Below are 57,399 nucleotides of genomic sequence, written 5' to 3' on the forward strand. Positions count from 1 at the left end.
CGCAGGAAGTCGGCCAGCCCGACTTCCTGCGCCAAACAACGGGACCCCAGCCGGCCGACACCAACTGGCAAAAGTCCAGCTACCGCGCCCCTGGCCCATTCGAGGCCGGAAGATAGCCAACAAACCGGGGCCGCCCGGCACCGAAGTGCGCCGGGCGGCCTCGGCGCCGGGACGTCCGCGGCCCCAGCGGCCTCAGCGGCCTCAGCGGCCTCAGCGGCCTCAGCGGCCTCAGCGGCAGAGGGCGGCTTCCACCAGGCCCTCGACGTGCTTCATGGCCGCCGGGTCGGCCGGCCGGTTCGTCACGGCGATGTTCGCCGCAGCGCTGCCGTCCTCCGTGACGCCGCCCCGGGTCTCGTAGCCCGGGAAACTGCCACCGTGGCCCCAGTAGAGCCCGCCGCCGCAGGGCAGGGGCTTGCTCACGAGGCCGAGCCCGTAAGCGGCGCCGGGGCCGAGGTAGTCGGCGGGGACGGTCTTCTTCATCTCGGCGAGCTGGGCGGGCCGGAGCAGGTCGCCGTGGAGCAGTTCGGAGAAGAACCGGTTGAGGTCGGAGTTGGTGGAGATCATCTGACCAGCTGCCCAGCCGAAGGACGGGTCCGTCTCCGTGACGTCGCCCAGCGGCGCGTCCGGGGTGTCCCGGTAGTAGCCCTTGGGGTGCGGCTCGCGGATGGTCACGTCGCCGGGGGCGGGGAAGTAGGTGTGGCGCAGGCCGATGCGCTTGACGATGCGGCGGTCGATCTCCGCCGCGAGCGGGCGGCCGGTGACCCGTTGGACGATCAGTCCGGCCACGATGTAGTTCGTGTTGCTGTACTTGGACCGGTCGCCCGGGGCGAAGTCGGCCTTGAACTTCAGTGCGGTGTCGAGGAGGTCGCGCGGCTCGTAGTAGCGGGGCGGGACATCGCCCTTGAGGTAGTCCGGGAGCCCGCTGGTGTGCTGGAGGAGCTGACGGACGGTGATCTTTCGCCCGTCGATGCCGTCCCCGCGGAGGAGGCCCGGCAGGTAGGTCTCGACGGGTCCGTCGAGGTCGATCTTCCCCTCTCCGACCAGTTGCAGCACGACCGTCGCCGTGAACGTCTTGGTGTTGCTGCCCATCCGCACCTGACCGTCGACCGGGACCTTCGCCTTGGTGGCCAGGTCACCCACCCCGGCGGTGTAGTTGCGGGCGCGGCCGTGCCCCTTCTCGACGGTCGCCAGCGCACCGGGAATGCCGTCGTCCCGCACCAGCGCGTCGAGGCCCTGCTGGACGATGTCCGGCTTCGGCGCCGCGAACGCCGCGGTCGGGGCCAGTACCCCCGTCGCCAGGGCACCGACGGCCATGGCGGCCACCAGGATCTTCCGGTGCCGGGACGGATGGACGGTCTGCCGCGCCTGCTTGCGCATGTGTCAACTCCGGTTGTTCGTCGAGGGAAACGGCGGATCGCGCCGTTACCCCCACCCTCTCCGGAACAAACCACCTGCGACGATGCTGCTACCCACCCGGTCTTGGGTGGGGTTATCCCCCTATGTCCGCAGGAGTGCGGGTTCACGGCAGCACGGCCACCGCCTCCACTTCCACCAACTGGTCGTTGAGGCTTCCTTGTCAGCGGACCTGGTCGCTCTTCGGCCCGATGCCTCCGACCCTGGCCGGAGTTCCGTCCGGGGCGAACGCGTGGTGGAAGGTGAAGGCGTGCGGCGCGGAGCCGTGGTCGTGGAGGTGTTCCAGCCTCGAAACCCCGTCCTGCCAGGTGGGTATCGCTCCGTCGGGCACCCACCAGAACGCGTAAGCCGGGCGTCCTGTCCTCTCGAACCAGTCGTAACGCCTGTTCAGCGCCTCGCGGTGCAGGCCGGTGTAGATGGCGTCGAGGGCGGAGCGCAGGTCGGTCCAGAGGGAGAGGGTCGCGGCCAGGGCGGTCGTTTCCGCCGTGCAGCCCTTGCCGTACCAGGCCGGTACGGCGAACTCCCCCCATGCGCCCCAGTCCAAGTCGAAGTGCGTGCCCCGGCCGCCGTCTGCCGCTTCGGCATGGGCGAGGTACCCGGGGTGCTCGCTGATCTTCCGGTAGACGGCCTCGCCGGTGTCGTGGAGTTCGCGCGTGAGAGGCGCGGGATCGGCGAGAGGTGACTTCAGGACGCCGAACGTGTACAGCGCAAGATGAGGAATGCGTCTCTCCCTGGTTGGGGGTGCATGGCGTGGGCCCGGCCGCGGGCGGCTCAGCCCGGAGGAACTCCCGTACGACCGTGGGCGATCGCCGAGGACCAGGTGGAAGATAGCCGCCTCCGCGACCCCTGTCGAAGTTGCGTTTTCCCCGCCAAAATGGCCTCTTGCACCGGCCGTTGCGGGCGCGGGCGGCGTCGAGGTCCTCGGCGAAGAACGGGTCGGCCTCCTTCGCGTGCACCTGTACGGGCACGCCGCCGGGCCAGTCCGTGCCGAACTCGCCCGGGTTTCCGCTGTGCCCGTTCCTACGGCCCGCGCACCGCTAACGTCGAGCCCGTGATCGTATGGCTCAACGGCACCCACGGCGCGGGCAAGACCACGACCAGTGCACTCGTGCAGCAACTGATCCCCGACTCCCGGGTGTTCGACGCCGAGAAGGTCGGCGAGACACTCATGGACATCACGCCGGGCCTGCCCGGGACGGACAACTTCCAGCACTGGCCGCCGTGGCGGCCACTCGTAGTCGAGACCGCCCGCCACGTGCTCGACTACACCGGCGGGACTCTGGTGATGCCGATGACCGTCCTGGTCGAGCAGTACTGGCGCGAGATCAGCACGGGCCTCGCCCACCACGCCATTCCGGTGCGGCACTTCGTCCTCCACGCCGACCAGGAGACCCTCCGCGGCCGCATCGCGGGGGACACTGTGGTCGGCCCCAACTCCCGGTTCCGCCTCAACCACCTTGAGCCCTACGCCGAAGCGGCCCGTACCTGGTTGCACGCCGAGGCCGAGGTCGTCGACACCACGCACCTCACGCCCGCCCAGGCCGCCCTGCAGATCGCAGAGGCCGTCAGGAGTTGAGGTCCGCCCGCCACCCGCAACAAGAAATGGCCTTCCGGTGTCGAGTAGCGCGAACAGCCTCCACCAGGGACCGGCTCAGCCCGCCCAACGCCCGACCGCGCAGGAAGTCGGCCGGCCCGACTTCCTGCGCAGCCCCGGCGCAGGATCAGACGCTGCCCGCCTTTTCCTCGACCAGGACGGCGCCGGATGCCGGTTCGGGCTTGCGCAGCGGGAGCTTGGACCAGCGGAACGGAGCCAGCAGCAGGCCGAGGTAGGAGTCCGGCAGGCGGACCTGGTCGGCCAGGCCGATGTCCTCGGGCGGCATCCGGTCACCGGGCAGGTAGAAGGTCCCGAACAGCAGATCCCACAGGACGACCTTGCCACCGAAGTTCTTGTTGGCTTCGCGCAGGTCCCGCGAGTGGTGCCAGCGGTGCCCTTCCGGTCCGGGCACCAGGTAGTTCAGCGGGCCCAGCCGGACGTCCATGTTGGAGTGCATGGTGACGCCGTGGCAGTTGTAGAAGGTGAGAAGGATGATCAGGCCGGAGATGCTGTGCAGCGTCCACCCGGTCAGGGCCAGCGGGAAGACGATCGCCACGTCGTCGAGGAAGAAGTCGATGGGGTGGAACCGGGCGGAGTTGAGCCAGTAGAGCCGCTCCGAGCTGTGGTGCACCGCATGGAAGCGCCAGAAGACCCGCGAACCGTGAATCCACCGATGCATCCAGTAGTAGAAGAACTCTCCCACCAGGAGCGCCAGTGCGGCCTGGGCGACGGGAGGCCAACTCGTCGGCCACAACGTGCTGTCCAGCTCTTCGGACAGCAGGACGGATCCGGCGAACAGGACCGAGAGGAACAGCGGCTCGATCAGCCGGGCGACCACCAGCAGGGCCACCAGGCTGGAAGTGGCGTCCGAAACGACGTCCTTGCGCGAGCGGTTCCAGCCCTCGTAGAACGGCTGGACCCGCTCCAGGACGGCCACGTACACCGAGGCGAAGAGGGTGACCATCGGCACGATGGCCCACTGCGGGAACGAGGTGTCGACCAGGGTGATGGATGCCCCGAGTGTCAGCACCATGAGGATCGGATAGCTGAGATAGCGGATGGTGAAACGCAGGGTTCTGCGTGCGGCGCCGAGGTCTCTTTCGGTTGCTAATTTCATTCCTGATCTCCCCCTGGACTTCTTCGGACTTCTTCTGCACCCCTCCGCTCGGGACGGGCAGGTATTTATTGGCTTCCGGCCATCTGCTGCCATATCCGAACCGGCCCAAGCGACGCGAATCCGTTTTCCTCGGCGGCCGCCAGCTCCGCGTCCCGCTCGTATCCGACCAGGTCGATTCCCGGCGCCTCTTCGTGAGCACAGGAGACGAGACCGGCCCATGTCCGGGAAGATTCCTCCGGGGGGCCGAAGACGTTCGTCACCCCCGCCACACCATGGCTCAGGTGAAGCACGGCTCCCGCCACCAGGCTGTCGCCCGAGAATCCCCCGAGGAAGATCACGCCGTCATCGAGCAGAAGGGATTCGGGGAACGTGTTCACCGACGTGTCGCCGCCCGCCCATGCCTGCTCCCACGTACGCAACTCATCGGTCCCGGCGATACGCCGCCACCGCTGGTCGGCACCGTCCCGTGACGCCACCTGCGCCGCGGCCGCGACCGCAGCCGGCCGATGGATCCACTCCGCCTCGATGAGAATTCGATAGTTCCCCGGGAGGAGGTCGGCGTTGGCGAAACTGTCCTTGACGAAAAGCGGCCCCAGCGGTGCCTCCCGCAGGACGTCGAGAACCTCAGAGCCGGACATCGACGGGCTCAGAATCACCAGATTCGGGTAGTACGTGAGGCTCTTCTTCAGATTCACCCACGCGACGTCGGAGAGTTCTCCGGAGAACCCGTGCGCCCGACACATCGCCTCGCACCAGGACGAGTTGTTTCGGGCGGCGGCGAGCAGCATCGGCGCCACCGGGGGGTCGGCGGCCGCAGTCCGGCCATGGCCGAACCATCCCACCGCGAAGTCCGCAACCGAGCGAACGGATCGGCACCAACGGACCCACGACTTCGTAACGTCCACCAACTCCCTTTCGTCATGGCCGACTCCGCAGCCGGCCGGCTTCCGCACCGCCGACCCTTCGAAAGGGATGGGTCCTGTCCGGGAAATCCCCTGACGACCCAGGCCGAGCGCCTTCAACGACCTTCTTGCACATCGGTGTTGCGCGGCGCTCCGCTATGATCGCCCCTGCTCATGACCACGTCAAGATCCTTCCCGGGGGCATCCTGCGACACCCGCACACGCCCGCCGGCGTCGACGCAGCCGTGGACCGGAAGCGCGGTCGGGCCGACAATTCCCGCGCGCACCCGCGGTTTCGTGCACCAGAATGCCCGCATGGAAACGGACACCGTCGCGGAACTGGTCTCCCAGGCACTGTCGGCAATGCGCGCCATCACCGCCTCGGACGACCCGGACGACCACGACGGCTGGAACGAGTACGGCCCGCTGCTGTGGCGGGCGTCCGCCGACGCGGCGGCACTTCCGCTCGGCCTGGAACTCATCGGCTCCGCCGATCCGATCGAGCGCGCGACAGGCTGCGACCTGCTGCGCGACACCATCCACCACCACGAGGCAGTCCGCACCGAAACGGCCACCGCGCTCGTCGCCCTCGCCCAGCGGGAGACCGACGAGCACGTGCTGCGCGCCCTGGCACGCGCGATCGAGAAGACGCACGACCCGCGCGCCGTCCCCGTCCTCGTCACCCTCGCCGGGCACCCCGACGCCGAGGTCCGTGAGGGAGTGGCCCGCTCGTTCGCGGAGGTCCTCACCGGCCTGCCGGACGGGCCGGACATCCGCACCCTCATCGGGCTGACCCAGGACCAGAACCCGCACGTCCGCGACTGGGCGACGTTCACCCTCGGCGTCCAGTCCAGGGCGGACAGCCCCGCGATCCGGGCCGCGCTCTGGGAGCGGACGGCCGACGAGCACGACGAGACCCGCATGGAAGCAATCCACGGACTGGCCAGTCGGCACGACCCCCGCGTCGTCCCGCTCCTGGCCGAACTGATCGGCAACCCCGAGGGCGCACACGTCCTCACGTTCAGCGCGGAGCCGATCACGGGCGACCCCGAACTCCTGCCGCCCCTCCCGGAGTACGAGCCCGGCGACGACTGGACCACCGACGCCGTGAACGCCTGCAACCCGGTGCGGCGGGCCCGCCTGGACGCCTTCGCCTGGGAACTGGTCTGCACGCTCCACCGGCTCCGCCCCGACCTGGACGCCGCCGTCTCGATGGAACGCTGCGGCTGGGGCCGCTCCCTCGACATCCACGCCGCCCCGGAGTCAACGGGCTACGACATCGAGGCGCTGCTCACCCGCGCGGACGGCGACCCCACGCGCGCCGCCGAACTGGTCTCGACCGACCTGCCGAGGATCCAGCCCGCCTGATCTAGCCCTTGGTGCCCCTGCCGCGCAGGAGGTCCGCGATGCGCGCGTCGACCTGCTCGCGGTCGTAGCCGCGCCGCACGATCTCGAACGCCGGCGGGGGCGGCGGTGAACCGGCTTCGGACAGGGCGCTGAGGTAGCGGTCGACTTGCTGGCGCTCGTAGCCACGCCGTACCAGGTCAAAGCCACGGAACTCTGGCGTTGTTGACACTTCGCGTGTCCTCCCACCTTCTGTGTCCACGTTGATCGCCATGGCACTGGCGACGGAAACGCCGGTGCGGCCACCGGTGCCCACCCACCGACAGGCGGCGCCCGAAGATATCAGCGCCGTACGCGGGCAGTCTCCGGACCGTCGGAACCCGTCAACCCCGCCCCGTCAGCCCCGCCCCCTCCGCTCGGGTCGCAGCGGCAGCACCCCGCGGACGCGCCAGCCGCGGGCGTGCGGGCCGGCCGACAGGTCCCCGCCGAGGGCGCCGATCCGCTCGGACAAGCCGGCCAGGCCGGTGCCCCCACCGCCGGGGCGGCGGGCAGGCAGACCGCCGGGGCCGCCCTGCCGCCCGCTGTCGGTGACGGTGACCCGCAGGGCGGGGCCCGGGACGCCAACCACCTCCACCTCCAGCCGGCCCGCGCTCGGGGCGTGCCGGCGGACGTTGGTCAGCGCCTCCAGGACGACGCGGTAGGCCGCGTCCTGGATCGCGCGCGGGGCGGCCCCCGCCAGGCCCGGCTCCAGTTCGAGGGAACCGCCGGTCGTGCCGGACGCCAGGAAGCGGTCGACCACCTCCGAGAGGTCGGCGAGGCCGTGGACCTTGGTCGGCGGCGGTTCGGCGAGCGCGGGCGCCTCCGGGTCGCGCAGGGTCTGCAGGGTGTGGTCCATCGAGTCCAGCGCCCGCAGGCCGGCCGCCTCCAGGCGGGACAGGAGCTCCCTGTTCTCCTCTTCGTCGTAGGCGCTGACCTGCGCGGCCTGGACCTCCAGCAGGATCCCGGTCAACTCGTGGGCGACGAAGTCGTGGAGATCCCTGCCCACGTCGAGCCGCTGCTCCCGGCGGGCCCGCTGGACGGCGCGGGCCCGCTGGTTGTCCTGGCCCCGCAGGTAGAGCCCGACGCCGACGGCGCAGGCCACCGGGAACATCGCCATGGCGACGGCGACCACCGACGGTTCGAGGACCGCCTGCGGCCGCCGGAGCGTGAAGCGCAGCGGGAGCGCCATCAGCGCGAGCGCCAACGCCGAACCGACCAGGGCGGCTTGGCGGACCGGCGCCCGCCGGATCACCCTCCCGGCCAGCACCAGCATGGCCGCGAACTCGACCGGGAGCCACGACAGCACCAATCCCTGCGGTCCGGGATGGACGGCGTCCGTGACGAGCGAGAGCCCCGCGACCAGGCCGGCCGCCAGGACGGGGGCGACCGGGCCCAGCGGCCGACGCAGGATCGCGGTCGCCATCGCCGCGGCGGCGACGACGGCCCCGGTCCACGCACTCGGTGGGGCGATCGCCGCCGGAGCCGCGACCACTGCCGTCGCCGCCGCACACACCGCGCGGCGGCGACGCGTGTCAGGCATCAGTTCGGTCTGCACGGGCCGAGCCTACGCACGACGGAGGAACGGTGCGCCCCCCAGCACATGACGGATCGTCAGGCATCTGCCGTTCGGCAGAGCAGCACTGGTCGATCGACTCCCCGAAGAGCCGCACGGGGCACCGACTTGACCGGCCCAGGGTGGGTCCTTGACCTTTCCGAGGTCGGCCACGGCATTGAGTTCGGTCCGCGGAGTCCACCGTTCCGGGGCGGTGCGTGAAAAGGCGTCAAGACCTCCCGGCCCGCCATATGGATTCCGTATGGAGTCGCGAGACGGAGGATTCCGGAACCTACGATCCATCCTTGCCGACCAGAAAGATGAATCCGATATGAAACCCCTCTCCCGCCTCAAACGCGCCCTGGCCTGCGGGATCGCCGCAGTCGCCATGGTCTCCGGCCTGACCGCACAGGCCCAGGCCGCGCCGGAGCCGCCCCTCCACGCGGACAAGACCTGTGGAACCCCGGCCTCGCCGGGCGGCGGCAACTGCATGACCGCGCTGATCAGCTCCGCCTTCGACACGATCAGGCTCATGCGCAACGCCGCCAACCTCAACAAGCTGGACAACGCGGAGTTCACCCAGAGCACCGCGTCGAAGTTGAGCGCGAAGTTTCCCGGGTTCAACGTCATGGTGTTCAAGACCGTGGGCACCGACCTGTATGACACCGAGTGGTTCAAGAACGAGTACAAGTCCGACATGAAGGGGGTGTTGATCGACACCACCTACAAGCTCAACCATTTCCTGGACAAGGAGAAGAAGGAGCCTTCCGGCTACGACATATTCCGGATCTGGGTTTTCCAGGGGGACTCGACCCTCCGCAACCGCGGCGACGGCGGGTACATGAACTGGGCGTTCATCGGCAATGACGGCGACACCGTCAAGAAGGAGCCGTGGACCTGCCGGGCGGGCACCGCGCGGCCGTACAAGTGCGACGGCGACGTGCGCAGCATCCACTTCCCCGCGCGGTCCGGCTACGGCACCAGGACCGGCAGCCTGACCCCCGACTCCAGCCCCGGCTACCACGCCTGCCTGGACGTCAACGGCAACGGCAACGCGAACGGCACCCCCGTGCAGATGTGGGAGTGCAACGGCAGCGACGCCCAGAAGTGGACGTACAACGGGTACAAGCTCCAGGCGGCCAACGGCAAGTGCCTCGACCTGGAGGCCAACAAGACCGCGAACGGGACCAAGCTCCAGGTCTGGGACTGCCTGGAGATCCCCGGTCAGCGCTGGAACATGTCGGCCAGCGGCGGTTTCCGGCACATGACGGACATGGACGACCGGTCCAAGGACGTCTGCATCGACGACTTCAACGGCCGGACCTCCAACGGCAGCACCGTGGCGGCCTGGGCCTGCGGCTCCGAGGACCGGCGTGACGCGCCCAACCAGAACTGGGCCTGGGGCGGCACCCCGCCGACCACCAACCCGCCCACGCCCGGCGGAGGCGGCGGCAACAACGGCGCCGACGTGTACCTGAAGCTCGACAACGGTCTGGGCGCCGTCCCGGTCAGCGGCTCCGCCGGCGCGTCGGTCGTCCCCGGCCTCCGGGGTGGCAACGAGTCCAAGTGGAAGCTCACCTCGGTCGGCGGCGGTCGCTACCGGATCACCAGCTCGTACGGGCTGGAACTCACCGAGAACGGCAACTACATGGCTGAACTCCAGCCGTGGAGCAACTCCTCCCAGCAGAAGTGGGAGCTCGTCGGAGTCGGCAACGGCAAGTACCAGATCCGGATCTCCGACGACGACTGCCTCGCGCACGACGCCGACTTCAAGCAGCTCGGCGTGTGGACGTGCAAGTCGGGCTGGCAGCAGGCGTGGGTGCTGGAGTCCACCTCCGGCGGCGTGATCACCCCGACCGACCCGACCACCCCGACGAAGCCGGACCCGAAGCCCAAGCCGGACCCCAAGCCGAAGCCGGACCCGAAGCCGGACACCAAGCCGACCGTCCCGACCGAGCGGCCGCTGTTCCTGAAGCTCTCCAACGGCCTGGGCGCGTCGGCCCCCACCGAGACCTCGACCTGGGGTGCGCCGATCGTGGGCGGGATCCTGGGGTACAAGGGGTCCACCTGGACGATCAAGCCGCTGGGCGGGGACCGCTACCGGATCGTCAACGACCTCGGGTACAACCTCACCGAGAACCCCGACACCTACGTCGCCGAGCAGCAGGCGTGGGGCGGCACCTCCAACCAGAAGTGGCAGTTCGTCGGCCTCGGCAACGGCAAGTACCGGGTCCAGATCGACGACGACAACTGCCTCACCCACGACTCCGACTTCAAGCAGCTCGGGGTGTGGAGCTGCGAGGGCGGCTGGAAGCAGGAGTGGACCTTCCAGCTCCTCTGACCGGCCGCACCAGGCCGCAGTCACGACGAAGGACGAAGGGCGCCAGCCGCGTACGGTTGGCGCCCTTCGGTCGTTCTTCTCAGCCGACGTCCCGCCCGGAGGCGGAGTGGTAGCGCAGGCCGTCCATCAGGAGGTCGAGGAGGCGTTCCATCCGGGCGTGGTGCTCGGGGGTGGTCGCGGCCATGGACAGGCCGCTGAGGCTGAACAGCACGTCCTCCGGTTCGACGTCGGCGCGCAGCACGCCCGACTCGGCCCCGGCCCGCAGGAGTTGCGTGATCGCGGCGGTCAGCATCGCCCGGCTGTGCGAGAAGGGGTTCCCGCCGGAGGCTATGAGCGCGCGCAGCGCGTCGGACATCCCGCGCTTGGTGGTCATGTAGCGGACGAAGCCGTCCATCCAGGCGCGCAATGCGGCGTCGGGTTCCGTGCCGTCCAGCAGCTCCGCGGCGGAGTCGCACAGCTTGGCGAGTTCGCTGCGGTAGACCGCCTCGACGAGTTCCTCGCGGGTGGCGAAGTGCCGGTAGAGGGTGCCGATGCCCACGCCGGCCTCCTTGGCGATCGCCCCGAGCGTCGCGTCCGGCCCGTCCTGGGCGAAGGCCCGTGCGGCTACTTCGATCAGTCGGTCGCGGTTGCGGCGCGCGTCGGCGCGCAGCGGCCGGGGGTCGGCGGTGGTCACGGCTGGTCCTCCTCGGGTTGCAAGCGGAGGATCCTCCGCTTAACCTGGAGACATGCGGAGGGCCCTCCGGTTTCCACTCTACCGGCCGCACCCTCCCGCGCACCCCAGCTCCGGTCACCCAACCAGACGGGAACGATCATGAACGCCAGCGCCCCGCGCCTCACCACCCCCTTCGGCGCCGAGTCCACCGCCGCCGAGGTCATCTCCGGCGTCGACCTGACCGGCCGCCGCGCCGTCGTCACCGGCGGCGCCTCCGGCATCGGCGTCGAGACCGCACGCGCCCTCGCCTCGGCGGGCGCGCAGGTCACCCTCGCGGTCCGCAACCTCGACGCCGGCGCCCGCACCGCCGAGGACATCACCGCGACCACCGGCAACAAGGACCTCCGGGTCGCGCCGCTGGACCTGGCCGACCAGGCCTCCGTCGCCGCGTTCGTCGCCGCCTGGGACGGGCCCCTGCACATCCTGGTCAACAACGCCGGCGTGATGGCCTCGCCCGAGCTCCGCACGCCGGAGGGCTGGGAGCTCCAGTTCGCCACCAACCACCTCGGGCACTTCGCGCTGGCCACCGGCCTGCACGCGGCCCTGGCCCGGGACGGCGGCGCCCGCGTCGTGGCCGTCAGCTCCAGCGCCCACCACCGCTCCCCCGTCGTCTTCGAGGACATCCACTTCCGCGAGCGCGCCTACGAGCCCTGGTCCGCCTACGGCCAGTCCAAGACCGCCAACGTCCTCTTCGCGGTCGAGGCCGCCAAGCGCTGGGCGGCGGACGGCATCACCGTCAACGCCCTGATGCCCGGCGGCATCCGCACCGCCCTCCAGCGCCACGTCTCCGAGGAGGAGCTCGACCGGCTGCGCGCCCAGGCCGCCAACGGCGCGGAACTGCTGTGGAAGACCACCGAGCAGGGCGCGGCGACGTCCGTCCTGCTCGCGGCCTCGCCGCTGCTGGCGGGCGTCAGCGGCCGCTACTTCGAGGACTGCAACGAAGCCGTCCGCGGCGAGCTCAGCGCCCGCAGCGGCGTCTCCGAGTACGCCCTCGACCCCGAGGCGGCCGCCCTGCTCTGGCAGGTCTCGCGCGACACCCTGGGCAGCCGCGACTGACGGCCCGCAGCAGAACGCCCCGCTCCCCCCTACTCACTGAGGGGAAGCGGGGCGCGGAGCGCGGGAAGCGAGGCGCGGGAAGCGGGGCGCGGGGCGGGCCCGTTACCTGCGCGGCCCGGCCAGGGCGTAGACCCCGGCGCCGGTCACCAGCAGGGCCACCGCGGTCCAGGTCGACGCCTCCGTGCCAGGGGGGTAGGACATCCAACCGAACGCCTTCCCCACGGTGTTGGGCGGCAGCGGCGGGGAGAGGACGGCGAACGCGAGCCAGGCGGTCGGCAGGGTCCAGGCGAGGTGCGCCCCGCACACCACCGCCCCGAGCGCGGCCAGGCCGGCCAGGCCCGCGGTGTCCCGGACGACGACCTCGGTGGGGGCGAACCTCGGCCCCACCGCCTGGACCGCCAGCAGCGCCGCACCCGTGACCAAGCCGATCAGCAGCGCGTGCGCCGCCCGGCGGGGCGCCCACCGGATCGCGGCCGTCCTGTCCAGTGCGGCGTCCTGCCCGCCGAGCCCGACGGAGCCGGCCGCCACGCTCGCGGCGAGCACGAAGTACACGATCGGGTTGATCGCGTCCGCGTCCATCCCATCCGTGCCGCCGCCCCGGTTGAAGGCCCACACCACCAGCGCGGTGAGCGCGACCGCGGCGGCCGACGTGGACACCTGCCGTGAACGCGCGTACAGCATCAGCCACCTCATCGCGACGCTCCCCCGGCCAGCTTCGGAACCTGCTTGTACCCCTCGCAGGAGAGCGCGGCGGCGTGCAGCTCGACGATCCGCGAGCGCTGCTCGGCCGGCGGCAGCGCCATCAGCTTCTGCCACGCGAGGTCGGCCTCGGCCCAGGTTTCGAGCGCGTACCGGCTGGTGCCCTTCTCCTGCAGCGGTTGGAGCTGGGTGTCGTGGAGGGCCCAGCTCACGGCGATGCTCTGGGCGGGGATGTCGTGGCTCCCCCCGCCCTCCTTGTCGTTGTCCGGGTAGCAGCTCGGCGCCAGGCCCCTGGCGATCAGCGCGCGGGTCAGCTTGTCACCCTTCGCATCGGCGAGCATCCGGTCGTTGAAGTCGACCAGCAGCACGTCTGCGGAGAGTTCGCGTGGCGCGGCGAGCTCGTGCAGCGCGGTGTCCTCCCGCACCGAGGTCGGCGCCTTGTCGCCCAAGGCGTCGTGCAGCACGGGCATCGCCTCCTTGCTGCGCTGCGCGAGCTCGGCGAGGTGTGAACGGCTCGCCTGCGTCACGCACACCGGCCCGTCGCACACCAGCGCCGCGGCGGCCTTGTCGACGACGTAGGTGTCGCGCGCGGCGGCCGGGAGCACCAGCAGGGCCAGGCCCAGGCCGGCCAGGACGGGAGTCACCGCGAGCAGCCGCGCCCGGCGGGTCACGGCCGCCAGCAGCGCGAAGCCGGTGGCGAGCAGGCCGAGCAGCCAGAGCGTCTGGCCGAGGTGGACGGAGCCGGACAGGGTCAGCAGCATCTGCCGCGGCTCCACGGTCGCCGGGGACAGCTGGGCGAACCGGTTCGACACCCTGCCCGTCGGCACCGCCGCTTCGTTGTTCATGCGCAGGAACAGGCCCGTCCCCACGAAGACGATCACCACCAGGGCCGGCGGCGTGAGGGTGGAGGGCAGCGCCCGCGCGACACCCATGCCGAACACGGCGCCAGCGACCAGGGCCAGTGCCGCCACCAGCGAGATCGGCAGCCAGCCGAGGGATGCGTAGGTGGTCGGACCGGCCGCCACCTGGACTCCGCCCACCAGAACCAGCAGACCGAAGCCCACCGCCAGCGCGAGCCCGATCGCACCGGCCGGCAGCGCCGCACGGCGCCAGGCCGGCAGTGGCGTGGTCGTCAGCAGCTCGGTCATCCGCGAGCGGGATTCGCGCAGCCCGTACACCGCCCCGATGCCGATCACGAACGGCCACCAGAAGGCCAGCAGGGACCGGGTCCACATGGCCATGGTGCTCCACTGGGCCGTCCACCCCGCGGTGCCGTGCCACCAGAGCGCGTCGAACGGGAAGAAGACCGCCAGGCTGCCGGCCAGCACGACGATGCCGGCCCACGGGGCGGCGGAGCGCCTCAGCTCCGTCCGCAGCACACGTCCGTTCACCAGGCGCTCCCCTGCTGGCCGGAGTTGCGGAGCAGCGCCGAGTAGCCGCGCTCCAGGGGGCTGTCGCCCGGGTGGTCGGCGCTGCCGGCGGCACCGAGCTCGTCCGGCGTGCCCTGGAAGACGAGGCGGCCGTCGGCGAACAGCACCACGTCGGAGCAGGCGGCCGCGACGTCCTCGACCAGGTGGGTGGAGACGACCACGCAGGTGTCGCGGCCCAGGTCCTGCAGCAGTTCGCGGAAGCGCAGCCGCTGCGCCGGGTCCAGGCCGGCCGTCGGCTCGTCCAGCAGCAGCACCGCGGGGGAGTTGACGATGGCCTGGGCGATGCCGGCCCGCCGCACCATGCCGCCGGACAGGGTCTTCATCCGGTGGTCGGCGCGGTCCGCCAGGCCCACCCGTTCCACGGCCCGCTGGACGGCCCCGGGGATGTCCGCCTTCGGCACCTCCTTCAACCAGGCCATGTACTCGACGAACTCGCGCACCGTGAAGCGCTTGTAGTAGCCGAAGTCCTGCGGCAGGTAGCCGATCTGGCGGCGCAGGGCCCGGTGGTCGCCCACCCTGCCCCCCAGGGAGGTGCCGAGCATCTCCAGTTCGCCCTCGGTGGGGCGCAGCACGGTGGCCAGCGTCCGGATCAGGGTGGTCTTGCCCGCTCCATTGGGCCCGAGAAGCCCGTGGGCGCCGATGCCCAGGGAGAGGTCGAGCCCGTCGACGGCCATCTTGCTCCGTCCGACGCGTACCCTCAGGCCGCTGGCCCGGATCTCCCAGGCGTAGGTCTTCGGCGCGGTGTCGGCCGCGCTCGCCGTATACGTCATGCGATGGTCCCTTTCCAGGGTGGACATGGGTTTCACAGCGTTGAGTACGCGTCCCTGCGGGTGATCACGGCGCAGACGCCGAGCGCGAGGAGCAGCCCCCACACGGGCAACTGGTCGCGGTGCAGGGCGAGTTCGAGGACTGCGGGGATGCGGCCGGTGACGAACGTGGGCACCACGACGGCAGCGCCCCACGCGGCCACCAGCCCCACGGCGGCGCGGGTCACGCCGACCACGCTGCCCAGCGCCAGGGCGGTGGAGGTGAAGGCCAGGGAGGGCAGCAGCCACTGCGCGGCCGTCGTGTTCCCGGTCAGCCATCCCCCCAGCAGGAGCCCGGGCACGACCACCACGAGGACCGCGGTGGTGCGCCTGAGCAGCAGGGCCAGGCCGGCCCGGGCGGTCGAGGCGGTCAGTTCGTGCGCCGGGTCCAGACCGCGCGACCACGATGCGGCGACACCGCACAGCGGCAGCACGGGCGCGATCAGCGCCACCATCGAGGAGCCGCCGAAGACCTTCGCCGGCGCGGCCACGTCCAGCAACATCGCCATCAGGGTGACGACGGCGGTCATCGCCAGCCACGGGGTCATGGCCGGTGTCAGCCAGGCCGACACCCAGGTCGGGCGGTGCCGCCTCCGGTGCGCCCCGACGGCCGCGTCCAACTGCGCGTCCAGACCGGCCCGGACGGTGTCGACGAGCGCGGCGACGCCGGGCGCCTCGGTGGCCACGGAGGCCGCCAGCAGGCTCCGACACGGCGCGCACGTCTCCAGGTGGGCCTCCAGTGCCCACACCGTGTCCGCGGCCATCGCCGTGTCACCACGCGCGTAGTCGTCGATCAGCCGCCTCGACGCGTGTTCCGCGTTCATGCCAGCGCCTCCCGCATCGCGATCCGGGCCCGGCGGGCACGGGTCTTGACCGTGCCTTCGGGCAGTCTGAGCAGGACGGCGGTCTCCCGGACGGAGAGCCCGTCGAGCACCGTCGCCTGCAGTACGTCTCGAAGTTCCGGCGCCAGCCGCCGTAGGGCGTCGCCCACGTCGCCGCCGACGGTCCCGGCGAGCGCCTCCTCCTCCGCCGCGGGCACCACGGCCCGCTCGGCGGCGGCGACCGGCGGTTCGGCGTGGTGGGCACGGCGCCGGAAGGCGTCGACGAGGCGGCGCGCCGCGATCGTCCACAGCCACCCGACGGCCGTCCCGCCGACGGCGCTCCCGGCGAACGCGCCGGCCGCGCGCCACACCGCCAGATAGGTCTCCTGCATGACCTCGGCGACGATCTGCTCGTCCGCGCAGCGGCGGCGCAACCGCACCGCCAGCCATGGCGACGTGCGCCGGTACAGCTCGTCGAACGCCGCGCGGTCACTTCTGGCGATCAGCCGGACGAGGCGTTCCTCGTCCAGCTCGTCCAGTGCTCTCCTGCGTGATCTCACACCAGCCAGACGCCCGCGACCGCACGCAGGTTCTGCATTCGACGTGACCTGCGTCACATGAAAGCAGCGCAGGAAGTCGGCCTACCCGACTTCCTGCGCTGCGGCGACCTCGACGCCCGGATCAGGCACCTGCGGTGGCGAGCACCCCGCCGCCCTACCGGTCCTCGGCCGTCCGCGCCAGCAGCGCGATCTCGGCCGCCACCGCCTCCGGCTCGGCCGCGACGGTGATGTCGAACACCGGCAGCATGTCCCGAACCGGCCTGGCCGACACGAGGACCACCCGGTACCGGCCCGCTCGCACTCCCCGATCGCCACCGGCGCTCCAACCTCCCGAAAACCGCTTGCCGGGCGGACGACGGCCCCCGTACCGTCGCCCGGCGTGACCCCGACCCTGCGTACCGATCGCCTGCTGCTCGACCCGTACGTCCTCACGGACGAAGAGGACTTCGTGACGCTGTTCCAGGACCGGGAGGTGTCCCGGTGGATGGGCGACGGCCCTCAGTCCGAGGCCGAGGACCGGGCCCTGTTCGGCCGCATCTTCACCCAGGTGTACGCCTCGAACCGGTTCGACGTCTGGGCCGTCCGGCAGGGCGGCCGCCTCGTCGGGCACGCCGAGATCAAGCCCACCACCGTGGCCGAGGGCTTCGAGATCGTCTACGCGCTGGCCCCGGAGGCGTGGGGCTGCGGCCTGGGCACCGAACTGGCGGCCGCGATCGTCGACTACGGCTTCACCGCCCTGGGGCTGGCCGAGGTGCACGCGACGGTCGCCGACGCCAACCTCGCTTCGCTGGCGCTGCTGGGCAGGATCGGCTTCCGGCACGTCCGCGACATCACGGAGGACGACGGCAGCACGACCCGCCTGCTCACCCGGGGCCGCGCCGATGCCGCCGGGGCCGCCTCGCCGTAGCCGTCCCGCCGAAGCAGGAAGGCCGGAGCGAACGCTCCCCCGATCGGGGGAGGCCCCCCATGAGCTGCGCCGCAATACTGGTGATCATGATCAGGGGAATCCGGCCGCTGCTGCGCGGCTCCACGTACTCGGGTGTGCTGTTCGCCTTCTTCGGCGCGCTGGCGAGCCTGCCGCTACTGCCGTTCGCGATGCTGCCGATGATGGCCTGGCCGGCCGGCCCCTACCTCGCACGGGCGGTGCTCACCCTGCTGTTCTGGGCGGCGCTGCTCGCCGTGGTCGGGCTGGCCCGCACCACCCGGCGGGTGCTGATCGGCGGCGTCCGCCGGCTGCTGAGGGTGCCGCTGCCGGATCCGGCGTCCGGCGCCCGGGCGGCGGACACCCCCGGCTCCGACCGTTGGCGCACCCCGCTGTGGCTGCTGCTGCACGTGGCGCTGGGCTGGGTGGGGGGCCTGGCGAGCCTCGTGCTGCTCGGCGCAGCCGTGGCCCTGCCCGGCGGCTGGGTCTCCGGTGATGCCCGGCTGAGCTGGCCCGGCCGGTCGGTGCAGCTGACGGGCGTCTGGAGCTGGGTGGTGGCGGCGGTCTGCCTGCTGCTGGCGCCGGTGGTGTGCGCGGCGGTGGCGGGCGCGCTGCGCGGTCTGGCCCCGAAGCTGCTGGGTCCGTCGGCGGCCGAGCGGCTGGCGCTGGCGGCGGAGCGGGAGCGCCGGCTGGCCGAACGCAACCGGCTGGCCCACGAGTTGCACGACTCGATCGGGCACACCCTGACGGCGGCCACGATCCAGGCGGCGGTGGCGGGTGAGGTGCTCTCCGCCGACCCGGTGGCGGCGCGGGCCGCCATGCGCAGCATCGAGGAGTCGACCCGGGCCGCCCTGGAGGACCTGGACTACGTGCTGGGCGCGCTGCGCGAGGAGGAGTCGGGGGCGGCCCCGGCCCGGACCTTGGCCGACCTGCCCGAGCTGCTGGAACGGTTGCGGCACGCCGGCGCGGTGGTGGAGCCGGAGCTGTCCGGCGAGCTGGCGCAGGTGCAGGGGACGCTCTCCCGGGCGGCGTACCGGATCCTCCAGGAGGGGCTGACGAACGCGCTGCGGCACGGAGCGGGCGGCCCGATCGAGGTCCGGGTGGCGGCCGGGCCGGACACCCTGGAGCTCAGCGTGGCCAACCGGACCGGGGCGGGCCCGCGCCAGGGCGCCTTCCCGACCTCCGGCCACGGCCTGCCGGGTCTGGCCGAGCGGGTCCGGCTGCTGCACGGCGAGATCGAGGCCGGGCCGGACGGGCCCCAGGCCTGGCGGCTGGCCGTACGGCTGCCCGTACGGTTGTCGGCATGACCGGCCCAGATCCCACCGCCGCCGCGCCCGACGCCCCGAGCAACGCCACCGGCACCCCCGTCACCCTCCTGATCGCGGACGACGACGAGGTGACCCGCAGCGGCCTGCGCACCCTGCTCGCGGTGCAGCCGGGGATCACGGTGGTCGGGGAGGCGGCCGACGGCGTCGACGCGGTCGAGCAGGCGCAGCGGCTGCGGCCGGACGTGGTCCTGATGGACGTACGGATGCCGCGCCGCAACGGGATCGAGGCCACCCGGCAGCTGCTGGCCGAGTCGGCCGCGCCGCCGAAGGTCGTGGTGATCACCACCTTCGAGAACGACGGCTACGTCACCGCCGCGCTCAGCGCGGGGGCGAGCGGGTTCGTGCTGAAGCGGCTTCCGGTGCGGCAGATCGCGGAGGCGGTGCGGGTGGCGGCGGCCGGGGAGGCGATCCTCTTCCCGGCGGCGCTGCGCCGGATGGTCTCCGCCCGCCCGCTGGACTCCGCCGAGGCGTTGCCCCGGGCGGCGTTGACGGTGCGGGAGGAGGAGGTGCTGCGGTCGATGGCCACGGGCCAGTCCAACCCGGAGATCGCGGAGTCGCTCAGGGTGAGTCTGGAGACGGTGAAGACGCACGTCGGGAACGTGCTGACCAAGCTCGGCGCGCAGAACCGGACCCACGCCGTGGTGATCGCGTACGAGTCCGGCCTGGTGGTGCCGGGGCTCGCCGGCTGACCCGGCCCGCCCCGACACCCGCCCTCGGTCAGGAATCCAGCTCGCCGAGGAAGTCCAGCGCGATGGCCCAGGCCCGCTCCGCCGCCTCGGCGTCGTAGTCGGCCAGCTCGGTGTCGGTGAACAGGTGCCCGGCGCCCCGGTAGCGGTGCACCTCGACGTCGGCCCCGGCCCGCCGCATCCCCAGGTACCAGGCGTTCAGCCAGTCCTCGGTCTCGAACGGGTCCGGCTCGGCGACGTGCAGCTGCACCGGGATCTCGGTGGCCGCGTCCTCGCGCAGGTCGGAGGTGCCGTGCAGGAGCAGCAGGCCGCGGGCCTTGTCGTCGGCGAGGGCGAGGTTCTGCGCGAGCGAGCCGCCGAGCGAGAAGCCCGCGTAGACCAGGCCGCCGTCGGACAGCGGAGCGGCGGCGGTGACGGCCCGGCGCAGCAGTTCCTCGCTGCCGCCGACCTCCTCCTGGTACGCCAGTCCGGCCTCGATGTCGTCGAAGGTCCGCCCGTCGTACAGGTCCGGGGTGTGCACGGTGTGCCCGGCGGCGCGCAGCCGGTCGGCGGCGGCGTGGACGGCGGAGCGCAGCCCGAGGGCGGAGTGGAAGAGGACGATCTGGGCCACGGTCGGGGTCCTTCGGCAGCTGAGGGCGGGTACTCCCCCATGATCCCGCATGATCCGGCGACCCGACTTCCCCGGCCCGCCCGCCCCGACTTCCCCGGCCCGCCCGCCCCGGCCTCCCCCGCTCGCCCGCCCCGGGCAACCACACCCGCCCGTTCCACGACGGATCGTCAGGTCACCTGATTTACCTACGCTTTACTAACGGGTAACCTTCCGGACGTGAACGATCTTGTCCATGACATGACCCCTGCCCACCCGCGCCGCCGCCAGGTCCTGAAGGCCGGCGCGCTGGCCGCCGGCGCGACCGCCGCCCTCCCGATCGCCCTCCCCACCCCCGCCGAAGCCGCCGAGCCGGCCCAGGCCACCCAGACCGCCCAGGCCGCCCAGGCCGCCGGAGCCGCCCCAACCGCGCAGGCCCCCGAAGCCGCCCCCCGCTTCCTGCACGGCATGGCCTCCGGCGACCCCCTCCCCGACGGCGTCCTGCTCTGGACCAGGGTGACGCCCCGCCCCGAGTCCCTCCCCGGCTCGGGCCTCGGCCCCGACACCGAGGTCCGCTGGGAGCTGGCCGCCGACCAGGCCTTCACCCGCGTCGTCGCGAGCGGCACGGTGACCGCCACCGCCGCCGCCGACCACACCGTCAAGGCCGACGTCCGCGGCCTGACCCCGGACACCCCCTACTGGTACCGCTTCACCGCCACCACTGGTACCGGTACCGGCAGCGCCGTCTCCCCCACCGGCCGCACCCGCACCACCCCCGCCACCGACGCCGCCCTCTCCCGGCTGCGGTTCGGCGTCGCCTCCTGCGCCAACTGGGAGGGCGGCTACTTCTCCGCCTACCGCCACCTCGCCGCCCGCGGCGACCTGGACGCCTTCCTCTTCCTCGGCGACTACATCTACGAGTACAAGACCGGCGAGTTCTGCGCCCGCGGCACGGTCGTGCGCCCGCACGCCCCCGCCCACGAGATCCTCACCCTCGCCGACTACCGCACCCGGCACGGCCAGTACAAGACCGACGACGACCTCCAGGCCCTGCACGCCAAGCTCCCGACCATCGCGATCTGGGACGACCACGAGTTCGCCAACGACGCCTGGTCCGGCGGCGCCGAGAACCACACCCCGGGCACCGAGGGCGCCTGGGCCGACCGGATGGCCGCCGCCAAGCAGGCCTACTTCGAGTGGATGCCGGTCCGGCCCTCGATCGCCGGCACCACCTACCGCCGCCTGCGCTACGGCAAGCTCGCCGACCTGCACCTGATGGACCAGCGCTCGTTCCGCTCCCAGCAGGCGAAGACGGGCAGCGGCGCCGTCGACTCGGCCGACCGCACCCTCACCGGCCGCGCCCAACTGGACTGGCTCAAGGCCGGGTTGTCCGCCTCCGACACCACCTGGCGACTGATCGGCAACGAGGTGATGATCTCCCCGGTCGCCTTCCTCTCGCTGCCCGACTACCTGCTGCGCCCGCTGGCCAAGCTGCTCGGCCTGCCCGGCGAGGGCGTGGCGGTCAACCCCGACCAGTGGGACGGCTACACCCACGACCGCCGCGAGCTGCTTGGCCACCTCAAGACGAACGGCATCACCAACACCGTCTTCCTGACCGGCGACATCCACTCCGCCTGGGCCGCCGACGTCCCGAACGAGGCCGCCACCTACCCGCTGTCCGGCAGTGTCGCCACCGAGTTCGTGGTCACCTCGGTGACCTCCGACAACGTCGACGACCTGCTGAAGGTCGCCCCGCAGACCGTCTCGCTGGCGGCCGGCACCGCGATCAAGGCGGCCAACCCACACGTCAAGTGGGTCGACCTGGACTCGCACGGCTACGGGGTCCTGGACATCACCCCCGAGCAGACCCAGATGGACTACTACGTCCTCTCCGACCGCACCCGCAAGGACGCGACCAGCAGCTGGACCCGCTCCTACCGCACCCGCACCGGCACCCAGCGGATCGAGCGCGCGAACGCCCCGATCGCCTGACCCCAGCCCTGACCCCGCCCTGCGCCCCACCCCGGTCACCCACCCCGGGCCCGCCGCACCCCCGCGGCGGGCCCGCAGCACAACGGCCCTACGACACCACGTCCTTGCGCGCGAACCCCCGGAACGCCAGCGCGAGCAGCACCGCCGCGTACGACAGCGACAGCGAGACGCCCTGCACCATGCCGCCCCACTCCAACTGCGGCTGCAGGGCGTCCGCCCAGGCGTACTGCCAGTGCGCGGGCAGCCACTCCCGCAGGCCCCCCAGCGCCGTGACGGCGTCCAGCACCCCGGTGATGATCGACGCGAACACCGCCCCGCCGACGGCGCCCAGCGGCGCGTCCGTCGCCGTGGAGAGCCAGAACGCCAGCGCGGCGATCACGATCTCGGCGAGGAACACGTACGCCGCCGCGACGGCCAGCCGGGGCAGCGCCTCCCCGGCCGAAAGGCTGGCCCCGGTGGGCAGCTTGAGGTCCCCCCAGCCGTACGCGGCGGTGCCGACGACCAGCCCGATCAGCGGCAGCATCGCCACCGCCACCGCCGAGAACGCCAGCCCGACCGCGAACTTGCGGGCCAGCAGCCGGGCCCGGGGCACCGGCGCGGCCAGCAGGTAGCGCAGCGAGGACCAGCTCGCCTCGGAGGCGACCGTGTCGCCGCAGAACAGCGCCACCGGGATGACCAGCAGGAAGCCGGTGCCCACGAACAGCATGGTGGCGGCGAAGTTGGGCCCGGACGCGGTGGCCAGGTCGATGAAGGTGGTCCGGTCGGGGCGGCTCGGGGTGCCGCCGATCTGGAACGCGGCCAGCATCACGAACGGCAGGGCGGCCAGCACCGCACCGATCACCAGGGTACGGCGGCGCCGCAGCTGGCGCATCGCCTCCACCCGCAGCGGCAGCGTCCGGCCCGCCCGGTACCCCTCGGCGTGGTCCGCCGACACGACGCCGCTCACGCCATCACCCACCTCGCTGCTCACCTCACTGCTCACCTCACTGCTCACGCCACCGTTCGCACCCCTGCTCACGCCGCACCTCCGATCAACGACAGGAACGCGTCCTCCAGCCGCCGCTGCGGCCCGGCGCTCTCCACCGGCACGCCGAGGCGCACCAGTTCGGCCAGCAGTTCGTGCGCCGCCAGCCCGTCCAGGCGCACCAGCAGCCCGCCCTCGACGGCCTCCGCCGAGCCGACCCCGGCCAGCGCGCCGACCTTCTCGACGACCGACCCGGGCTCGTACCCGGCGGGCACCCCGAGGAACAGCAGCTCGCCCGCGCCGACGATCTCGCCGACGGCGCCGGTGGTGATCAGCCGCCCGCGGTCCATCACCACCAGGTCCGTGCAGCTCTGCTCGACCTCGGCGAGCAGGTGGCTGGAGACGATGACGGTACGGCCGGCGGCGGCGTACCGGATCATCACCTCGCGCATCTCGCGGATCTGCGGCGGGTCGAGCCCGTTGGTCGGCTCGTCGAGGATCAGCAGGTCCGGCATCCCGAGCATGGCCTGGGCGATGGCGAGCCGCTGCCGCATGCCCTGCGAGTAGGTCCGCACGGCGCGGTCGAGCGCCTCGCCGAGACCGGCGATGGCCAGCGCCTCGTCGAAGCGGGCGTCCTCCTCCGGCCGGCCGGTGGCCTGCCAGTACAGCCGCAGGTTGGCCCGGCCGGTGAGGTGCGGCAGGAAGCCCGCGCCCTCGACGAAGGCGCCGACCCGGGAGAGCACCGGCGCACCGGGGCGCACCAGGTGGCCGAAGATCCGGATCTCGCCCGCGTCGGGCCGGATCAGGCCCATCAGCATCCGCAGCGTGGTGGTCTTGCCGGCGCCGTTGGGCCCGAGCAGGCCGAGCACCTGCCCCTGCTCCACCCGGAAGCCCAACTCCCGTACGGCGTAACGGTCCTGGGCGCCCTTGTAGCGCTTGCTCAGGCCGGTGATCTGCAACGGCACCCCGGCCAGCGCCGGGTCGTACGCCGGCCCGTCGCCCGCCCCCCGCCGACGGCGGCGCAGCAGCCGGGGCGACAGCACCAGGCCCAGCGCCACCACGACGGCCGCCAGCGGCAGCAGCCAGGTGCGCGCGGGCAGCGGCGTGGCCTCGGTGACGAGTTCGTCGTCGGTCGGCACGGTGAGCGCCCCGGCCGGCGCGACCCGGTAGGTGGCGGGCTCGACGGGCGAGGCGTACGCGAGGTCGGTGGCGGCCAGGACGAGCCGCAGCCGGTGCCCGGCGGCGAAGGTGTGGTCGACGGCGGGCAGCGCGACCGTGACGGTGCGGCCCGCGTCGGCGCCGGTGACCCGCAGCGGGGCGGCGAGCTGCTGCGGGAGCACGGCCTTGCCGTCCGGGCCCACGTCGTACAGCTTGGCGAAGAGCACCGCGTCCGGCCGGTCGGCGTGCACCTGGACGGGCACGGTGGGCTGCCCGGTCAGGTGCAGCGGCTGGCCCAGCGGCGCGGAGTCGAAGGCGGCGTGCTGGCCGGGGAAGTCGAGCGACAGCCCGGCGCCGAGCGAGGCGGCCTGGCTGAGCGCCCCGATCCCGGGCAGCGTCGAGATCCCGGGCGGGGCGCCGCCGGGCGGGTTGGCGATGGTCTGCTCACCGCCGGCCAGTTCGACGCCGTGGGAGCCGGTTCCGCCCAGGCCCGGGTAGCGGTCGGCGGAGGCGCCGCGCAGCACGGCCTGGAAGCCGGTGGAGTCGACGCCCCCGGTGCGGGTGACCCGGAACGCGGGGCCGGTGTCGTCGCCCTGCCCCTTCAGGTAGTGGTCGAACCAGGCGGTCACCCGGTCGTCGACCCGGGCGCTGGTGTCGGTGCCGCCGTCGTGCCCGCCGGCGAACCAGTCCACCGAGACGGGCGCGCCGTTGGCCGCGACGGCCCGGGCGATCCGGTCGCCCTGGTCGAGCGGGAACAGCGAGTCCTGCTGGCCCTGCACGACCAGGGTGGGCGCCTTGAGCTGCGCGGCCACCGAGGACGGGCTGGAGCGGTCCAGCAGTGCGACGGCCTCCGGGTCGGCGTGCCCGGCGGTGGCGACCCGGTCGTACATCTGGCAGAGCGACTCCAGGAACCGCCCGCAGCCGACCGGCCCGCCCGCGGCGTCGCCGCCCTGCCCGGAACCGCCCTGCCCGGAACCGCCCTGCCCGGGAGCGCCCTGCCGCGGCCCGGCCCCGCCGCCGCGCGGCGCGCCGCCGGAGGGGCCGAGGTCGCCGGCCGCGCCGGTGGTGAAGAAGATCCCGGCCCAGAGCTTCTTGAACACGCCGTCGACGGCGCCCGAGCCCTGCACGCCCTGCGGGAACAGCGCGTCGGCCAGGTTCCACCAGGTGATCTGGGTGGCCACCGCGTCGATCCGGTGGTCGTACGCGGAGGCCAGCAGCGAGACGGCGCCGCCGTACGAGGCGCCGGTGATGCCGACCCGGGGGTCGCCGGGCCCGTCGAGCTGCACCTCGGGCCGCTGGGCCAGCCAGTCCACCAGGTGCTTGACGTCCTCGACCTCGCGGTCGGGCGCGTTGAGGCCGATCTTCCCGCCCGAGTGCCCGAAGCCGCGCGCCGACCAGGTCAGCACCGCGTAGCCCTGCCGGGCCAGCTGCTGGGCGCGTTCGCGCTCGCCGTCCTTGGAGCCGCCGAAGCCGTGCGCGAGCAGGACCGCCGGGCGCGGGGTGGTGCCGGTGGTGAAGAAGGAGGTGTCCACCTGGACCTGCTGGTCACTGCCGGGGGTCTCCGGCATGGCGAGGAAACGGTCCTCCTGATGGACCGCCGGCTCACCGCCGGACGCCACCGTCGCCGTACCGACCCCGGCCACCACCACCAGGGCCACCGCACCGGCCACCACCCTGCGCCGCACCGTCGTACCCCGGCTGCGCCACCGGCGCCACGCCCCACCGAACTCCATGGGGGCTGATCGTATCCGCCCCCCGGGTAGGCGTCCGATAAGGCCACCGCCGAAGCCGACGCTTGCGCCCCGTTCACCCCGTTGCGTCCGGGTACCGCACGGGAAAACGGAGATCCCCGCACCCCCTCAGGGGCACGGGGATCCGCACGGCCGGGCCCGAAGCCCTACAGCACCCGCGTCATCGTCCGATGCGGTATCCCCGCGGACTCGTACACCGGGCCCTCGGCCGTGTACCCCAGCCGCTCGTAGAACCCCAGCGCCCCCACCTGCGCGTGCAGTTCCACCTCGACGGCCCCGCGGTCGAGCCCGGCCGCCTCGATCGCCCGCACCAGCTGGGCCCCGAGCCCGGTCCCCCGGGCCGCCGACACCACCGCGAGGCGTCCGAGCAGCACCCGGCCCTCGACACCCCCGGTGAGCTTCAGCGCCTGCTCCCCGAAGATCAGCCGTGCGGTCCCGAGCGCGGTCCCGTCCGCCGCCACGGCCAGCAGGTGCACCGAGGTCGCGTCGTACTCGTCGTACTCCAGTTCCTCCGGCACGTGCTGCTCGACGATGAACACCTCGCGCCGCACGTCCCGCACCAGAGTCAGGTCCGCGGCGCCCGCCGCGGTCCGGATGGCCGCCGTCATCTCAGCTCTCCGACGAGATGATGTCGAGCGCCTTGCGCAGGTCGGGCGAGTACTCGCTGGAGAACTCGACCCACTGCCCGTCCGCCGGGTGCTCGAAGCCGAGCGACACGGCGTGCAGCCACTGCCGGGTCAGCCCGAGCCGCTTGGCCAGCGTCGGGTCGGCGCCGTAGGTCAGGTCGCCCACGCAGGGGTGGCGCAGCGCGGACATGTGGACCCGGATCTGGTGGGTGCGCCCGGTCTCCAGCTTGATGTCGAGCAGCGAGGCCGAGCGGTAGGCCTCGACCAGGTCGTAGTGGGTGACGGACGGCTTGCCGTCCTTGGTCACGGCCCACTTCCAGTCCGAGCTGGGGTGCCGTCCGATCGGCGCGTCCACGGTGCCGCTCAGCGGGTCCGGGTGCCCCTGCACGAGGGCGTGGTAGCGCTTCTCGGTGATCCGGTCGTGGAACTGCCGCTTGAGGTCGGTGTACGCGCGCTCGGACTTGGCGACGACCATCAGCCCGGAGGTGCCGACGTCGAGCCGGTGCACGACGCCCTGGCGCTCGGCGGCGCCGGAGGTGGAGATCCGGTAGCCGGCCGCGGCGAGCCCGCCGATGACGGTGGTGCCGGTCCAGCCGGGGCTGGGGTGCGCGGCGACGCCGACCGGCTTGTCGACGAGCACGATGTCCTCGTCGTCGTGGACGATCCGCATGCCCTCGACCGGCTCGGCGATGATCCGCACGGGGGCGGCGGGGGCGGGGATCTCGACCTCCAGCCAGGAACCGGCGGTCACCCGGTCCGACTTTCCGGCCACGGCGCCGTCGAGCGTCACCTTGCCGTCGGCGGCCAACTCGGCGGCCTTCGTCCGGGAGAAACCGAACATCCGGGCGAGGGCGGCGTCGAGGCGCTCGCCCTCCAGGCCGTCGGGTACGGGGAGGCTGCGGATCTGCGCTGCGGTACTCACCCGTACGAGTATGCCGGAACCGCGGCCCTCCGCCGCCCGCCCGACCGCCCGGGGCCCCTGCTACTCGGTCTTGCCGCCCTGCTGGTGGACGGTGCCGTCCGGGTTGCTGCCCCGGAAGGAGAGCAGCACGACGAGGATTCCGCCGCAGACGATCGCCGAGTCGGCGAGGTTGAAGACCGCGAAGTGCTGGACGGAGATGAAGTCGACGACGTGCCCGCGGAAGACGCCCGGCGAGCGGAACAGCCGGTCGGTGAGGTTGCCCAGGGCCCCGCCGAGCAGCAGCCCGAGCGCGATCGCCCAGGGCAGGCTGTACAGCCTGCGGGCGATCCGCCAGATCACCACGATGACGGCCGAGGCGATCATCGTGAAGACGACGGTCAGCGCCTGCCCCATGCCGAAGGCGGCGCCGGAGTTGCGGATGACCTGGAAGGTGACGACGTCCCCGATCACCTTGATCGCCGCGTGGTTCTCCAGCCGGGCCACGACCAGCAGCTTGCTGCCGAAGTCGATCAGGAAGGCGAGCAGCGCGACGACCATCAGCACGCCGATCCGCCGACGGCCCTTCGGCGCCTCCGCCGCGGCCGGGGCGGTCGCCTCGGCGGGCTCGGCAGGCTCCGCGGGCTCGGTGGGCTCGGCCACGGCCACCTCCACGGCTTCGGCGGGGGTCGGGACGGCGTCGTCCCGCGTCTGGGGGGAACCTTGCGTACTGATGATCCGCTCCGCTGCCGATGGAGCTCCCCCGGTTGGAGGTGGGGGAGGGTGGGCCCATGGTCGCCGTACCGGACACCTCCGAACCGGACGTGTCCCAAGGATTCAGGCGACGTTACGGGGTCGAGCGTACGGCAAGCCCGACCCCCTGCGCCGCCCCGGTCGGCCGCGTCAGCGGCGTTCCTGCTTGGCCTTGCACTGCACGCAGAGCGTGGCCCGGGGGAAGGCCTGCATCCGGGCCTTTCCGATGGCCTGCCCGCAGGACTCGCAGGTGCCGAAGCCGACGCCCTCCAGCCTGGTCAGGGCCCGCTCGGTCTGGGCGAGGCTGTCCCGGGCGTTGTTGGCGAGCGCGAGTTCGCTCTCCCGCGAGATGTTCTTCGTACCGGCGTCCACCTGGTCGTCACCGGCTCCGTCGTTGGAGTCACGCATCAGGCCGGAGATGGCCGCCTCGGCGGCGTCGATCTCGTTCTGCAGCCGCTCCAGCTCGCTGATGAGCTCGGTGTGCAGCTCGTGGACCTCGTCGGTGGTCCACGGGTCCTCGCCGGGCCGGACCGGCAGCGTGGCCGGGTCCACCGACTCGGCGCCGCGCGGCACGGTGACGGTGTCGGTGCTGCTCTTCTGCCGTGCGGTAGTGGTCACGGTCCCCTCCCCTGGATCGGCCGCCACGGCCTTGCGTGCCCGCTTGGTGGCGGTACCCGCGCCGGTTGCCTTCTCAGCCATGGCTTCGACCCCATCTACGAACGAATCGAGCCGCCGGTTCCCGGCGGCCTCCAGTGCCGGAACGATAATCCCGATCAAAACCGGTCACAACATGACATTCCGACGCCCCATGATGATCCCACCCAGGCAGCCGCCCCAGCCGCCACGCCCCGCGCGCTGACCAGACTTGTGCCCAGATCACCCCCGCCTAACCACCACCGCCGCCGGCCCCGGAGCGCCCCGGCCGTCCACCGCGGGGAAAAACGATTTGGACAAACCGACTCACCCGGCCGATACACTGGCCCTGCAAGGCGCAGATGGGACGAGTACCGACGTACGCAGCCACCAGCGACCCGGGGACGGTGCGAGCCCGGGGGTGTGCACGGCGGGAAGATCACCCCGGAGCCGCCGGAAGAACGGCCGCCCGCCACCGCGCGGGCCGGCCCACTAGACCCGGCAGCAAGCCCAAACAAGAGGGCCGCAGCAGCACCGCGGCCAAGGAGGGTGGTACCGCGGGGCGGCTCGCCGTCTCGTCCCTCCGTCGGATCCCGTTCACATCCGCCGGAGGTATGACGCCCGCGATGAGCACCTACAACTCCGTCCCCGCACAGGTGGACCTGCCCGCCCTCGAACACCAGATCCTGTCGTTCTGGCAGGACAACAAGATCTTCCAGCGCAGCCTGGAGCAGTCCGAGGGCCGCCCCGAGTGGGTCTTCTACGAGGGCCCGCCGACCGCCAACGGCATGCCCGGCGCCCACCACATCGAGGCCCGCGTCTTCAAGGACGTCTTCCCCCGCTTCCGGACGATGAAGGGCTACCACGTCGCCCGCAAGGCCGGCTGGGACTGCCACGGCCTCCCGGTCGAGCTCGCCGTCGAGAAGGAGCTGGGCTTCTCCGGCAAGCAGGACATCGAGGCGTACGGCATCGCCGAGTTCAACGCCAAGTGCCGCGAGTCGGTGACCCGCCACACCGACGCCTTCACCGAGCTGACCACCCGCATGGGGTACTGGGTCGACCTCGACGAGGCCTACCGGACGATGGACCCGTCGTACGTCCAGTCCGTCTGGTGGTCGCTCAAGCAGATCTTCGACAAGGGCCTGCTGGTCCAGGACCACCGGGTCGCCCCCTGGTGCCCGCGCTGCGGCACCGGCCTGTCCGACCACGAGCTGGCCCAGGGCTACGAGACCGTCGTCGACCCCTCGGTCTTCGTCCGCTTCCCGCTGACCAGCGGCCCGCTGGCCGGCCGGGCCGCGCTGCTGGTCTGGACCACCACCCCGTGGACCCTGGTCTCCAACACCGCCGCCGCCGTCCACCCGGAGGTCACCTACGTGGTGGCCACCGACGGCGAGGAGAAGCTGGTCGTCGCCGAGCCGCTGCTCGCCAAGGCCCTCGGCGAGGGCTGGGAGGCCACCGGCGAGTCCTTCACCGGCGCCGAGATGGAGCGCTGGGCCTACCGCCGCCCGTTCGACCTGGTCGAGATCGAGAACGCGCACTACGTCCTCAACGCGGACTACGTCACCACCGAGGACGGCACGGGCATCGTCCACCAGTCGCCCGCCTTCGGCGCGGACGACCTCGCGACCTGCCGCAAGTACGGCCTGCCGGTGGTCAACCCGGTCCTCGCCGACGGCACCTTCGCCCCCGAGGTCCCGCTGGTCGGCGGCCAGTTCTTCAAGAAGGCCGACGAGGCCCTGGTCGCGGACCTCAAGGAGCGCGGCCTGCTCTTCCGCCACCTCCCGTACGAGCACAGCTACCCGCACTGCTGGCGCTGCCACACCGCGCTGCTCTACTACGCGCAGCCGTCCTGGTACATCCGCACCACCGCGGTCAAGGACGCCCTGATCCGGGAGAACGAGGCCACCAACTGGTACCCGGAGACCGTCAAGCACGGCCGCTTCGGCGACTGGCTGAACAACAACATCGACTGGGCGCTCAGCCGTAACCGCTACTGGGGCACCCCGCTGCCGATCTGGCGCTGCGAGGAGGGCCACCTCACCTGCGTCGGCTCGCTGGCCGAGCTCTCCGAGCTCACCGGCACCGACCAGAGCGAGCTCGACCCGCACCGCCCGTACATCGACGACGTGACCTTCGCCTGCCGCGAGTGCGGCGGCGCCTCGACCCGGGTCCCCGAGGTCATCGACGCCTGGTACGACTCGGGCTCGATGCCCTTCGCCCAGTACGGCTACCCGTACCAGAACAAGGAGCTGTTCGAGAAGCGCTACCCGGCGCAGTTCATCTCCGAGGCGATCGACCAGACCCGTGGCTGGTTCTACACGCTGATGGCGGTCGGCACCCTGGTGTTCGACAAGAACAGCTACGAGAACGTCGTCTGCCTGGGCCACATCCTGGCCGAGGACGGCCGCAAGATGTCCAAGCACCTGGGCAACATCCTGCAGCCGATCCCGCTGATGGACCAGCACGGCGCCGACGCCGTCCGCTGGTTCATGGCCGCCGGCGGTTCGCCCTGGTCGGCCCGCCGGGTCGGCCACGGCACCATCCAGGAGGTGGTCCGCAAGACCCTCCTCACCTACTGGAACACCGTCGCCTTCCAGGCCCTGTACGCCCGCACCGCCGGCTGGTCCCCCTCGGCGGCCGATCCGGCCCCGGCCGACCGCCCGCAGCTGGACCGCTGGGTGCTCTCCGAACTGAACACCCTGGTCCGCGAGGTCGACGCCGCCTTCGAGGCGTACGACACCCAGCGCGCCGGCAAGCTGCTGTCCGGCTTCGTCGACGACCTGTCCAACTGGTACGTCCGCCGCGGCCGCCGCCGCTTCTGGCAGGGCGACGCGGCCGCGCTCGCCACCCTGCACGAGGCGCTGGAGACGGTCACCCGCCTGATGGCCCCGATGACCCCGTTCATCACCGAGCAGGTCTGGCAGGACCTGGTCGTCCCGGTCGCCGCGGACGCCCCGGCCTCGGTCCACCTGGCCACCTGGCCGCAGGCGGACGAGTCGCTGATCGACGCCGACCTCTCCCGGCACATGGCGCTGGTCCGCCGCCTGGTGGAGCTCGGCCGGGCCACCCGCGCCGAGTCCGGCGTGAAGACCCGTCAGCCGCTGTCCCGCGCGCTGATCGCCGCCCAGGGCTGGGACGAGCTGCCCGCCGACCTGCGCGCGCAGATCGCCGAGGAGCTCAACGTCTCCACCCTGGAGTCGCTCGCCGAGGTCGGCGGCTCGCTCGTCGACACCAGCGCCAAGGCCAACTTCCGCGCCCTGGGCAAGCGGTTCGGCAAGGGCGTGCAGGACGTCGCCAAGGCGGTCGCCGCCACCGACGCCGCCCGCCTGGCCGCCGAACTGCGCGCCGACGGCGAGACCTCGGTCGAGCTGAACGGCGAGCAGGTCGCCCTCTCCCCGGACGAGGTGATCATCACCGAGACCCCGCGCGAGGGCTGGGCCGTCGCCAACGAGTCCGGCGCCACCGTCGCCCTCGACCTGGCCATCACCCCGGAGCTCAAGCGGCTCGGCGTCGCCCGCGACGCCATCCGCCAGATCCAGGAGGCCCGCAAGAACTCCGGCCTCGACGTCGCCGACCGGATCGTCCTGCGCTGGCGGGCCACCACCGAGGAGACCGCCGAGGCCATCGCCGAGCACGGCCCCCTCGTCGCCGAGGAGGTCCTGGCCACCGACTTCGCCGCCGGCACGGCCGACTGGGACTCCGAGACCTTCGCCGACGAAGCCCTCGGCCTCGCCTTCCAGCTCCGCAAGGCCTGACCCGCTCCGAAGCCGCCGTCACCCCGCCCGGGGCGACGGCGGCTTCGCCGTACCCGCGCGCCCCTGAAGTGGCGTCACCACCCCGCGCGCGCCCATCCCCCGCCCCCGTCCGCACCACAGCAGAGCGCCCCCTGTTCGACCCGTGGGTCGGACAGGGGGCGCTCTCAAAAGGCCGTGCTACAACCTCAGTTGTCGCCATCCTCGTCGATCAGGAAGCCCCGCATCGGCGCCGGAGCCTGCTGCATCGGCTGCGGAGGCTGCGGGCGGACGGCCGCCATCGGCTGCGTCATCCCGGCCGGCTGCATCTGCGGCGCGCCGGTGTTGCCACCGGACGCCTGGCCGCCGAAGCTCGGCGCCGGCGGGTTGCCGCCGAAGGAGCTCTGCCCACCGAACGACGGCGCGTTGCCGCCGAAGGCCGGCTGGTTGCCACCGAAGGCCGGGGCACCGCTCATCGCACCGGCACCGGCCGGAGCCATCGACGAGGCCGCCGGCGGCAGCGACGCGGTGGCGGGGATCCGCGGCGGGGCGAGCGAGTCGTCGGCCTGCGACTCCAGCTGGCGCAGCTGGGTCTCCAGGTACGACTTCAGGCGCGTCCGGTACTCGCGCTCGAACGCCCGCAGGTCCTCGACCTTGCGCTCCAGCGTGGCGCGCGCGGACTCCAGCGAGCCCATCGCGACGCGGTGCTTCTCCTGCGCGTCCCGCTCCAGGGCGTCGGCCTTGGCGCGGGCGTCGCGCTCCAGGCCCTCGGCGCGGCTGCGGGCCTCGCCGACGATCTTGTTGGCCTCGGAACGGGCCTCCGAGATCGCCTGGTCGGCGGTCTGCTGAGCGAGCGCCAGAACACGGGCGGCACTGTCGCCACCGGGGCCCTGCTGCTGCATGGGGGCGCCGAGCGGGCCGCCCATCTGCTGCTGCGGCGGGCCGCCCATGGGGCCACCCATCGGCTGCATCTGCTGCTGCTGGCCCATGCCCTGGCCCATCGGGTTGCCCATCTGCTGCGGACCACCGGGGCCGCCCATGGGCTGGAGCATCTGACCGCCCATCGGCTGCACCAGCTGCTGCTGGCCGCCCATGGTCTGGTTCATCTGCTGCTGCTGGCCGCCCATCTGCTGGGGGCCGGCGGGGAGCTGCGGGGCGCCGGAGGGCAGGCCGAGCGGCTGGTTGCCCATCTGCTGCTGCTGCGGGCCGCCCATCTGCTGCTGCTGCTGCGGACCACCGGGGCCCATCTGCTGCTGCTGCGGACCGGGGCCCTGCTGGCCGGGAACCGGCGGGCCGGATATGGCGGCCGGAACGGGGGCGCCGGAACGGGCGTCCTGCGGCGGCTCCTTCCGCATGTTCGCCTGGTTCTGCGCGGCGGCGCGAGTCGCGGCGGCCAGCTTGGCGCGCAGGTCCTCGTTCTCGCGAAGCAGGCGGGTCAGCTCTCCTTCGACCTCGTCGAGGAAGGCATCGACCTCGTCCTCGTCATAGCCTTCGCGCAGGCGGACGGTCGTGAACTGCTTGTTCCGAACGTCCTCGGGGGTCAATGGCATCTCTTCACCTCAACGTGATCGTCGGCACACCGGCATCCTGTCGCATCGCTCACCTACGACTAGGGCCGCACAAGCGAGATCAGGACATACACAATGATCATCAGTACGAAGAAGGACAGGTCGAGCGCCACGCCCCCGAAACGCAACGGCGGAATGAACCGCCGAAGAAGCTTGAGCGGCGGATCCGTGACAGTGTACGTGGCCTCCAGGACCAGGACCATGGCCTTGCCGGGCCGCCACGAACGCGCGAACTGGAAGACCCAGTCCATGACCAGTCGCACAAGCAGGAACACCAGGAAGACGGTCAGGGCGTAGTAGAGCACCGCCCACACGATGTCCATCGCGTTTCCCTCTCCCCGGTTCCGGGCCCTCGGGCCCGCCGCTCGTCACCTGTCGCTAATCCACTGTTGATCAGATCCACACGTAAAGTCGTGGCCGGGTCAGCTCTGGTTGAAGAACCCACCCTCGGCGATCCGAGCCTTGTCCTCCGCCGTGACATCGACGTTAGCAGGCGACAGCAGGAACACCTTCTGTGTCACGCGCTCGATACTGCCGTGCAGACCGAAGACGAGTCCAGCGGCGAAGTCTACGAGTCGCTTCGCGTCGGTGTCGTCCATCTCGGTCAGATTCATGATCACGGGGGTCCCGCCACGGAACTGTTCCCCGATGGTACGGGCCTCGTTGTAGGTTCGCGGGTGCAGCGTGGTGATGCGGTAGGGCTCTCGTTCGTTCACTACCTTGGGCATGATCACCGGGGCGCTCTTCTCCAGGTTGTGGCGGCGTTCGGGTGTGATGGACGACACGGGGGCCATCCTCGGGGTCTCCTGCCGGATCGGCACCGCGGCCGGAACCGGCTGCGGGGTGATCGAGGAGACCGGGGCGGGCGCGGCGGCCGGCCGGGGGATGTCCTCGGTCCGCTGTCCCGTTCGAATCGGCTCGGGGTCCGCGTCGTAGTCGTCGTCAGGGTCGTACCCCTGACCGTCGTACGTCTCGTCCTCCACGAGGCCGAGGTAGACCGCCATCTTGCGCATTGCGCCGGCCATGCTCCTGTCTCCTCCGCTCATAGCCACCTCGCTGGCGCTCGGTGGCGGCTTCGCGAAACGCGCACCTTCCGATGGTCGCTCGCTCTGCTCGCTCCGTGCGGACCGGCTCCGTCCCGGCGGCCAGGCCGTGCGGCCCTGCCTGCGGATTCCGCGGTCCACCCACGACGGCCCGTCAGGCCGACGGCCGGTCAGAGTTCTTGGGGTGGGGGCCGCGGAGCTGCGATCCACGGTTCGCTAGCGCTCCGAGGAGCTGCTAGATTCTGTCCTATTTTGTCCTGCAGTCTGATCTACTACCCGGTGACGTTACCTGAGGGGTGACCTCACTCCGAGTACCGCCGTTCCGACGCGCACATGTGTCGCCCCGGCGGCAATCGCCTGCTCAAGGTCACCGCTCATCCCTGCGGAGACCATGGTGGCAGCAGGATGGGTCGTGCGTACTGCGGTTGCGATTTCCGTCAGCCGCTCGAAGGCGCGGAGCGGGTCCCCGGCGAGCGGACCGGCCAGCGGAGCGACGGTCATCACACCGTCCAGCCGCAGGCCGGGCGTGTCGGCGATCGCGTCCGTGAGTTCCGCGACATCCTCCGGGGCGACTCCGGCCCGGTGGGCCCCCTCGCCGTGCTCCTTGTCCAGGGCCACCTGCACCAGGCAACCCAGCTCCGGGCGCTCGGACTTGAGCACCGCCGCGGAGAGCGACCCGACCAGCCGCAGCCGGTCCACCGAGTGCACGTGGTTCGCGTACCGGACGACCGAGCGGACCTTGTTGGTCTGCAGCTGTCCGACGAAGTGCCAGTCAAGAGGAAGGTTTCTGCACTGCTCTGCCTTGGGCGCGGCGTCCTGGTCCCGGTTCTCCGCGACATCCGTCACACCCAGTCCGGCCAACAGCGCGGTGTCCTCGGCGGGGTAGGTCTTGGTGACGACGACCAGGGTGACCTCGTCGCGCGGCCGTCCGGCAGCCGCACAGGCGTCGGCGATCCGCCGCTCGACCACGTCGAGGTTGGTCCCCAGCTCCTCGTACCGGGCCCGCTGCCCCTCCGTCAGGGTCTCCAGCCAGCTCTGGTCGGGAAGGCCGCCGCGACTCCCCGGGAACGGTCCGTAGATGTCGTTCGTCATCAATGATCAGAGCCCAACCAGACGTAGCTCGCGAGCCGGCCGGTGCGCTGCTCGCGGCGATAGGAGTAGTGGTCCGCGGATTCGAGGGTGCAGACCGGTGACCGCACCAACTCGGTGACCCCGGCGGCGGCCAGCTGGGCCGCGACCCCCTCGGCCACGTCCAGCGCCGGCGTTCCCCAGGAGGTCTCGGCGAACGCGGCGGGCACCACCGCGGCGACCTCCGCCCGCAGGCCGGCCGGCACCTCGTAGCACCGACCGCAGACCGCCGGGCCGGTGGCCGCGGCGATCCGGCCGGGTTCGGCCCCCAGTTCGACCATCGCCCGCACGACCGCGGGCACCACCCCGGCCGCCAGCCCGGGCCGGCCCGCGTGGGCCGCGCCCACCACGCCCGCCACCGGATCGGCCAGCAGCACCGGGGTGCAGTCGGCGGTCAGGACGGCGAGCGCGAGCGGCCGGTCGGTGACCACCGCGTCCACCGTGGGGGCGTCCCCCGGCGACTGGCGCTGCGTCACCACGGCGACCTGCGCACCGTGCACCTGGTTCATCCAGACCACGTCGGCCGGGTCGAGCCCGAGCTCCCCGGCGGCGATCGCCCGATTCTCCCGGACGGTCTCCGGGTCGTCCCCCACCGCCCCGCCGAGGTTGAGCTCCCCGTACGGCGAAGTGCTCACCCCGCCCCACCTGTCGGTGAAGGCGAAGTGAGCACCCGCGCGTACGGCGTGATCGATCACTTAAGGAAATCCGGGACGTCGAGCTCCTCCGCCGGGCTCTCGACGTACGGCTGCCGGACCGGCTGCACCTGCGGCGGCACCGGGGCGGCGGTCACGGTCTCGGTGGCGCGCGGCGAGGCGTGGGTCTCCCCCTCCGAACGGGAGGTCACCGAGCCGATGCTCCCGTAGGACGGCCGGGTGGCCGGGCGCTCCGGGGCGGCCGGCGGCGTGGCCGCGGCGGGGGTGGCCTTGACCACCGGGTCGCGGACGATCGCCGGCGGCTGCCCGCCGTCGAAGCCGGCCGCGATGACGGTGACCCGGACCTCGTCGCCGAGCGCGTCGTCGATGACCGCGCCGAAGATGATGTTGGCCTCGGGGTGCGCGGCCTCGCTGACCAGCTGGGCCGACTCGTTGATCTCGAACAGGCCGAGGTCGGAGCCGCCCGAGATGGAGAGCAGCACGCCGCGGGCGCCGTCGATCGAGGCCTCCAGCAGCGGCGAGGAGATCGCCATCACGGCGGCCGCCTTGGCGCGGTCCTCGCCGCGGGCCGAGCCGATGCCCATGAGCGCCGAACCGGCCTCCGACATGACGGACTTGACGTCGGCGAAGTCGAGGTTGATCAGGCCGGGGGTGGTGATCAGGTCGGTGATGCCCTGGACACCGGAGAGCAGGACCTGGTCGGCCGAGCGGAACGCGTCGAGCACGCTGACCTGGCGGTCCGAAATGGACAGCAGCCGGTCGTTGGGGATCACGATGAGGGTGTCGACCTCTTCGCGCAGGCTCGCGATGCCGTCCTCGGCCTGGTTGGCGCGGCGGCGGCCCTCGAAGGTGAAGGGCCGGGTGACCACGCCGATGGTCAGGGCGCCGAGCGAACGGGCGATGTTGGCGACCACGGGCGCGCCGCCCGTGCCCGTGCCACCACCCTCACCCGCGGTGACGAAGACCATGTCGGCCCCCTTGAGGACCTCCTCGATCTCCTCGCGGTGGTCCTCGGCGGCCTTGCGGCCGACCTCGGGGTTGGCGCCGGCGCCGAGGCCCCGGGTGAGTTCACGGCCCACATCGAGCTTGACGTCGGCGTCGCTCATCAGGAGGGCCTGCGCATCGGTGTTGATCGCGATGAACTCGACGCCCTTGAGACCGACCTCGATCATCCGGTTGATGGCGTTGACACCACCGCCGCCGATTCCGACGACCTTGATGACTGCGAGGTAGTTCTGCGGTGCTGCCACGTCGAAGGCCTCTCGCCTCGAATTTCCGGGTCGGTCCGACCCGACGGGGGATCGTACCGACGGATGTCGATGGGTAGGGAGCCTGGTTTCTGACTGAATGTCCGAAATGCCGACCGCCGACCCCAACCCTAAACTTGACCTTTAGGGTTAGTCCTGTGCCTCCGTCACATCACCAGGGGGCACAGTCTGGTGACACAGGACACTAGGTGGCTCCAGGCACGTGTTTCAACGAACACGCCGAGCTTCCCCTTTTCTTTTGAGCCTATGTGATCATCGGCCGGCATATGAAACCGGGGTGACCACCAAGGGTCGGGCCGACACTTCACAGCGTCAACCCCTCCCTCAGGCACAGAACCTACCGGATCATCCCGACACCGCCGGCGCCTCCGGCGCACTCACGTCGAAGTTCGAGCCCTTCTGAGCCATCAACGCGACCAGTGTCCGGGCCTTGCGATCGGTCTGCTCCGGGCTCCCCCAGCGCACCGTCGCACCCCCGCTGAGCTGCAGCTGAATATCGTCGTACGAGTGCACCAGCACCGCTCCGGCCCGCTTCGCCACCTCGGGCGGCAGTCCGGCGGCCACCGACACCGCGCCCTGCACCAGCTGCGCACGGGAGATCACCCCGTCCGCGTCCTTCGCCTGCTGACTGAGCCGCAGTTCCACTACCGGCACCCCCTCCGGCGGGGCCGCCTCGGTGGCGAAGCTCACGCCGACGGCGTCCACCTGGGTGAACTGACCGTCCTCCCCCTTGACGGCCGCCACCGCCGTGCGCTGGACGACCTTCACCCGCAGGGTGTGCGGCCAGCCCCGCCACACCTCGGCCTTCGCCACCCGGGGGATCGCCTCCACCCGGCGCTGGACGGCGTCCAGGTCCACTCTGGCCAGCGGGCCGTCACCGATCCCGCCGATCGCCTCGCGGACCTGGTCCGCCGTCAGCTTCTCGTCCTTCGGCCCCTGGACCGCGACCTCGCGCACGTCCAGCACCGAGGAGAAGAACACCACCCAGGCCAGCACGCCCAGCACCGCGGCGCCGAGCACGCTCAGCACCACGATGCCCCGCCGGGAGAGCCGGAGCCGAGGAGCGGACTCCTCGGCCTCCAGCTCTTCCTCCAACGGGTCGGCGAGCCGGCCGTCAGCCACGGCGGCGACCGCCGCGGGAGGCCTGGATCGCCTCGTAGACCATGCCGACCAGCAGGTCGTCGGCGTCCCGGCGGCCGAACTCGGCGGCGGCCCGGCTCATGTCCCACAGCCGCTGCGGGTCGGTGAGCACCGGCAGCACGTTCTGCAGCACCCAGTCCGGGGTCAGCTCGGCGTCGTCCACCAGCAGGCCGCCGCCGGCCTTGACCATCGGCTGGGCGTTCAGCCGCTGCTCGCCGTTGCCGATAGGCAGCGGGACGAACGCGGCGGGCAGCCCGACGGCGGCCAGCTCGGCGACGGTCATGGCACCGGCCCGGCAGAGCATCAGGTCCGCCGCCGCGTAGGCGAGGTCCATCCGGTCGACGTACGGCACCGCGCGGTACGGCGGCATCCCGGGGATGTCCTCGACCTGCGGCAGCTCGTTCTTCGGGCCGACGGCGTGCAGGATCTGCACGCCGTACTGCTGGAGCCGCGGGGCGATCGCGGTGACCACCTCGTTGAGCCGGCGCGCGCCCTGGGAGCCGCCGGAGACCAGCAGGGTGGGCAGCCGCTGGTCGAGGCCGAAGTAGTGCCGGGCCTCCGGCCTGGCGGCGCCCCGGTCCAGGGTGGCGATGGTCCGGCGCAGCGGAATGCCGATGTACCGGGAGTCGCGCAGCTTGCTGTCCGGCGTGGAGACCGCGACGAAGTCCGTGTAGCGGGCGCCGATCTTGTTGGCCAGGCCCGGACGGGCGTTCGCCTCGTGCACCACGATCGGCACGCCGGCCCGCTTGGCGGCCAGGTAGGCGGGCATCGCGACGTAGCCGCCGAAGCCCACCACGGCGTCCGCGTTGACCCGCTCGATGATCTCCTGGGCGGCCCGGACGGTGCCGCGCAGCCGGCCGGGGACGGTGATCAGCTCGGGGGTGGGCTTGCGGGGCAGCGGGACGGCCGGAATCAGCTCCAGCTGGTAGCCGCGTTCCGGCACCAGCCGGGTCTCCAGTCCGCGCTCGGTTCCCAGGGCGGTGATCCCGATGGACGGGTCGTGCCTGCGGAGGGCGTCCGCGAGGGCCAGCGCCGGCTCGATGTGACCGGCGGTCCCCCCGCCGGCGAGTACGACATGCACCGAAATTCACCGCTCCCTGCGTGCCGGCCCCGGGGCCGGGCGCGCTGTGGTTCGTCGTCGTGGCAGCACCCGGGCCAGTCGTCTCCTGATCCGGGAGTTCTTGCTCCGGGCGGCCAGCGCCGCCTTCGCGCCCGAGGTGCTGCGCGCCAGGCACAGCAGCACTCCGATCGCGGACATGGCCGACAGCATGGCGGAACCGCCGTAGGAGAACAGCGGGAGCGGGACGCCCGCGATGGGCAGCAGTCCCAGCGCCGACCCCAGGTTGATCATGGCCTGCGCCATGATCCAGGTGGTGGCGGCTCCCGCGGCGTACCTGACGAAGGGGTCCTTCGTACCGATGGCCACACGGATACCCGCGTAGCCTAGTGCCGCGAAGAGACCGATCACCGACAGCGTCCCCACCAGGCCCAGTTCCTCGCCGGTCGCGGCGAAGATGAAGTCGGTGTGCGCCTCGGGCAGCTGGCCCCATTTCTCCACGCCGGCACCGAGGCCGGTGCCGAAGCCTCCGCCGAGCGCGAACGAGTAGACGCCGTGCAGCGCCTGGAAGCAGGCCCCGTCGGGGTCGGGCTTGGTGACGCCGATGCAGCCCAGGCGCTCCGCCCGGTGCGGGACGCTGATCACCAGCGCGGTGCAGACGACCACGGCCACCCCGACGGTGGCCACGAACAGCCGCAGCGGCGCGCCGACCATCCAGAGCATCGCGAACAGCATCGCCACCAGGATCATCGAGGTGCCCATGTCGCCGCCGAGCATGATCAGCGCGAGCAGCAGCAGGGCGCCCGGCACCAGCGGGACGAGCAGGTGCTTCCAGGTGGTGAGGGTGCCGGCCTTCTGCTTGCGGGCGAGCAGGTCGGCGCCCCAGAGCACCAGCGCGAGCTTGGCGAACTCCGAGGGCTGGAACTGGAAGAAGCCGAAGTCCAGCCAGTTCTGGTTGCCGTTGATCCGCACCCCGATGCCGGGCACGGCGACCAGCGCGAGCGCGCCGATCACCCCGAACATCACCGGGTAGACGATCACCCGCAGCACCGCCAGCGGCACAGAGGCGAAGCCGATCAGCAGGACCAGGCCGAGGATGGCCGCGATCAGCTGCTTGAGGAAGTAGTACTGCGCCGAGTGGTGCTGGCCCAGGGCGAGGATCTGCGAGGCCGAGAAGACCATCATCAGGCCGAGCACCACCAGCAGCAGCGTCGTGCCGATGACGAGCAGGTAGGGCGTGAGCGGCCGGTCCAGCCAGTACCGCACCCGGTACCGGAAGGCCCGTACCCGGGCCAGCGGTCCGGCCGACTTGTACTTGGTCGTGGTGGCCGAGATCACGCGCCACGGCTCGGCGGCCTCCCGCTCCGGTGCTCCGGAACCCGCCCTGCCCTGCCCAGCCACTCCCCGCTCACTCTCTCTTCACGGCTCACCCGCCGCCGGGCCGCTTCGGCCCGGCACGGCCCTTCGGCTCACTCCCCGCAGTCCGCCAGCTGCCGGACCGCGGCGGCGAAGAGGTCGCCGCGCTCGCCGTAGTTGGTGAACATGTCCATCGAGGCGCAGGCCGGTGCCAGCAGCACCGTGTCACCCGACCGGGCGAGCGAGGCGGCCGTCCGGACGACCTCCGCCATCGCCACCGCGCCAGTCTGGCCCTCGGCCGCCTCGATCACCGGGACATCCGGAGCGTGTCGCTCCAGCGCCTCCCGGATCAGCGCGCGGTCCTCGCCGATCAGCACGGCCGCGCGCAGCCGCCCGGCGGCGCCCTGGACCAGGTCGTCGAAGGTCGCGCCCTTGGCCAGGCCGCCGGCGATCCAGACGACCGGCCGGTAGGAGGCCAGCGAGGCGGCGGCGGCGTGGGTGTTGGTGGCCTTGGAGTCGTCGATGTAGGTGACCTCGCCGACCACGCCGACCTCGGCGATCCGGTGGGCGTCCGGGCGGAAGGCCCGCAGGCCCTCCCGGACGGCCTTCGGCTCGACGCCGTACGCCCGGGCCAGCGCCGCCGCGGCGAGCGCGTTGGCGACGTTGTGCGGGGCCGGCGGGTTGACGTCCTCGACGGCGCCCAGCTCGGCCGCGTTCTTGGCCCGGTCGGCCACGAACGCGCGGTCCACCAGCAGCCCGTCGACCACGCCGAGGTTCGACAGGGCGGGCGCGCCGAGGCCGAAGCCGATCGCCCGGCAGCCCTCCTCGACGTCGGCCTCGCGGACCAGCGCCTCGGTGGCCGGGTCGGCCAGGTTGTACACGCAGGCGACGGTGTTGCCCTGGTAGATCCGGCCCTTGTCGGCGGCGTACGCCTCCATCGAGCCGTGCCAGTCGAGGTGGTCGGGGGCCAGGTTGAGCACGACCGCCGAGTGCGGGCGCAGCGAGGGCGCCCAGTGCAGCTGGTAGCTGGAGAGCTCGACGGCGAGCACGTCGTAGGGCTCCTCGGCGAGGACCGCGTCCAGCACCGACACCCCGACGTTGCCGACGGCAGCGGTGCGCTTGCCTGCTGCGGTGAGGATCGAGGCGAGCATCTGGACGGTGGTGGTCTTGCCGTTGGTGCCGGTGACGGCCAGCCAGGGGGCGGGCTCGCCGGTGGCGGGCAGCGGCCGGCGCAGGCGCCAGGCGAGTTCGACGTCGCCCCAGACCTCGATGCCGGCCGCCGCGGCGGCGGCGAACAGCGGGCGGTCGGGCGCCCAGCCGGGCGAGGTGACGACCAGCCGGGTGCCCTCGGGCAGGCTGTCGCCGTCGCCGAGGCGGACGGTGACGCCGAGCGCCTCCAGCTCGGCGGCCCGGGCGGTCAGGCCCGCGCCGCTGCCGCCGTCCACCACGGTGACGTGGGCGCCGAGGCCGTGCAGGACGCGCGCGGCGCTGATGCCGGAGACGCCGAGCCCGGCGACGACGACGGGCAGCTTCACGAACTGCGAATTGATCAACTGGGGGTTCGTCATCCGGTCCGGTATCCCGCGTAGAAGAGGCCGAGGCCGACGGCCACGCAGAGTCCCTGGATGATCCAGAACCGGACCACGACCAGGACTTCGCTCCAGCCCTTGAGTTCGAAGTGGTGCTGCAGTGGCGCCATCTTGAAGACGCGCTTGCCGGTCATCCGGAACGAGCCGACCTGGATGATCACCGACAGGGTGATGATCATGAAGAGGCCGCCGAGCAGGATCAGCAGCAGCTCGGTGCGCGAGCAGATCGCCAGGCCGGCCAGGGCGCCGCCGAGGGCGAGCGAGCCGGTGTCGCCCATGAAGATCTTGGCGGGCGAGGTGTTCCACCAGAGGAAGCCGAAGCAGGAGCCCATCAGGGCGGCGGCGACCACCGCGAGGTCCAGCGGGTCGCGGACGTCGTAGCAGCTGACGGTCGCGGTGACGGAGTAGGCGCAGCTCTGCCCGTACTCCCAGACGCCGATGAAGGTGTAGGCGCCGAAGGCCATCACCGAGGCACCGGTGGCGAGGCCGTCCAGACCGTCCGTCAGGTTCACGCCGTTGGAGGTCGCGGCGATCATGAAGTAGGCGAAGATGACGAACAGCACGGGGCCGATCGACCAGCCGTAGTCCCGCACGAAGGACAGGTGCTGGGACGCCGGGGTGAGCCCGCGGTCGTCGTGGAACTGCAGCGCCAGCACGGCGAAGGCCAGGCCGACGATGGACTGGCCGGCCAGCTTCGCCTTGGCCCGCAGACCGAGCGAGCGGCGCTTGACCACCTTGATGTAGTCGTCCAGGAAGCCGACCAGGCCCAGACCCGCCGTCAGGAAGAGCACCAGCAGGCCGGAGGCGGTCGGGCTCTCGCCCGTTATCGCCTTGGTCCCGAAGTAGGCGATCAGGGTCGCCAGGATGAAGGCGATGCCGCCCATGGTGGGCGTGCCCTTCTTGCTGTGGTGCGCCTTCGGCCCGTCGTCACGGATGTACTGGCCGTAGCCCTGTCGGGCGAGCAGCTTGATCAGGGCGGGGGTGCCGGCCAGCGACAGGATCAGGCCGATCATGCCGGAGAAGAGGATCTGCTTCATTACGCGGCCACACCGTCCGAGAGGAGGGCCTCGGCCACCTTCTCCAGCCCCACCGAACGGGACGCCTTCACCAGGACCACATCCCCCGGCCGAAGTTGACTGCGCAGCAGCTCGACCGCCGCGTCCGCGTCGGACACCAGCACCGACTCCTCACCCCACGAACCTTCGTTCCTCGCGCCGAGTTCCATGCAGGCCGCCTCGCGTCCACCGACCGCCACCAGCTTGGTGACGTCCAGTCGGACGGCGAGCCGCCCGATGGCGTCGTGCTCGGCCAGGCTCTCCTCGCCGAGCTCCCGCATCTCGCCGAGCACCGCCCAGGTGCGGCGGCGCTCCGGGCCGCGTCCCCCCATCGAGACCAGCGCCCGCAGCGCGGCCCGCATCGAGTCGGGGTTCGCGTTGTAGGCGTCGTTGACGACGGTGACACCATCGGCCCGGTCGACGACCTCCATGCGCCAGCGGGACAGCGCACCCGCTTCGCCCAGGGCGGTCGCGGTGTCGTCGACGGACATCCCGAGCTCCACCGCCACCGCAGCGGCGGCGAGGGCGTTCGAGACGTGGTGCTCACCGTACAGGCGCAGCTGCACGGACGCGGAACCGGCCGGGGTGGTGAGCGTGAAGGACGGCCGTCCGGCGGCGTCCAGCTGAACGTTCGTCGCCCGGACGTGGGCGTCCGGGGATTCCCCGAACAGGACCACCTTCGCCCTGGTACGGCTGGCCATCGCGCGCACCAGCCGGTCGTCCGCGTTGAGGATCGCGGCGCCGTCGGCGGGCAGCGCCTCGACGAGTTCGCCCTTCGCCTCGGCGATCGCCTCCTGCGAGCCGAACTCGCCGACGTGCGCGGTGCCGACGTTCAGCACCAGGCCGATCCGGGGCGGCGTGATCGTGGTGAGGTACTCGATGTCGCCCTTGTGCCGGGCGCCCATCTCCATGACCAGGTGCCGGGTGCCGGGCTCGACCCGCAGCGCGGTCATCGGGTGGCCGATCTCGTTGTTGAGCGAGCCGGGCGGGTAGACCGTGTCGCCGATGCGCTGCAACAGCTGCGCGATCAGGTCCTTGGTGCTGGTCTTGCCGGCCGAGCCGGTCAGCGCGACGACGGCGGTGCCCTCGGCGCGGGCGACCACGGTCCGGGCCAGCTTGCCGAGCGCGTCCACCACACTGTCGACCAGGACGGCGGGCACGCCGACCGGGTGGTCGGCCAGCACCGCGACGGCGCCGGCCCCGACCGCGACGGCGGCGTAGTCGTGGCCGTCCACGTGCTCGCCGACGAAGGCCGCGAACAGGCCGCCGGGGCGCACCTTCCGCGAGTCGACCTCGACCGGGCCGGTCACCAGGGCGCCGGGGTCGGCGCCGTCCAGGGTGCCCCCGACTGCGGCGGCCACCTCGGCGAGGGTCAGTGCGATCACTGCTGCTCTACTCCTCGGTCGCCCCGGGCGGCCGTGGTCTGCGTGATGGATTCGCGCAGCACCTCCCGGTCGTCGAAGGGGCGGATCTCGTCTCGTACGTACTGGCCAAGTTCGTGGCCCTTGCCGGCCACCAGCACGGTGTCCCCGGCGTGGGCGCGGGCGACGGCGATCCGGATCGCCTCGGCCCGGTCGGGGACGACCAGGACGGTCCCGCGCTCGGCCTCGGGCACCGCTGCGGCGCCGGTCAGCATGCTGGCGAGGATCGCCAGCGGGTCCTCGCTGCGCGGGTTGTCGCTGGTCAGCAGGGCGGTGTCGGCGAGCCGGGCGGCGATGGCGCCCATCGGGCCGCGCTTGTGCGGGTCGCGGTCTCCGCCGCAGCCGACGACGACGTGCAGCCGGCCCTTGGTGACCTCGCGCAGCGAGCCGAGGACGGCCTGGAGGGCATCCGGCTTGTGCGCGTAGTCGACCACGGCGACGAACGCCTGTCCGGCGTCCACCCGCTCCAGCCGGCCCGGCACGCCGGGCACCGCGGCGACGCCGGCCACGGCCCGCTCCAGCGGCAGGCCGGCGGCGACCAGCAGGGTGATCGCGGCGAGCGCGTTGGCCACGTTGAACGGGCCGGGCAGCGGCACGGCCGCGTCGGCCTCGGCGCCGTCCGGGCCGAGCACCCGGAAGGTGGAGCCGACCGGGCCGAGCTGGACGTCCACGGCCCGCCAGTCGGCCTCGACGGCGCCGGTGGCGGAGAAGGTGGTCACCGGGATCTTGGCCTCGGCGGCCAGCCGGCGGCCGTACTCGTCGTCCACGTTGACCACGCCGTGGCGGGACTTGCCGGGCTGGAAGAGCCGGGCCTTCGCCTGGAAGTAGTCCTCCATGTCCGGGTGGAAGTCGAGGTGCTCGGGGGTGAGGTTGTTGAACAGGGAGACGTCGTACGTCACCCCGTCGGTGCGGCCGTAGACCAGCGCGTGGCTGGAGACCTCCATGGTCACCGCGTCCGCGCCGCGCTCGGCCATCACGCCGAGGATCGCGTGCAGGTCGGTGGCCTCGGGGGTGGTGCGCTCGCTCTTGATCCGCTCGTCGCCGACCCGCATCTCGACGGTGCCGATCACCCCGGGGGCGCGTCCGGCGCCGAGCAGGCCGCCCTCGACCAGGTAGGAGGTGGTGGTCTTGCCGTTGGTGCCGGTCAGCCCGATCATCAGCAGCCGCTCGGAGGGGCGGCCGTAGACGGCGGCCGCGAGCTCGCCCATCCGGGCCCGCGGCCGGTCGACGACCAGCAGCGGCAGGCCGGTGCCGGCCGCCAGCTCGGCGCCGGCCGGGTCGGTGAGCAGCGCCGCCGCGCCCGCCGCCGCGGCCTGGGCCGCGAAGGCCGCGCCGTGGTGGTTGGCGCCGGGGAAGGCCACGTACACATCGCCGGGGCGCACCGCCCGGGAGTCGTGGGTGACGCCGCTGACGAGGCCCCCCTCGACGGGGTCGAGGCCCAGCTGGCGGGCCAGTTCGGCGAGCGGCAGGGCGGCGGTCCCGGCCGGGCGGGGCGGACTCACGGTGATTTGATCGGGTTTCGGCACGGCGGGAAGGCTATCCGCCGAAGGGTGTCCAGGGCCAAACCGGCCCTTCGCCGCGCCGCCGTCCGGCCCGACCCGCTCGTTGCTCATGCTCGCTCACGGCTTCCACTCGACGGGCAGGTTGGGCGCCTCGCTGCCGCTGGGCGGGACCTGCATGGTCTTCAGGGTGAACTCCATCACCTGCTTGAACACCGGTCCGCACAGCTGGCCGCCGAAGTGGCCGTTGACCGGCCCCTGGAGGGTGCAGGAGACGGTGTACCGGGGGGCGTCGGCGGGGGCGAAGCCGATGAAGGAGGCGGTGTAGCCGTCGTAGCCGACGCCGTTGGCGGCCCCCCGGTTGGCGGTGCCGGTCTTGCCGGCGACCCGGTAGCCGGGGATGGCGGCCTTGCCGCCGGTGCCCTGCTCGTCGTCGACGACCGACTCCAGCATCGAGGTGAGGGTCTTGGCGGTCTCTTCGCCGACCACCCTGGTCTGCTCGCCCGGCGGGGTCGCGGTGTACTTGCCGTCCGGGCTGGTGGTGCCCTGGACGATGCTGGGCGCGACCCGGACGCCGCCGTTGGCGATGGTCGAGTACACCGAGGTGGCCTGCAGCGCGTTCATCTGCATCGGGCCCTGGCCGAAGGAGGTGTTGTACTTCTCCGAGGCGACAAGGTCCTCCGGCTTCTTGAGCTTCCCGGCCGTCTCGCCGGGGAAGTTCAGACCGGTCGGCTGGGCGACGCCGAACTTGCGCATGTAGCTGTCCAGGATCTGGTTGGCCTTCAGCTGGTCGCCGTCGCCGAGCGTCTCCATGGCCTCGATGGTGCCGATGTTGGAGGACTTGGCCAGCACCCCGGCCAGGGTCAGGTACCAGGTTTTGTGCTCGATGTCGTCCTTGAACTGCTGGCCGGCCCGGACCAGCGGGTAGGGCACCGTGACCTTGGTGTCCCAGGTGGCCTTGCCGGTGTCCAGGACGGCTCCCAGGGTCATCAGCTTGGCGGTGCTGCCCGGCTCGTACGCGTCGACCAGCGCGGCGTTGCCCATCTGGGACTGCTTGGCGGTGCTCAGGTCGTTCGGGTTGAAGCCGGGCGCGGTGGCCATCGCGAGGACCTGACCGGTCTTCACGTCCTGGACGACGACGTAGCCCTTCTCCGCCCCGGAGTTGGCGACCTGGTCGGTGAGCGCCCGCTGGGCGGCCCACTGGATGTCCCGGTTGATGGTCAGCTTCACGTCGGTGCCGGGCACGGCCGGGTCCATCGAGCCCCCGGCGGTGGGCACCAGCCGGCCGCCCGCCTGGGCGTAGCTGCTGTGCCCGTCCTTGCCGGCGAGCTGCTTCTGGTACTGGAGCTCCAGGCCGCCGGCGCCCTCGCCCTCGCCGTTGACGAAGCCGACCAGGTTGGCGGCCAGGCCGTCGGCGGGGTAGATCCGCTTCTGGGTCTCCCGGTTGAACACCCCGGCCAGCGGGTTGGCGCACTCGTTGTCGACCCGGGTGCGTCCGCCCTGGTCGGCGGCCTTGGTCAGCAGCCGCTTCTGGGCCTGGCAGGTCCGCGAGCCGGCCTGCTTCTCCAGGCCCGCCTTGAGGTCGCTGATCTGGCTCTTGGTGGCCGGGGTCTGCTGGGCGGCGAGCCGCTTGTAGCGGGTCTTGGGGGTGTGCAGGTCGGCGGCGATCTTGTCCTTGGGCACGCCGAGGATCGGCGACAGCAGGGCGGCCGCCTGCTCCGGGGCGTCCGGGATGCCGGTCGCCGCCGGGGTGAACATCGCCGGGTCGGCGGTGATGTCGTACGCGTCGACGGTGGCGGCCAGCGCCACCCCGTCGGAGGACGTTATCGAGCCGCGCTCGGCGGTGATCGGGATGTTCAGGTAGCGGTTGGTGTTGGCGTCGGCGGCCAGCGCGTCGGAGTCCAGCAGCTGGAGCTGCACCAGGCGGCCGGCGAACACCGAGAACACCAGCGACATCACCACGGTGATCACCCGCAGGCGGCGCTTGGGCTCGGCCAGCCGGAGCGCCTTGGGGCGCTGCGGGCGGCGCGGCCGGACGGCGGCCTGGCTCCGGGCCGGCGGGCGGCCCTCGGGGCGGCGCTGCTGCGGTGTACGGGCGGCGGCGGCCTTGGCGGGCTGGCCCTTGGCCGGCTGCCCCTTCGCGGACTGTCCCTTGACGGGCTGTCCCTTCGCGGGCTGCCCCTTTGCGGGCTGGGCCTTGCCGGCGGACTGGCCGCGCGGCGCGGCCGCGCGGGGCGCGGCGCCCTTGGGCGGCTGGCGGCGGCCGTTGCCGGAGCCTCCGGACGGCTGACGTGGCGTGCTCATCGGCCCGCACCTCCGGTCGACGGTGCGGGCGCGGCCGGGGAGGCCGGGTTGATCTGGACCACGGAGTCACCGGCCGTCGCCGCCGGACTCGGTGCACCTGGGGGCGCACCCGTCGGGGCGCTCGGCGCCGGCTGCTTCATCGGCCACGGGTCGACCGTCGAACGCTTGACCGGCGGGCTGTCCTGCGCCGGTCCGGGCGTGCCGATCACCTTGCCGCCGTTCGGGACGTCCAGGAAGGCCATCCCGCCGGCCGGGATCATGCCCAGCTCGGCGGCCCGCCGGGCCAGCGCGTCCGGCGCCGAGCTCTGGTCGATCTGGTGCTGGAGGCCCTGCTTCTCGTCGGTCGCCACGGTGGTCTGCTTCTGCAGCCGGGACAGCTCGAAGGAGCCCTCGTTGAGCGCCGTGTTCAGCGCCAGCAGCCCGAGCAGCCCCGCCGCGAGCAGCACCACCACGAGCACCGCGAACGGCGTGCGGCCCCGCACCGGACGCCGCCCCGGCCGGACCGTGATCCGCGCCCTGCCCTGTCCGGGGAACGATCCCCGCCCCGCCCGGACCTCACCGGCCACCGGCCCCACTGCTCTCCTCCGCCCTTCGGACCCCGCCGGGGCCAACGTTTCAGCCCCGCTTGCTACGGTCCCTGATCCTCTCCGCCACCCGCAGCCGTACGGGCGCGGCGCGCCGGTTCTCCTCGATCTCCTCCTCCGTGGCCTGCTCGGCACCACGGGTGATCAGCTTGAGCCAGGGCTGGTGCTCCTCCGGGATGAACGGCAGCCCCGGCGGCGCGGTGTTGGTCGACCCGGCGGCGAAGTACTGCTTCACCAGCCGGTCTTCCAGCGACTGGTAGGACATCACGACCATCCGACCGCCGATCGCCAGGGCCTCCAGCGCTCCGGGGATCGCCCGGTCCAGGACCTCCAGCTCGCCGTTGACCTCGATCCGCAGCGCCTGGAACGTCCGCTTGGCCGGGTTCCCGCCGGTCCGGCGGGTCGCCGCCGGAATGGCGTTCCGCACCAACTCGACCAGACGCGCGCTGTTGGTGAACGGTTCCTTCTCCCGCTCCCGCAGGATCACCGAGGCGATCTTCCCGGCGAACCGCTCCTCGCCGTAGACCTTGAGGATCCGGGCCAGGGCACCGTGGCTGTAGGTGTTCAGCACCTCCGCCGCGCTGATCCCCCGGGTCTGGTCCATCCGCATGTCCAGCGGCGCGTCCTGCGCGTACGCGAAACCGCGATCGGCCTCGTCCAGCTGCATCGAGGAGACGCCGAGGTCGAACAGGACGCCGTCCACCCGGTCGATGTCCAGGCGCTCCAGCACCTCGGGGATCTCGTCGTAGACGGCGTGCACCAGGGTGGCCCGGTCGCCGAAGGGCGCCAGCCGCTCGCCGGAGAGCTTCAGCGCCTGCGGATCGCGGTCCACCGCGACCAGCCGCACCTCGGGGAACTGGGTGAGCAGCGCCTCGCTGTGCCCGCCGAGGCCGAGGGTGGCGTCCACCACCACCGCCCCGGGGCGCGAGATCGCCGGAGCCAGGGCGTCCATGCACCGCTGCAGCATGACCGGAACGTGCTTGGGGCCCGGATCGTTGGTGGTCATGCGCGGTGGCGCCCTTCCTCAGGTGCGGAGCAGCCCGACGACCGGGAGCTTCGACCATTCTCGCCCACCACTGCACGACGCGACGACGCGGCCCGTGGTCCCCGCCCGCTCCAAGGGGAAGATCGTGACCGCCCGGCGCCGGGGAAGGTGCGCCAGGTGGGCACGGAGCGGGTGGAGGCCACGGGCCGCATCGACCGGGCCACCCGGGCCGGAAAAGCCCGGTTGACGGGATCCGGCGGGTGTGCTCCACTGCGCCGCAAACTCTATCGCGCGGACCCCGCCAGTCAATGGTCCGCTCCGGCGCACCACCCGGGCGGCGGTACGGATCACCGCAGGTCGCAGCCGTGGGACTGGCCCCGCGGAGGTGCCGGCCGGGGGCCTGCGGGAGCGGCCGCGCGCCCCACCCGCGCACCCTCCCCACGGGCGCTCCGGGACCAGCCCGGACAAACCCTCCCGAACGCGTGGAGCGGTCGGCCCGTTGTGGCTATGCGCTCGATCACAGCGGCCCGATCTGTAGCTCTCCTCCCCACCGCGGGCGCCCGAATCGCACTAACGTCGCCACCATGACAGTGACCCCCGACCGGCCGACGCCGACCGACGCTGCCGACTCCCCGCGACCCGCCATCATCGACCGCTTCGTCACGGACAACCGCGAGTACGCCGTGACCTTCCGGGACGGCGGGATGGACGCCCGCCCGGTCCAGAAGATCGCCGTGGTGGCGTGCATGGACGCCCGCCTCGACCTCTTCGCGGCACTCGGCCTCGAACTGGGCGACGCCCACGTCATCCGCAACGCGGGCGGCGTCGTCACCGACGACACCATCCGCTCCCTCACCATCAGTCAGCGCGCCCTCGGCACCCGCTCGGTCGCGCTGATCCACCACACCGGCTGCGGCCTGCTCGGGCTGACCGAGGACTTCCGCCGCGAGCTGGAACTGGAGGTCGGCCAGCGCCCGCAGTGGGCGGTGGAGGCCTTCGTCGACCTCGACGGCGACGTCCGCCAGTCCATGCAGCGGGTCCGCACCTCGCCCTTCCTGCTGCACACCGACGACGTCCGCGGCTTCGTCTTCGACGTCCACACCGGGCTCCTGCGCGAAATCCACTGAACCCCGTACCGCACCACCGCCCCCGCACCGTGCACCGCCCGGCCAACGGCGTCCGGGCATCCGGGGCCCTCCCGAGGGTGACTTCTGGTCACCGGTCAGGGGAGAATGCGCCTGCCGGTCAGACCCCGAACCACCTGGGGCGGCCAGGCCGCAGGCCGCTGCCCCGGCGCCGGATCCCCGACGGAACCGCCCCTGGGAAGGCCGCGTCAAGCATGGGGTGGGGTCCGGCCTCGGGGTGAGGCGGGCACAGGGTGCCAGGGAGCGTATACGGGTGACGAGCTACAGCGATCAGGCCGGTCTCGGCAGTTCTGCGGGGGGCGACCAGGGGACGGACGGGTACCACCGGGCCGGACTTCCCGAGCTCGCCGCGGTCGTGGACCGGATCCGCGCCAACATCGAGAGCGTGATCGAGGGCAAGCCGGAGGCCGTCCGGATCGCACTGACCGTCCTGCTCGCCGAGGGCCACCTGCTGCTGGAGGACGTGCCCGGCGTCGGCAAGACCATGCTGGCCAAGGCGCTCGCCCGCTCGGTCGACTGCACCGTCCGCCGCATCCAGTTCACGCCCGACCTGCTGCCCTCGGACGTCACCGGCACCAACATCTACGACCAGCACCAGCGCGACTTCGAGTTCCGCCCGGGCGCGATCTTCGCGCAGATCGTGGTCGGCGACGAGATCAACCGCGCCTCGCCCAAGACCCAGTCCGCACTGCTGGAGTCGATGGAGGAGCGCCAGGTCACCATCGACGGCACCAGCTACGAGCTGCCCTCGCCGTTCATGGTCGTGGCCACCCAGAACCCGGTCGAGATGGAGGGCACCTACCCCCTGCCGGAGGCCCAGCGGGACCGCTTCATGGCCCGGATCTCGATCGGCTACCCCAGCCCCGAGGCCGAGTTCGCGATGCTCGACGTGCACTCCGGCGCCAGCCCGCTGGAGGACCTCCAGCCGGTGGCGCACGCCTCCGACATCCTCAAGCTGGTCGACCTGGTGCGCAGCGTGCACATCGCCGACCCGGTCCGCCGCTACGCCGTCGACCTGGTCGGCGCCACCCGCACCAGCCACGAACTGCGTCTGGGCGCCTCGCCGCGCGCCACCCTGCACCTGGTCCGGGCCGCCCGCGCCGCCGCCGCGCTCGACGGGCGCGACTACGTCACCCCGGACGACATCCAGCGCCTGGCCGTGCCCGTCCTCGCGCACCGTCTGATGCCGACCGCCGAGACCCAGCTCAGCCGCCGCACCGCCGAGCAGATCGTGACCGACCTGGTCGCCCGGCTGCCGCTGCCGCGCCCGCAGGGCGGCCCGGCCGTCCGGAGGGGCTGAGGTGGCCCCGTCCGACCCGACGTCAGGACTGCGGGCCGGGCTGCGCGGCCTCACCACCCGGGGGCGCTCCTTCCTCGCCGCCGGCGTCACCGCGGTCGGCTGCGCCTACCTGCTCGACCAGGACGCGCTGCTGCGCGTCGGCGTGCTGCTCGCCGCGCTGCCGCTGGCCGCCGCGCTGATGGTCGCCAACACCCGCTACCGGGTGGCCAGCGGCCGCCGGCTGAGCCCGCGTCGCGCGGTGGCCGGCCAGGAGGCCCGGGTCCACCTGCGGGTCGACAACGTCTCCCGGGTGCCCACCGGGCTGCTGCTCCTGGAGGACAAGGTCCCGTACGTGCTCGGGCCGCGCCCGCGCTTCGTGCTGGACCGGGTCGAGCCGCGCGGCCACCGCGAGGTCTCCTACCGGGTCCGCTCCGACCTGCGCGGCCGCTACCCGCTCGGGCCGCTCCAGCTGCGGCTGTCCGACCCGTTCGGGATGTGCGAGGTGAACCGTTCCTTCTCCGCCTCCGACGTCCTCACCGTCGTCCCCCAGGTCCAGGCCCTGCCGCACGTGCGGCTGAGCGGCGAGTGGGGCGGCCAGGGCGAGAGCCGTGCCCGCACCCTGGCGCTGGCCGGCGACGACGACGTGATCCTGCGCGAGTACCGGCCCGGCGACGACCTGCGCCGGGTGCACTGGAAGTCCACCGCCCGGTACGGCGAGCTGATGGTGCGCCGCGAGGAGCAGCCGCAGCGGGCCCGGGCGACCGTCCTGCTGGACACCCGGGAGATCGGCCACCGGGGCAGCGGCCCCGCCTCCTCCTTCGAGTGGGCCGTGAGCTGCGCCGCCTCGGTCGCCGCGCACCTGCTGGAGCGCGGCTACCAGACCCAACTGCTCACCGACACCGGCCAGTGGGTGCCCGGCCCCGGCGGCGGCAACACCGCGGCCGACGCCTCCGGGCTGATCCTGGACGCGCTCGCGGTGGCCGACCTGTCCGACGGCGGCGGCCTCTCCCGCGCCGAGGAGCCGCTGCGCGCCGGCGGCGAGGGACTGCTGGTCGCCGTGCTCGGCGAGCTCGACGAGGCGCAGACCGCCCGGCTGGCCCGGCTGCGCAACCGCACCGGCGGGGCCGTCGCGTTCCTCCTCGACACCGGCACCTGGGCGGGCCTGCGGATGCTCGCCCCCAACACCGGCGGCGACGAGTTCCGCAACCGGGTCCGGCAGCTGCGCGAGGCCGGCTGGACCGTCCTGCCGGTCAGCTCCGGGGACTCCGTCCCGGACCTCTGGCAGGCCGCCGACGGCGCCAAGACGACCTCCCCCTACCGAGAAGAGACCGGCGCGTGACCACCCGGGCCAAACTGACCGTCTACTCGGCGCTGGCCACCGCCCTCGCGTCGCTCTGCCTGACCCCGCTGCTCACCACCAGGAGCTGGGTCACCCACGCCTTCCTGGTGATCGCGGTGATCGCGGCGGTCGGCGCGGGCCTGCGGCGGGCCCCGCTGTACCGCTGGACGGTGCCGGTCGGCCAGCTGCTGGTGCTGTTCCTGCTGATCCTGATCGGCTTCGCCGGCTCCGGCTCGCTGCTGGGCGGCGTGCTGCCCGGGCCGTCCTCGCTGCGCGCCCTCGACCACGTCGTCAGCTCCGGCCTGGACGACATCCAGGTGTACGCCATCCCGGCGCCCCCCAACCCGGGCCTTCGGCTGATCCTGGTCGCCGCGGTCGGCCTGGTCGCCGTCGTGGTGGACACCGTCGCGGTGACGTACCGGCGCTCGGCGCTGGCCGGGCTGCCGCTGCTGGCGCTGTACTCGGTCGGCAACGGGCTCTCCGGGGACCACGGCAGCTGGCTCTGGTTCGCCCTGGCGTCGGCCGGCTACCTGGTGCTGCTGTTCGCCGAGGGGCAGGACCGGGTCTCCCGCTGGGGCCGGGTCTTCCACGGCGGCTCGCGCAACTGGACGAGCTCCGGCCGGGTCAGCCCGGGCGGCCAGCAGGTCGGCGTCCTCGCACTGGTCGCGGCGCTGCTGCTGCCGGTCGTCCTGCCGCACTGGGACTCCGGCCTGCTGAGCCCCGACTCCGGCGGGTCCTCGGGCAGGAGCTCCATCGGGTCGGCCACCAGCCTCGACCCGCTGGTCAGCCTGGAGTCGGCGGTCACCAAGCCCACCAACAACGAACTGCTCACCTACACCCTGGACAGCGAAATCGCCGACCAGGTCTACCTGCGCACCGGGGCACTGGACCAGTTCGACGGCACCAACTGGCGGCTCGGCAGCACCACGGTCAACGACCTCCCGTCCTCCTTCCCCGCCCCCGAGGGCCTGCGGGACGCCAACCTCCCCCGGATCGAGGGCGACTTCCAGATCAGCGACCGGCTGGAGAAGAGCTGGCTGCCGATGCCCTATCCGGCCGCCTCCGTCCAGGTCCCCAACCGCTCCGACTGGAAGCTCGACCCGTTCACCCGCACCGTCCTGCCGACCAACGACCGGGCGATCCGCGGCCTGCGCTACCACGTCAGCGCCCTGGACCTGCGGCCCACCGCGAACGAGCTGCGCACCGCGTCGACCGCGCCGCAGGACATCCGGGACCACTACACCGCCCTCCCCCAGGACCTCCCGCCGGTCGTCGCGCAGCAGGCCCACGAGGTCACCGCCAAGGCGACGAACGACTACGACCGGGCGATGGCGCTGGTGAACTGGTTCACCGGCCCGCAGTTCCAGTACGACACCGCGGTCAACGGCGGCACCGGCAGCAACGCGATCGCGGTCTTCCTGCGCGACCGCAAGGGCTTCTGCGTCCACTTCGCCTCCACCATGGCGGCGATGGCCCGCACCCTGAAGATCCCGTCCCGGGTGGCCGTCGGCTTCACCCCCGGCGACGCCAAGGGCGGCAACGTCTACTCGGTGACCGGCCGGATGTACCACGCCTGGCCCGAGCTGTACTTCTCGGGCTACGGCTGGCTGCGCTTCGAGCCCACCCCGAGCCGCGGCAACCAGCCGCGCTACACCGAGCAGTCCACCACCGCGACCACCGCGCCGTCCCAGCAGCCGACCGCCTCCGCGCAGAGCTCGGCGCCGGTCCCGGCGCCGACCGACAGCAAGGGCTGCGACGCGAAGCAGCGCCAGCTGGGTGAGTGCGGCGACAGGAGCAAGGCCGTCAGCAGTGCCGCCGAGGACTCCTGGCTGCTGTCCGGGCAGGTCCTGGGCAGCGCCGCCGTGGTGGTGCTGGTGATCGCGCTGCTGCTGGTGCCGATGCTCTGGCGGTCGGCGCTGCGCCGGCGCCGGCTCGGCTCCGGCGGCCGGCGCGGGCCCGGCCGTGGCCCGGCCGAGCTCACCGACGCCCAGGTGCTGGCCGCCTGGGACGAGCTGATCGACTCCGCCTGGGACGTCGGAATTCCCCCGGACGAGTCACACACCCCGCGCTCGGCCGCCCGGCGGATCACCGAGAAGGCTGAGCTGGACGCGGACTCGGCGGCGGCCGCCGGTCGGCTGGCGCTGGCCACCGAACGGGTGCTCTACGCTCCGGCCGGCCAGGTCACCACCGCCCCGCTGTCGGCCGACGTCCGGACCGCCCGGCAGGGCCTGCGGGCCACCGCCAGCCGGGCCGGGCGGACCAGGGCGGTGCTGCTGCCGCCGTCCTCGGCCCAGCTGTGGTGGCGGATCTCCGACGCCCTGCGGGCGGCCCGGGAGGCGGTCGGCACCAGGGTCGGCCGGGTGTCCACCGCGGTCACCGGCCCGGTGCGGCGGGTGGTCTCCCGGCGCAAGCGCAAGCCGGAGTCCGAGCAGGACCCCGGGGAGTCCTGAGCGGGGCCCGAGCGAACGGGCCGTCGCGCGGATACAAGAACGCCGGGGCGGGCAGTCGATCGACTGCCCGCCCCGGCGTTCGTCCAGCGGGTGCGCGCCCCGGCGGGCGTGCGGTGCGCGGC

The 57,399-nt window shown here is 72.4% G+C and carries 48 protein-coding genes; 13 read left to right on the forward strand and 35 right to left on the reverse strand.

Annotation, left to right across the window (positions count from 1 at the left end; genetic code table 11):
* Positions 1–228: 228 nt before the first annotated feature.
* Positions 229–1,377, reverse strand: coding sequence for a serine hydrolase domain-containing protein (locus tag ACFWPI_RS17955; protein ID WP_380376313.1), 1,149 nt, complete (start codon positions 1,375–1,377; stop codon positions 229–231).
* 199 nt (positions 1,378–1,576) lie between these two features.
* A complete protein-coding gene (locus ACFWPI_RS17960) occupies positions 1,577–2,134 on the reverse strand; it encodes a DUF3291 domain-containing protein (RefSeq protein WP_380376413.1) in 558 nt (185 codons plus the stop codon).
* Between the two features lie 330 nt (positions 2,135–2,464).
* Here ACFWPI_RS17960 and ACFWPI_RS17965 point away from each other — a divergent pair, with 330 nt between their 5' ends.
* The gene (locus tag ACFWPI_RS17965) at positions 2,465–2,989 is read left to right on the forward strand and encodes an ATP-binding protein (protein ID WP_380376310.1); all 525 of its coding nucleotides are present in this window, start codon (positions 2,465–2,467) and stop codon (positions 2,987–2,989) included.
* A gap of 145 nt (positions 2,990–3,134) precedes the next feature.
* Here ACFWPI_RS17965 and ACFWPI_RS17970 read toward each other — a convergent pair whose 3' ends face one another.
* Both ACFWPI_RS17970 and ACFWPI_RS17975 read right to left on the reverse strand, forming a co-directional pair.
* Positions 3,135–4,124: a sterol desaturase family protein gene (locus tag ACFWPI_RS17970; protein WP_380376308.1), complete on the reverse strand. Its 990-nt coding sequence runs from the start codon at positions 4,122–4,124 to the stop codon at positions 3,135–3,137.
* A 65-nt stretch (positions 4,125–4,189) separates the two neighbouring features.
* Positions 4,190–5,029 (reverse strand): hypothetical protein, encoded by an 840-nt coding sequence (locus tag ACFWPI_RS17975; protein ID WP_380424897.1) that lies wholly within the window; start codon positions 5,027–5,029, stop codon positions 4,190–4,192.
* Between the two features lie 312 nt (positions 5,030–5,341).
* On the opposite strand from ACFWPI_RS17975, the gene ACFWPI_RS17980 reads away from it, so the two are divergent.
* Entirely contained in the window at positions 5,342–6,394 is a 1,053-nt protein-coding gene (locus ACFWPI_RS17980) for a HEAT repeat domain-containing protein (RefSeq protein ID WP_380376304.1), read from the forward strand.
* A gap of 1 nt (position 6,395) precedes the next feature.
* On the opposite strand, the gene ACFWPI_RS17985 is transcribed toward ACFWPI_RS17980, so the two are convergent.
* Positions 6,396–6,644: a hypothetical protein gene (locus tag ACFWPI_RS17985; protein WP_159398405.1), complete on the reverse strand. Its 249-nt coding sequence runs from the start codon at positions 6,642–6,644 to the stop codon at positions 6,396–6,398.
* 123 nt (positions 6,645–6,767) lie between these two features.
* Positions 6,768–7,949: a sensor histidine kinase gene (locus ACFWPI_RS17990; protein WP_380424900.1), complete on the reverse strand. Its 1,182-nt coding sequence runs from the start codon at positions 7,947–7,949 to the stop codon at positions 6,768–6,770.
* Between the two features lie 343 nt (positions 7,950–8,292).
* On the opposite strand from ACFWPI_RS17990, the gene ACFWPI_RS17995 reads away from it, so the two are divergent.
* Entirely contained in the window at positions 8,293–10,302 is a 2,010-nt protein-coding gene (locus tag ACFWPI_RS17995) for a ricin-type beta-trefoil lectin domain protein (protein ID WP_380372101.1), read from the forward strand.
* A 79-nt stretch (positions 10,303–10,381) separates the two neighbouring features.
* On the opposite strand, the gene ACFWPI_RS18000 is transcribed toward ACFWPI_RS17995, so the two are convergent.
* Positions 10,382–10,975 carry a TetR/AcrR family transcriptional regulator gene (locus tag ACFWPI_RS18000; RefSeq protein ID WP_380372104.1) on the reverse strand — a complete coding sequence of 198 codons (594 nt, stop codon included), beginning with the start codon at positions 10,973–10,975 and terminating at the stop codon, positions 10,382–10,384.
* Between the two features lie 138 nt (positions 10,976–11,113).
* Here ACFWPI_RS18000 and ACFWPI_RS18005 point away from each other — a divergent pair, with 138 nt between their 5' ends.
* Positions 11,114–12,070: an SDR family NAD(P)-dependent oxidoreductase gene (locus tag ACFWPI_RS18005; RefSeq protein WP_380372107.1), complete on the forward strand. Its 957-nt coding sequence runs from the start codon at positions 11,114–11,116 to the stop codon at positions 12,068–12,070.
* Between the two features lie 102 nt (positions 12,071–12,172).
* Here the strand turns inward: ACFWPI_RS18005 and ACFWPI_RS18010 are convergent, their stop codons facing one another.
* From ACFWPI_RS18010 to ACFWPI_RS18030, 5 genes are read right to left on the reverse strand one after another with little or no spacing between them, the layout of a single operon-like run.
* Entirely contained in the window at positions 12,173–12,763 is a 591-nt protein-coding gene (locus tag ACFWPI_RS18010) for a hypothetical protein (protein ID WP_380372110.1), read from the reverse strand.
* Complete coding sequence (locus tag ACFWPI_RS18015) at positions 12,760–14,160, reverse strand: hypothetical protein (RefSeq protein WP_380372112.1); 1,401 nt, start codon at positions 14,158–14,160, stop codon at positions 12,760–12,762. Before ACFWPI_RS18015 ends, ACFWPI_RS18010 begins: the two co-directional genes overlap by 4 nt.
* Positions 14,157–14,969 carry an ABC transporter ATP-binding protein gene (locus ACFWPI_RS18020; protein ID WP_380372115.1) on the reverse strand — a complete coding sequence of 271 codons (813 nt, stop codon included), beginning with the start codon at positions 14,967–14,969 and terminating at the stop codon, positions 14,157–14,159. Before ACFWPI_RS18020 ends, ACFWPI_RS18015 begins: the two co-directional genes overlap by 4 nt.
* Positions 14,970–15,001: 32 nt before the next feature.
* Positions 15,002–15,829 carry a zf-HC2 domain-containing protein gene (locus tag ACFWPI_RS18025; RefSeq protein ID WP_380372116.1) on the reverse strand — a complete coding sequence of 276 codons (828 nt, stop codon included), beginning with the start codon at positions 15,827–15,829 and terminating at the stop codon, positions 15,002–15,004.
* Entirely contained in the window at positions 15,826–16,386 is a 561-nt protein-coding gene (locus tag ACFWPI_RS18030) for an RNA polymerase sigma factor (RefSeq protein WP_063347220.1), read from the reverse strand. Before ACFWPI_RS18030 ends, ACFWPI_RS18025 begins: the two co-directional genes overlap by 4 nt.
* A gap of 379 nt (positions 16,387–16,765) precedes the next feature.
* Here ACFWPI_RS18030 and ACFWPI_RS18035 point away from each other — a divergent pair, with 379 nt between their 5' ends.
* From ACFWPI_RS18035 to ACFWPI_RS18045, 3 genes are all read left to right on the forward strand, one after another.
* Complete coding sequence (locus tag ACFWPI_RS18035) at positions 16,766–17,293, forward strand: GNAT family N-acetyltransferase (RefSeq protein WP_380372119.1); 528 nt, start codon at positions 16,766–16,768, stop codon at positions 17,291–17,293.
* Between the two features lie 86 nt (positions 17,294–17,379).
* Positions 17,380–18,615 carry a sensor histidine kinase gene (locus ACFWPI_RS18040; protein ID WP_380372125.1) on the forward strand — a complete coding sequence of 412 codons (1,236 nt, stop codon included), beginning with the start codon at positions 17,380–17,382 and terminating at the stop codon, positions 18,613–18,615.
* Positions 18,612–19,325 (forward strand): response regulator, encoded by a 714-nt coding sequence (locus ACFWPI_RS18045; protein WP_380372128.1) that lies wholly within the window; start codon positions 18,612–18,614, stop codon positions 19,323–19,325. Before ACFWPI_RS18040 ends, ACFWPI_RS18045 begins: the two co-directional genes overlap by 4 nt.
* A gap of 28 nt (positions 19,326–19,353) precedes the next feature.
* Here the strand turns inward: ACFWPI_RS18045 and ACFWPI_RS18050 are convergent, their stop codons facing one another.
* Positions 19,354–19,983, reverse strand: a complete 630-nt coding sequence (locus ACFWPI_RS18050) for a dienelactone hydrolase family protein (protein ID WP_063347223.1) — start codon at positions 19,981–19,983, stop codon at positions 19,354–19,356.
* 186 nt (positions 19,984–20,169) lie between these two features.
* On the opposite strand from ACFWPI_RS18050, the gene ACFWPI_RS18055 reads away from it, so the two are divergent.
* Entirely contained in the window at positions 20,170–21,900 is a 1,731-nt protein-coding gene (locus ACFWPI_RS18055) for an alkaline phosphatase D family protein (RefSeq protein WP_380372234.1), read from the forward strand.
* A gap of 88 nt (positions 21,901–21,988) precedes the next feature.
* Here the strand turns inward: ACFWPI_RS18055 and ACFWPI_RS18060 are convergent, their stop codons facing one another.
* From ACFWPI_RS18060 to ACFWPI_RS18085, 6 genes are all read right to left on the reverse strand, one after another.
* Positions 21,989–22,846 (reverse strand): ABC transporter permease subunit, encoded by an 858-nt coding sequence (locus ACFWPI_RS18060; RefSeq protein WP_363368425.1) that lies wholly within the window; start codon positions 22,844–22,846, stop codon positions 21,989–21,991.
* A gap of 68 nt (positions 22,847–22,914) precedes the next feature.
* A complete protein-coding gene (locus ACFWPI_RS18065) occupies positions 22,915–25,755 on the reverse strand; it encodes an alpha/beta fold hydrolase (protein WP_380372132.1) in 2,841 nt (946 codons plus the stop codon).
* A 164-nt stretch (positions 25,756–25,919) separates the two neighbouring features.
* Positions 25,920–26,381: a GNAT family N-acetyltransferase gene (locus tag ACFWPI_RS18070; protein ID WP_063347227.1), complete on the reverse strand. Its 462-nt coding sequence runs from the start codon at positions 26,379–26,381 to the stop codon at positions 25,920–25,922.
* 1 nt (position 26,382) lies between these two features.
* Positions 26,383–27,321, reverse strand: coding sequence for an RluA family pseudouridine synthase (locus ACFWPI_RS18075; protein ID WP_063347228.1), 939 nt, complete (start codon positions 27,319–27,321; stop codon positions 26,383–26,385).
* Between the two features lie 60 nt (positions 27,322–27,381).
* Positions 27,382–28,035, reverse strand: coding sequence for a signal peptidase II (gene lspA, locus ACFWPI_RS18080; protein ID WP_079135530.1), 654 nt, complete (start codon positions 28,033–28,035; stop codon positions 27,382–27,384).
* A gap of 165 nt (positions 28,036–28,200) precedes the next feature.
* On the reverse strand, positions 28,201–28,668 hold the full coding sequence (locus ACFWPI_RS18085) for a TraR/DksA family transcriptional regulator (protein ID WP_244293330.1): 468 nt from the start codon (positions 28,666–28,668) through the stop codon (positions 28,201–28,203).
* A 641-nt stretch (positions 28,669–29,309) separates the two neighbouring features.
* On the opposite strand from ACFWPI_RS18085, the gene ileS reads away from it, so the two are divergent.
* A complete protein-coding gene (ileS, locus tag ACFWPI_RS18090; RefSeq protein ID WP_380372137.1) occupies positions 29,310–32,438 on the forward strand; it encodes an isoleucine--tRNA ligase in 3,129 nt (1,042 codons plus the stop codon).
* 185 nt (positions 32,439–32,623) lie between these two features.
* Here the strand turns inward: ileS and ACFWPI_RS18095 are convergent, their stop codons facing one another.
* The 16 genes from ACFWPI_RS18095 to rsmH form a co-directional block, all read right to left on the reverse strand.
* Positions 32,624–33,964, reverse strand: a complete 1,341-nt coding sequence (locus ACFWPI_RS18095) for a DivIVA domain-containing protein (RefSeq protein WP_063347231.1) — start codon at positions 33,962–33,964, stop codon at positions 32,624–32,626.
* Between the two features lie 59 nt (positions 33,965–34,023).
* A complete protein-coding gene (locus ACFWPI_RS18100; protein WP_063347232.1) occupies positions 34,024–34,305 on the reverse strand; it encodes a YggT family protein in 282 nt (93 codons plus the stop codon).
* A gap of 99 nt (positions 34,306–34,404) precedes the next feature.
* The gene (locus ACFWPI_RS18105; RefSeq protein ID WP_031071810.1) at positions 34,405–35,007 is read right to left on the reverse strand and encodes a cell division protein SepF; all 603 of its coding nucleotides are present in this window, start codon (positions 35,005–35,007) and stop codon (positions 34,405–34,407) included.
* 303 nt (positions 35,008–35,310) lie between these two features.
* Positions 35,311–36,117, reverse strand: a complete 807-nt coding sequence (locus ACFWPI_RS18110; protein WP_079135532.1) for a YggS family pyridoxal phosphate-dependent enzyme — start codon at positions 36,115–36,117, stop codon at positions 35,311–35,313.
* Positions 36,117–36,848: a peptidoglycan editing factor PgeF gene (gene pgeF, locus ACFWPI_RS18115; RefSeq protein ID WP_363368413.1), complete on the reverse strand. Its 732-nt coding sequence runs from the start codon at positions 36,846–36,848 to the stop codon at positions 36,117–36,119. The genes ACFWPI_RS18110 and pgeF overlap by 1 nt, the downstream gene beginning before the upstream one ends.
* The gene (ftsZ, locus tag ACFWPI_RS18120; RefSeq protein ID WP_063347233.1) at positions 36,845–38,056 is read right to left on the reverse strand and encodes a cell division protein FtsZ; all 1,212 of its coding nucleotides are present in this window, start codon (positions 38,054–38,056) and stop codon (positions 36,845–36,847) included. The genes pgeF and ftsZ overlap by 4 nt, the downstream gene beginning before the upstream one ends.
* A 363-nt stretch (positions 38,057–38,419) precedes the next feature.
* Positions 38,420–39,196 (reverse strand): cell division protein FtsQ/DivIB, encoded by a 777-nt coding sequence (locus ACFWPI_RS18125; RefSeq protein ID WP_380372143.1) that lies wholly within the window; start codon positions 39,194–39,196, stop codon positions 38,420–38,422.
* On the reverse strand, positions 39,189–40,295 hold the full coding sequence (gene murG / locus ACFWPI_RS18130) for an undecaprenyldiphospho-muramoylpentapeptide beta-N-acetylglucosaminyltransferase (RefSeq protein WP_363368408.1): 1,107 nt from the start codon (positions 40,293–40,295) through the stop codon (positions 39,189–39,191). Before murG ends, ACFWPI_RS18125 begins: the two co-directional genes overlap by 8 nt.
* Before the next feature lie 6 nt (positions 40,296–40,301).
* Entirely contained in the window at positions 40,302–41,609 is a 1,308-nt protein-coding gene (gene ftsW / locus ACFWPI_RS18135) for a putative lipid II flippase FtsW (RefSeq protein WP_380372147.1), read from the reverse strand.
* 131 nt (positions 41,610–41,740) lie between these two features.
* Positions 41,741–43,195 (reverse strand): UDP-N-acetylmuramoyl-L-alanine--D-glutamate ligase, encoded by a 1,455-nt coding sequence (gene murD / locus ACFWPI_RS18140; RefSeq protein WP_380372149.1) that lies wholly within the window; start codon positions 43,193–43,195, stop codon positions 41,741–41,743.
* On the reverse strand, positions 43,192–44,253 hold the full coding sequence (gene mraY / locus ACFWPI_RS18145; RefSeq protein WP_063347238.1) for a phospho-N-acetylmuramoyl-pentapeptide-transferase: 1,062 nt from the start codon (positions 44,251–44,253) through the stop codon (positions 43,192–43,194). Before mraY ends, murD begins: the two co-directional genes overlap by 4 nt.
* A complete protein-coding gene (gene murF / locus ACFWPI_RS18150; protein WP_380372153.1) occupies positions 44,253–45,656 on the reverse strand; it encodes a UDP-N-acetylmuramoyl-tripeptide--D-alanyl-D-alanine ligase in 1,404 nt (467 codons plus the stop codon). Before murF ends, mraY begins: the two co-directional genes overlap by 1 nt.
* Positions 45,653–47,305, reverse strand: a complete 1,653-nt coding sequence (locus ACFWPI_RS18155; RefSeq protein WP_079135533.1) for a UDP-N-acetylmuramoyl-L-alanyl-D-glutamate--2,6-diaminopimelate ligase — start codon at positions 47,303–47,305, stop codon at positions 45,653–45,655. Before ACFWPI_RS18155 ends, murF begins: the two co-directional genes overlap by 4 nt.
* A gap of 6 nt (positions 47,306–47,311) precedes the next feature.
* On the reverse strand, positions 47,312–49,495 hold the full coding sequence (locus ACFWPI_RS18160) for a penicillin-binding transpeptidase domain-containing protein (protein ID WP_380372156.1): 2,184 nt from the start codon (positions 49,493–49,495) through the stop codon (positions 47,312–47,314).
* Positions 49,492–49,977 carry a cell division protein FtsL gene (locus ACFWPI_RS18165; protein WP_380372159.1) on the reverse strand — a complete coding sequence of 162 codons (486 nt, stop codon included), beginning with the start codon at positions 49,975–49,977 and terminating at the stop codon, positions 49,492–49,494. Before ACFWPI_RS18165 ends, ACFWPI_RS18160 begins: the two co-directional genes overlap by 4 nt.
* 133 nt (positions 49,978–50,110) lie before the next feature.
* Positions 50,111–51,085, reverse strand: coding sequence for a 16S rRNA (cytosine(1402)-N(4))-methyltransferase RsmH (gene rsmH / locus ACFWPI_RS18170; RefSeq protein WP_063347242.1), 975 nt, complete (start codon positions 51,083–51,085; stop codon positions 50,111–50,113).
* Positions 51,086–51,648: 563 nt separating this feature from the next.
* Here rsmH and ACFWPI_RS18175 point away from each other — a divergent pair.
* The 4 genes from ACFWPI_RS18175 (at position 51,649) to ACFWPI_RS18190 (ending at position 57,277) form a co-directional block, all read left to right on the forward strand.
* Complete coding sequence (locus ACFWPI_RS18175) at positions 51,649–52,191, forward strand: carbonic anhydrase (RefSeq protein ID WP_063347243.1); 543 nt, start codon at positions 51,649–51,651, stop codon at positions 52,189–52,191.
* A 373-nt stretch (positions 52,192–52,564) separates the two neighbouring features.
* On the forward strand, positions 52,565–53,509 hold the full coding sequence (locus ACFWPI_RS18180) for a MoxR family ATPase (protein WP_244293604.1): 945 nt from the start codon (positions 52,565–52,567) through the stop codon (positions 53,507–53,509).
* A 1-nt stretch (position 53,510) separates the two neighbouring features.
* Entirely contained in the window at positions 53,511–54,827 is a 1,317-nt protein-coding gene (locus ACFWPI_RS18185; protein ID WP_380372163.1) for a DUF58 domain-containing protein, read from the forward strand.
* Positions 54,824–57,277 carry a transglutaminaseTgpA domain-containing protein gene (locus ACFWPI_RS18190; RefSeq protein WP_380372165.1) on the forward strand — a complete coding sequence of 818 codons (2,454 nt, stop codon included), beginning with the start codon at positions 54,824–54,826 and terminating at the stop codon, positions 57,275–57,277. The genes ACFWPI_RS18185 and ACFWPI_RS18190 overlap by 4 nt, the downstream gene beginning before the upstream one ends.
* The last annotated feature ends 122 nt before the right edge of the window (positions 57,278–57,399 follow it).

The organism is Kitasatospora sp. NPDC058492 (genome assembly GCF_042720685.1).
GTDB lineage: Bacteria > Actinomycetota > Actinomycetes > Streptomycetales > Streptomycetaceae > Kitasatospora.

Excerpts from the sequence above, each read along its gene's own strand:
- ACFWPI_RS17955 (WP_380376313.1), bottom strand. The coding sequence starts at position 1,377 with ATGCGCAAGCAGGCGCGGCAGACCGTCCATCCGTCCCGGCACCGGAAG.
- ACFWPI_RS17970 (WP_380376308.1), bottom strand. The coding sequence starts at position 4,124 with ATGAAATTAGCAACCGAAAGAGACCTCGGCGCCGCACGCAGAACCCTG.
- ACFWPI_RS17980 (WP_380376304.1), top strand. The coding sequence starts at position 5,342 with ATGGAAACGGACACCGTCGCGGAACTGGTCTCCCAGGCACTGTCGGCA.
- ACFWPI_RS17985 (WP_159398405.1), bottom strand. The coding sequence starts at position 6,644 with ATGGCGATCAACGTGGACACAGAAGGTGGGAGGACACGCGAAGTGTCA.
- ACFWPI_RS17990 (WP_380424900.1), bottom strand. The coding sequence starts at position 7,949 with ATGCCTGACACGCGTCGCCGCCGCGCGGTGTGTGCGGCGGCGACGGCA.
- ACFWPI_RS17995 (WP_380372101.1), top strand. The coding sequence starts at position 8,293 with ATGAAACCCCTCTCCCGCCTCAAACGCGCCCTGGCCTGCGGGATCGCC.
- ACFWPI_RS18005 (WP_380372107.1), top strand. The coding sequence starts at position 11,114 with ATGAACGCCAGCGCCCCGCGCCTCACCACCCCCTTCGGCGCCGAGTCC.
- ACFWPI_RS18010 (WP_380372110.1), bottom strand. The coding sequence starts at position 12,763 with ATGAGGTGGCTGATGCTGTACGCGCGTTCACGGCAGGTGTCCACGTCG.
- ACFWPI_RS18020 (WP_380372115.1), bottom strand. The coding sequence starts at position 14,969 with ATGACGTATACGGCGAGCGCGGCCGACACCGCGCCGAAGACCTACGCC.
- ACFWPI_RS18025 (WP_380372116.1), bottom strand. The coding sequence starts at position 15,829 with ATGAACGCGGAACACGCGTCGAGGCGGCTGATCGACGACTACGCGCGT.
- ACFWPI_RS18040 (WP_380372125.1), top strand. The coding sequence starts at position 17,380 with ATGATCAGGGGAATCCGGCCGCTGCTGCGCGGCTCCACGTACTCGGGT.
- ACFWPI_RS18045 (WP_380372128.1), top strand. The coding sequence starts at position 18,612 with ATGACCGGCCCAGATCCCACCGCCGCCGCGCCCGACGCCCCGAGCAAC.
- ACFWPI_RS18050 (WP_063347223.1), bottom strand. The coding sequence starts at position 19,983 with ATGCGGGATCATGGGGGAGTACCCGCCCTCAGCTGCCGAAGGACCCCG.
- ACFWPI_RS18055 (WP_380372234.1), top strand. The coding sequence starts at position 20,170 with ATGACCCCTGCCCACCCGCGCCGCCGCCAGGTCCTGAAGGCCGGCGCG.
- ACFWPI_RS18065 (WP_380372132.1), bottom strand. The coding sequence starts at position 25,755 with ATGGAGTTCGGTGGGGCGTGGCGCCGGTGGCGCAGCCGGGGTACGACG.
- ACFWPI_RS18070 (WP_063347227.1), bottom strand. The coding sequence starts at position 26,381 with ATGACGGCGGCCATCCGGACCGCGGCGGGCGCCGCGGACCTGACTCTG.
- ileS (WP_380372137.1), top strand. The coding sequence starts at position 29,310 with ATGAGCACCTACAACTCCGTCCCCGCACAGGTGGACCTGCCCGCCCTC.
- ACFWPI_RS18095 (WP_063347231.1), bottom strand. The coding sequence starts at position 33,964 with ATGCCATTGACCCCCGAGGACGTTCGGAACAAGCAGTTCACGACCGTC.
- ACFWPI_RS18100 (WP_063347232.1), bottom strand. The coding sequence starts at position 34,305 with ATGGACATCGTGTGGGCGGTGCTCTACTACGCCCTGACCGTCTTCCTG.
- ACFWPI_RS18105 (WP_031071810.1), bottom strand. The coding sequence starts at position 35,007 with ATGGCCGGCGCAATGCGCAAGATGGCGGTCTACCTCGGCCTCGTGGAG.
- ACFWPI_RS18110 (WP_079135532.1), bottom strand. The coding sequence starts at position 36,117 with ATGACGAACGACATCTACGGACCGTTCCCGGGGAGTCGCGGCGGCCTT.
- murD (WP_380372149.1), bottom strand. The coding sequence starts at position 43,195 with ATGACGAACCCCCAGTTGATCAATTCGCAGTTCGTGAAGCTGCCCGTC.
- mraY (WP_063347238.1), bottom strand. The coding sequence starts at position 44,253 with ATGAAGCAGATCCTCTTCTCCGGCATGATCGGCCTGATCCTGTCGCTG.
- ACFWPI_RS18155 (WP_079135533.1), bottom strand. The coding sequence starts at position 47,305 with ATGAGCAACGAGCGGGTCGGGCCGGACGGCGGCGCGGCGAAGGGCCGG.
- ACFWPI_RS18160 (WP_380372156.1), bottom strand. The coding sequence starts at position 49,495 with ATGAGCACGCCACGTCAGCCGTCCGGAGGCTCCGGCAACGGCCGCCGC.
- rsmH (WP_063347242.1), bottom strand. The coding sequence starts at position 51,085 with ATGACCACCAACGATCCGGGCCCCAAGCACGTTCCGGTCATGCTGCAG.
- ACFWPI_RS18175 (WP_063347243.1), top strand. The coding sequence starts at position 51,649 with ATGACAGTGACCCCCGACCGGCCGACGCCGACCGACGCTGCCGACTCC.